84 protein-coding genes and 1 pseudogene (1 of these 85 running past the window's edge) are annotated in these 52136 nt (G+C 49.9%); 17 read left to right on the forward strand and 68 right to left on the reverse strand.

Annotated elements, in window-relative coordinates:
* From PR725_RS20095 to PR725_RS20115, 5 genes and pseudogenes are all read right to left on the reverse strand, one after another.
* A pseudogene (locus PR725_RS20095) lies at window positions 1-1338 on the reverse strand (hypothetical protein); the annotation flags it as partial.
* A 198-nt stretch (window positions 1339-1536) separates the two neighbouring features.
* Window positions 1537-2004, reverse strand: coding sequence for a hypothetical protein (locus PR725_RS20100; RefSeq protein WP_131680429.1), 468 nt, complete (start codon window positions 2002-2004; stop codon window positions 1537-1539).
* Window positions 2005-2718: 714 nt separating this feature from the next.
* Complete coding sequence (locus PR725_RS20105; RefSeq protein ID WP_094962651.1) at window positions 2719-3114, reverse strand: hypothetical protein; 396 nt, start codon at window positions 3112-3114, stop codon at window positions 2719-2721.
* Window positions 3115-3277: 163 nt separating this feature from the next.
* Window positions 3278-3499, reverse strand: a complete 222-nt coding sequence (locus tag PR725_RS20110; RefSeq protein ID WP_094962650.1) for a hypothetical protein — start codon at window positions 3497-3499, stop codon at window positions 3278-3280.
* Window positions 3500-4045: 546 nt separating this feature from the next.
* Entirely contained in the window at window positions 4046-4216 is a 171-nt protein-coding gene (locus PR725_RS20115; protein ID WP_163768363.1) for a hypothetical protein, read from the reverse strand.
* A gap of 330 nt (window positions 4217-4546) precedes the next feature.
* On the opposite strand from PR725_RS20115, the gene PR725_RS20120 reads away from it, so the two are divergent.
* On the forward strand, window positions 4547-4681 hold the full coding sequence (locus tag PR725_RS20120) for a hypothetical protein (RefSeq protein ID WP_255468643.1): 135 nt from the start codon (window positions 4547-4549) through the stop codon (window positions 4679-4681).
* Between the two features lie 151 nt (window positions 4682-4832).
* On the opposite strand, the gene PR725_RS20125 is transcribed toward PR725_RS20120, so the two are convergent.
* The 5 genes from PR725_RS20125 to PR725_RS20145 form a co-directional block, all read right to left on the reverse strand.
* Complete coding sequence (locus PR725_RS20125) at window positions 4833-5186, reverse strand: hypothetical protein (RefSeq protein WP_094962649.1); 354 nt, start codon at window positions 5184-5186, stop codon at window positions 4833-4835.
* A complete protein-coding gene (locus tag PR725_RS20130) occupies window positions 5179-5487 on the reverse strand; it encodes a hypothetical protein (RefSeq protein ID WP_094962648.1) in 309 nt (102 codons plus the stop codon). The genes PR725_RS20125 and PR725_RS20130 overlap by 8 nt, the downstream gene beginning before the upstream one ends.
* Complete coding sequence (locus PR725_RS20135; RefSeq protein WP_094962647.1) at window positions 5477-6226, reverse strand: hypothetical protein; 750 nt, start codon at window positions 6224-6226, stop codon at window positions 5477-5479. Before PR725_RS20135 ends, PR725_RS20130 begins: the two co-directional genes overlap by 11 nt.
* The gene (locus PR725_RS20140) at window positions 6226-6471 is read right to left on the reverse strand and encodes a hypothetical protein (RefSeq protein WP_094962646.1); all 246 of its coding nucleotides are present in this window, start codon (window positions 6469-6471) and stop codon (window positions 6226-6228) included. Before PR725_RS20140 ends, PR725_RS20135 begins: the two co-directional genes overlap by 1 nt.
* 108 nt (window positions 6472-6579) lie before the next feature.
* Window positions 6580-6819 (reverse strand): hypothetical protein, encoded by a 240-nt coding sequence (locus tag PR725_RS20145; protein ID WP_094962645.1) that lies wholly within the window; start codon window positions 6817-6819, stop codon window positions 6580-6582.
* Window positions 6820-7096: 277 nt separating this feature from the next.
* Here PR725_RS20145 and traA point away from each other — a divergent pair, with 277 nt between their 5' ends.
* Window positions 7097-7426: a TraA family conjugative transfer protein gene (traA, locus tag PR725_RS20150; protein WP_094962644.1), complete on the forward strand. Its 330-nt coding sequence runs from the start codon at window positions 7097-7099 to the stop codon at window positions 7424-7426.
* An 82-nt stretch (window positions 7427-7508) separates the two neighbouring features.
* On the opposite strand, the gene PR725_RS20155 is transcribed toward traA, so the two are convergent.
* The 7 genes from PR725_RS20155 to PR725_RS20185 form a co-directional block, all read right to left on the reverse strand.
* A complete protein-coding gene (locus PR725_RS20155; protein ID WP_094962643.1) occupies window positions 7509-8132 on the reverse strand; it encodes a hypothetical protein in 624 nt (207 codons plus the stop codon).
* Window positions 8129-8545, reverse strand: coding sequence for a hypothetical protein (locus PR725_RS20160; RefSeq protein WP_094962642.1), 417 nt, complete (start codon window positions 8543-8545; stop codon window positions 8129-8131). Before PR725_RS20160 ends, PR725_RS20155 begins: the two co-directional genes overlap by 4 nt.
* An 81-nt stretch (window positions 8546-8626) precedes the next feature.
* Window positions 8627-9088, reverse strand: a complete 462-nt coding sequence (locus PR725_RS20165) for a hypothetical protein (protein WP_180359562.1) — start codon at window positions 9086-9088, stop codon at window positions 8627-8629.
* Window positions 9089-9249: 161 nt separating this feature from the next.
* A complete protein-coding gene (locus PR725_RS20170; protein ID WP_136135458.1) occupies window positions 9250-9837 on the reverse strand; it encodes a hypothetical protein in 588 nt (195 codons plus the stop codon).
* A gap of 105 nt (window positions 9838-9942) precedes the next feature.
* Window positions 9943-10401: a hypothetical protein gene (locus PR725_RS20175; protein ID WP_272570230.1), complete on the reverse strand. Its 459-nt coding sequence runs from the start codon at window positions 10399-10401 to the stop codon at window positions 9943-9945.
* Entirely contained in the window at window positions 10391-10969 is a 579-nt protein-coding gene (locus PR725_RS20180) for a hypothetical protein (RefSeq protein ID WP_094962637.1), read from the reverse strand. The genes PR725_RS20175 and PR725_RS20180 overlap by 11 nt, the downstream gene beginning before the upstream one ends.
* 71 nt (window positions 10970-11040) lie before the next feature.
* Complete coding sequence (locus tag PR725_RS20185) at window positions 11041-11604, reverse strand: hypothetical protein (RefSeq protein ID WP_272570232.1); 564 nt, start codon at window positions 11602-11604, stop codon at window positions 11041-11043.
* A gap of 249 nt (window positions 11605-11853) precedes the next feature.
* On the opposite strand from PR725_RS20185, the gene PR725_RS20190 reads away from it, so the two are divergent.
* The gene (locus PR725_RS20190) at window positions 11854-12513 is read left to right on the forward strand and encodes a hypothetical protein (protein WP_272570235.1); all 660 of its coding nucleotides are present in this window, start codon (window positions 11854-11856) and stop codon (window positions 12511-12513) included.
* 126 nt (window positions 12514-12639) lie between these two features.
* On the opposite strand, the gene PR725_RS20195 is transcribed toward PR725_RS20190, so the two are convergent.
* The 14 genes from PR725_RS20195 to PR725_RS20260 all read right to left on the reverse strand — a co-directional run bounded on the left by PR725_RS20195 (window position 12640) and on the right by PR725_RS20260 (window position 18556).
* Complete coding sequence (locus PR725_RS20195; RefSeq protein WP_272570237.1) at window positions 12640-12921, reverse strand: hypothetical protein; 282 nt, start codon at window positions 12919-12921, stop codon at window positions 12640-12642.
* An 84-nt stretch (window positions 12922-13005) separates the two neighbouring features.
* Window positions 13006-13512: a GNAT family N-acetyltransferase gene (locus tag PR725_RS20200; RefSeq protein WP_442959444.1), complete on the reverse strand. Its 507-nt coding sequence runs from the start codon at window positions 13510-13512 to the stop codon at window positions 13006-13008.
* 2 nt (window positions 13513-13514) lie between these two features.
* Window positions 13515-13814: a type II toxin-antitoxin system TacA family antitoxin gene (locus PR725_RS20205; protein WP_272570240.1), complete on the reverse strand. Its 300-nt coding sequence runs from the start codon at window positions 13812-13814 to the stop codon at window positions 13515-13517.
* Between the two features lie 169 nt (window positions 13815-13983).
* Window positions 13984-14592 (reverse strand): hypothetical protein, encoded by a 609-nt coding sequence (locus PR725_RS20210; RefSeq protein WP_272570242.1) that lies wholly within the window; start codon window positions 14590-14592, stop codon window positions 13984-13986.
* Window positions 14589-15149 carry a hypothetical protein gene (locus PR725_RS20215; RefSeq protein ID WP_272570244.1) on the reverse strand — a complete coding sequence of 187 codons (561 nt, stop codon included), beginning with the start codon at window positions 15147-15149 and terminating at the stop codon, window positions 14589-14591. Before PR725_RS20215 ends, PR725_RS20210 begins: the two co-directional genes overlap by 4 nt.
* Window positions 15136-15477, reverse strand: a complete 342-nt coding sequence (locus PR725_RS20220; protein ID WP_272570245.1) for a hypothetical protein — start codon at window positions 15475-15477, stop codon at window positions 15136-15138. Before PR725_RS20220 ends, PR725_RS20215 begins: the two co-directional genes overlap by 14 nt.
* Before the next feature lie 3 nt (window positions 15478-15480).
* Window positions 15481-15960, reverse strand: coding sequence for a hypothetical protein (locus PR725_RS20225; RefSeq protein WP_272570247.1), 480 nt, complete (start codon window positions 15958-15960; stop codon window positions 15481-15483).
* A gap of 26 nt (window positions 15961-15986) precedes the next feature.
* A complete protein-coding gene (locus tag PR725_RS20230; RefSeq protein WP_094962628.1) occupies window positions 15987-16310 on the reverse strand; it encodes a hypothetical protein in 324 nt (107 codons plus the stop codon).
* 2 nt (window positions 16311-16312) lie between these two features.
* Window positions 16313-16537 (reverse strand): hypothetical protein, encoded by a 225-nt coding sequence (locus tag PR725_RS20235; RefSeq protein ID WP_141240703.1) that lies wholly within the window; start codon window positions 16535-16537, stop codon window positions 16313-16315.
* Between the two features lie 15 nt (window positions 16538-16552).
* Complete coding sequence (locus PR725_RS20240; RefSeq protein ID WP_094962626.1) at window positions 16553-16984, reverse strand: hypothetical protein; 432 nt, start codon at window positions 16982-16984, stop codon at window positions 16553-16555.
* Between the two features lie 6 nt (window positions 16985-16990).
* Window positions 16991-17242, reverse strand: coding sequence for a hypothetical protein (locus PR725_RS20245; protein ID WP_272570250.1), 252 nt, complete (start codon window positions 17240-17242; stop codon window positions 16991-16993).
* The gene (locus PR725_RS20250; RefSeq protein WP_272570252.1) at window positions 17239-17796 is read right to left on the reverse strand and encodes a morphogenetic protein; all 558 of its coding nucleotides are present in this window, start codon (window positions 17794-17796) and stop codon (window positions 17239-17241) included. The genes PR725_RS20245 and PR725_RS20250 overlap by 4 nt, the downstream gene beginning before the upstream one ends.
* Complete coding sequence (locus PR725_RS20255) at window positions 17793-18257, reverse strand: ASCH domain-containing protein (protein WP_272570254.1); 465 nt, start codon at window positions 18255-18257, stop codon at window positions 17793-17795. The genes PR725_RS20250 and PR725_RS20255 overlap by 4 nt, the downstream gene beginning before the upstream one ends.
* Entirely contained in the window at window positions 18254-18556 is a 303-nt protein-coding gene (locus tag PR725_RS20260; protein ID WP_272570257.1) for a hypothetical protein, read from the reverse strand. Before PR725_RS20260 ends, PR725_RS20255 begins: the two co-directional genes overlap by 4 nt.
* Before the next feature lie 178 nt (window positions 18557-18734).
* Between PR725_RS20260 and PR725_RS20265 the strand changes: the two genes are divergently transcribed.
* The 3 genes from PR725_RS20265 (at window position 18735) to PR725_RS20275 (ending at window position 19969) form a co-directional block, all read left to right on the forward strand.
* Window positions 18735-19103, forward strand: coding sequence for a hypothetical protein (locus PR725_RS20265; protein WP_272570259.1), 369 nt, complete (start codon window positions 18735-18737; stop codon window positions 19101-19103).
* An 18-nt stretch (window positions 19104-19121) separates the two neighbouring features.
* Entirely contained in the window at window positions 19122-19304 is a 183-nt protein-coding gene (locus tag PR725_RS20270; RefSeq protein WP_272570261.1) for a hypothetical protein, read from the forward strand.
* Between the two features lie 77 nt (window positions 19305-19381).
* Window positions 19382-19969 (forward strand): hypothetical protein, encoded by a 588-nt coding sequence (locus PR725_RS20275; RefSeq protein WP_272570263.1) that lies wholly within the window; start codon window positions 19382-19384, stop codon window positions 19967-19969.
* Window positions 19970-20015: 46 nt separating this feature from the next.
* Here the strand turns inward: PR725_RS20275 and PR725_RS20280 are convergent, their stop codons facing one another.
* The 3 genes from PR725_RS20280 to PR725_RS20290 are packed head-to-tail and all read right to left on the reverse strand — an operon-like array spanning window position 20016 to window position 21680.
* Window positions 20016-20345, reverse strand: coding sequence for a hypothetical protein (locus PR725_RS20280; RefSeq protein ID WP_272570266.1), 330 nt, complete (start codon window positions 20343-20345; stop codon window positions 20016-20018).
* The gene (locus PR725_RS20285) at window positions 20342-21115 is read right to left on the reverse strand and encodes a hypothetical protein (protein WP_272570268.1); all 774 of its coding nucleotides are present in this window, start codon (window positions 21113-21115) and stop codon (window positions 20342-20344) included. The genes PR725_RS20280 and PR725_RS20285 overlap by 4 nt, the downstream gene beginning before the upstream one ends.
* Window positions 21102-21680 (reverse strand): hypothetical protein, encoded by a 579-nt coding sequence (locus tag PR725_RS20290; RefSeq protein WP_272570270.1) that lies wholly within the window; start codon window positions 21678-21680, stop codon window positions 21102-21104. Before PR725_RS20290 ends, PR725_RS20285 begins: the two co-directional genes overlap by 14 nt.
* A 176-nt stretch (window positions 21681-21856) precedes the next feature.
* On the opposite strand from PR725_RS20290, the gene PR725_RS20295 reads away from it, so the two are divergent.
* Entirely contained in the window at window positions 21857-22615 is a 759-nt protein-coding gene (locus tag PR725_RS20295; RefSeq protein WP_272570272.1) for an aminoglycoside adenylyltransferase domain-containing protein, read from the forward strand.
* A 25-nt stretch (window positions 22616-22640) separates the two neighbouring features.
* On the opposite strand, the gene PR725_RS20300 is transcribed toward PR725_RS20295, so the two are convergent.
* The 30 genes from PR725_RS20300 to PR725_RS20445 form a co-directional block, all read right to left on the reverse strand.
* On the reverse strand, window positions 22641-23153 hold the full coding sequence (locus PR725_RS20300) for a hypothetical protein (RefSeq protein ID WP_272570274.1): 513 nt from the start codon (window positions 23151-23153) through the stop codon (window positions 22641-22643).
* Window positions 23150-23527 (reverse strand): hypothetical protein, encoded by a 378-nt coding sequence (locus PR725_RS20305; protein WP_272570276.1) that lies wholly within the window; start codon window positions 23525-23527, stop codon window positions 23150-23152. Before PR725_RS20305 ends, PR725_RS20300 begins: the two co-directional genes overlap by 4 nt.
* Before the next feature lie 15 nt (window positions 23528-23542).
* Entirely contained in the window at window positions 23543-24448 is a 906-nt protein-coding gene (locus tag PR725_RS20310) for a DNA cytosine methyltransferase (RefSeq protein WP_272570278.1), read from the reverse strand.
* Between the two features lie 42 nt (window positions 24449-24490).
* Window positions 24491-24709 carry a hypothetical protein gene (locus PR725_RS20315; RefSeq protein ID WP_272570280.1) on the reverse strand — a complete coding sequence of 73 codons (219 nt, stop codon included), beginning with the start codon at window positions 24707-24709 and terminating at the stop codon, window positions 24491-24493.
* A 10-nt stretch (window positions 24710-24719) separates the two neighbouring features.
* Window positions 24720-25124 (reverse strand): hypothetical protein, encoded by a 405-nt coding sequence (locus tag PR725_RS20320; protein WP_272570282.1) that lies wholly within the window; start codon window positions 25122-25124, stop codon window positions 24720-24722.
* Between the two features lie 13 nt (window positions 25125-25137).
* Complete coding sequence (locus tag PR725_RS20325; protein WP_272570284.1) at window positions 25138-25467, reverse strand: glutaredoxin domain-containing protein; 330 nt, start codon at window positions 25465-25467, stop codon at window positions 25138-25140.
* A gap of 285 nt (window positions 25468-25752) precedes the next feature.
* Window positions 25753-26064: a hypothetical protein gene (locus PR725_RS20330; protein ID WP_272570286.1), complete on the reverse strand. Its 312-nt coding sequence runs from the start codon at window positions 26062-26064 to the stop codon at window positions 25753-25755.
* Between the two features lie 56 nt (window positions 26065-26120).
* The gene (locus PR725_RS20335; RefSeq protein ID WP_272570288.1) at window positions 26121-26447 is read right to left on the reverse strand and encodes a hypothetical protein; all 327 of its coding nucleotides are present in this window, start codon (window positions 26445-26447) and stop codon (window positions 26121-26123) included.
* A gap of 125 nt (window positions 26448-26572) precedes the next feature.
* Window positions 26573-27253: a hypothetical protein gene (locus PR725_RS20340; protein ID WP_272570290.1), complete on the reverse strand. Its 681-nt coding sequence runs from the start codon at window positions 27251-27253 to the stop codon at window positions 26573-26575.
* Between the two features lie 41 nt (window positions 27254-27294).
* The gene (gene dinG, locus PR725_RS20345) at window positions 27295-29355 is read right to left on the reverse strand and encodes an ATP-dependent DNA helicase DinG (RefSeq protein WP_272570293.1); all 2061 of its coding nucleotides are present in this window, start codon (window positions 29353-29355) and stop codon (window positions 27295-27297) included.
* A 106-nt stretch (window positions 29356-29461) separates the two neighbouring features.
* Window positions 29462-29770 carry a hypothetical protein gene (locus tag PR725_RS20350; protein WP_272570294.1) on the reverse strand — a complete coding sequence of 103 codons (309 nt, stop codon included), beginning with the start codon at window positions 29768-29770 and terminating at the stop codon, window positions 29462-29464.
* 17 nt (window positions 29771-29787) lie between these two features.
* Complete coding sequence (locus PR725_RS20355) at window positions 29788-30066, reverse strand: hypothetical protein (RefSeq protein ID WP_272570295.1); 279 nt, start codon at window positions 30064-30066, stop codon at window positions 29788-29790.
* Between the two features lie 360 nt (window positions 30067-30426).
* On the reverse strand, window positions 30427-30702 hold the full coding sequence (locus PR725_RS20360) for a hypothetical protein (protein WP_272570296.1): 276 nt from the start codon (window positions 30700-30702) through the stop codon (window positions 30427-30429).
* 55 nt (window positions 30703-30757) lie between these two features.
* Window positions 30758-31102, reverse strand: a complete 345-nt coding sequence (locus tag PR725_RS20365) for a hypothetical protein (RefSeq protein ID WP_272570297.1) — start codon at window positions 31100-31102, stop codon at window positions 30758-30760.
* Window positions 31103-31208: 106 nt separating this feature from the next.
* A complete protein-coding gene (locus PR725_RS20370) occupies window positions 31209-31469 on the reverse strand; it encodes a hypothetical protein (protein ID WP_272570298.1) in 261 nt (86 codons plus the stop codon).
* Between the two features lie 30 nt (window positions 31470-31499).
* Complete coding sequence (locus tag PR725_RS20375) at window positions 31500-31736, reverse strand: hypothetical protein (RefSeq protein WP_272570299.1); 237 nt, start codon at window positions 31734-31736, stop codon at window positions 31500-31502.
* Entirely contained in the window at window positions 31733-32002 is a 270-nt protein-coding gene (locus tag PR725_RS20380; protein ID WP_272570300.1) for a hypothetical protein, read from the reverse strand. The genes PR725_RS20375 and PR725_RS20380 overlap by 4 nt, the downstream gene beginning before the upstream one ends.
* Window positions 32003-32312: 310 nt before the next feature.
* Complete coding sequence (locus PR725_RS20385; RefSeq protein ID WP_272570301.1) at window positions 32313-32753, reverse strand: hypothetical protein; 441 nt, start codon at window positions 32751-32753, stop codon at window positions 32313-32315.
* A gap of 199 nt (window positions 32754-32952) precedes the next feature.
* Window positions 32953-33156, reverse strand: coding sequence for a hypothetical protein (locus PR725_RS20390; RefSeq protein ID WP_272570303.1), 204 nt, complete (start codon window positions 33154-33156; stop codon window positions 32953-32955).
* 9 nt (window positions 33157-33165) lie between these two features.
* The gene (locus PR725_RS20395) at window positions 33166-33504 is read right to left on the reverse strand and encodes a hypothetical protein (RefSeq protein ID WP_272570305.1); all 339 of its coding nucleotides are present in this window, start codon (window positions 33502-33504) and stop codon (window positions 33166-33168) included.
* A 43-nt stretch (window positions 33505-33547) separates the two neighbouring features.
* Entirely contained in the window at window positions 33548-33775 is a 228-nt protein-coding gene (locus PR725_RS20400; protein WP_272570308.1) for a hypothetical protein, read from the reverse strand.
* Between the two features lie 23 nt (window positions 33776-33798).
* A complete protein-coding gene (locus PR725_RS20405) occupies window positions 33799-34032 on the reverse strand; it encodes a hypothetical protein (protein WP_272570310.1) in 234 nt (77 codons plus the stop codon).
* 168 nt (window positions 34033-34200) lie between these two features.
* Window positions 34201-34719, reverse strand: a complete 519-nt coding sequence (locus PR725_RS20410) for a hypothetical protein (protein ID WP_272570312.1) — start codon at window positions 34717-34719, stop codon at window positions 34201-34203.
* Between the two features lie 172 nt (window positions 34720-34891).
* The gene (locus PR725_RS20415; protein ID WP_272570313.1) at window positions 34892-35200 is read right to left on the reverse strand and encodes a hypothetical protein; all 309 of its coding nucleotides are present in this window, start codon (window positions 35198-35200) and stop codon (window positions 34892-34894) included.
* Window positions 35201-35267: 67 nt separating this feature from the next.
* Entirely contained in the window at window positions 35268-35822 is a 555-nt protein-coding gene (locus PR725_RS20420) for an HD family hydrolase (RefSeq protein WP_272570366.1), read from the reverse strand.
* 85 nt (window positions 35823-35907) lie between these two features.
* The gene (locus tag PR725_RS20425; protein ID WP_272570314.1) at window positions 35908-36453 is read right to left on the reverse strand and encodes a hypothetical protein; all 546 of its coding nucleotides are present in this window, start codon (window positions 36451-36453) and stop codon (window positions 35908-35910) included.
* Between the two features lie 10 nt (window positions 36454-36463).
* On the reverse strand, window positions 36464-37171 hold the full coding sequence (locus PR725_RS20430) for a hypothetical protein (protein WP_272570315.1): 708 nt from the start codon (window positions 37169-37171) through the stop codon (window positions 36464-36466).
* Window positions 37172-37450: 279 nt separating this feature from the next.
* A complete protein-coding gene (gene yfaE, locus PR725_RS20435) occupies window positions 37451-37708 on the reverse strand; it encodes a class I ribonucleotide reductase maintenance protein YfaE (RefSeq protein ID WP_272570316.1) in 258 nt (85 codons plus the stop codon).
* Window positions 37709-38388: 680 nt separating this feature from the next.
* Window positions 38389-38982, reverse strand: coding sequence for a hypothetical protein (locus PR725_RS20440; protein ID WP_272570317.1), 594 nt, complete (start codon window positions 38980-38982; stop codon window positions 38389-38391).
* Window positions 38983-39069: 87 nt separating this feature from the next.
* A complete protein-coding gene (locus PR725_RS20445; protein ID WP_272570318.1) occupies window positions 39070-39273 on the reverse strand; it encodes a hypothetical protein in 204 nt (67 codons plus the stop codon).
* Between the two features lie 172 nt (window positions 39274-39445).
* Here PR725_RS20445 and PR725_RS20450 point away from each other — a divergent pair, with 172 nt between their 5' ends.
* Window positions 39446-39712, forward strand: coding sequence for a hypothetical protein (locus tag PR725_RS20450; protein WP_272570319.1), 267 nt, complete (start codon window positions 39446-39448; stop codon window positions 39710-39712).
* A 116-nt stretch (window positions 39713-39828) separates the two neighbouring features.
* Here the strand turns inward: PR725_RS20450 and PR725_RS20455 are convergent, their stop codons facing one another.
* Together PR725_RS20455 and mobI are read right to left on the reverse strand one after the other, a co-directional pair.
* Complete coding sequence (locus tag PR725_RS20455) at window positions 39829-40317, reverse strand: hypothetical protein (RefSeq protein WP_272570320.1); 489 nt, start codon at window positions 40315-40317, stop codon at window positions 39829-39831.
* Window positions 40318-40385: 68 nt separating this feature from the next.
* On the reverse strand, window positions 40386-40817 hold the full coding sequence (mobI, locus tag PR725_RS20460) for a conjugative transfer protein MobI(A/C) (protein WP_094962583.1): 432 nt from the start codon (window positions 40815-40817) through the stop codon (window positions 40386-40388).
* Between the two features lie 1014 nt (window positions 40818-41831).
* Here mobI and PR725_RS20465 point away from each other — a divergent pair.
* From PR725_RS20465 to PR725_RS20500, 8 genes are all read left to right on the forward strand, one after another.
* On the forward strand, window positions 41832-42857 hold the full coding sequence (locus PR725_RS20465; RefSeq protein WP_272570321.1) for a ParM/StbA family protein: 1026 nt from the start codon (window positions 41832-41834) through the stop codon (window positions 42855-42857).
* Between the two features lie 115 nt (window positions 42858-42972).
* Window positions 42973-43404 (forward strand): hypothetical protein, encoded by a 432-nt coding sequence (locus PR725_RS20470; protein ID WP_272570322.1) that lies wholly within the window; start codon window positions 42973-42975, stop codon window positions 43402-43404.
* Window positions 43405-43434: 30 nt separating this feature from the next.
* Entirely contained in the window at window positions 43435-43998 is a 564-nt protein-coding gene (locus tag PR725_RS20475; RefSeq protein ID WP_272570323.1) for a transglycosylase SLT domain-containing protein, read from the forward strand.
* Window positions 43991-44524: a hypothetical protein gene (locus PR725_RS20480; protein WP_272570324.1), complete on the forward strand. Its 534-nt coding sequence runs from the start codon at window positions 43991-43993 to the stop codon at window positions 44522-44524. The genes PR725_RS20475 and PR725_RS20480 overlap by 8 nt, the downstream gene beginning before the upstream one ends.
* Entirely contained in the window at window positions 44521-45036 is a 516-nt protein-coding gene (locus PR725_RS20485) for a FlhC family transcriptional regulator (protein WP_272570325.1), read from the forward strand. Before PR725_RS20480 ends, PR725_RS20485 begins: the two co-directional genes overlap by 4 nt.
* Entirely contained in the window at window positions 45036-45455 is a 420-nt protein-coding gene (locus tag PR725_RS20490) for a hypothetical protein (RefSeq protein ID WP_272570326.1), read from the forward strand. The genes PR725_RS20485 and PR725_RS20490 overlap by 1 nt, the downstream gene beginning before the upstream one ends.
* Window positions 45456-45504: 49 nt before the next feature.
* Window positions 45505-45672, forward strand: a complete 168-nt coding sequence (locus PR725_RS20495) for a hypothetical protein (RefSeq protein ID WP_272570327.1) — start codon at window positions 45505-45507, stop codon at window positions 45670-45672.
* Window positions 45647-46363, forward strand: coding sequence for a hypothetical protein (locus tag PR725_RS20500; RefSeq protein WP_272570328.1), 717 nt, complete (start codon window positions 45647-45649; stop codon window positions 46361-46363). The genes PR725_RS20495 and PR725_RS20500 overlap by 26 nt, the downstream gene beginning before the upstream one ends.
* A gap of 62 nt (window positions 46364-46425) precedes the next feature.
* Here PR725_RS20500 and traN read toward each other — a convergent pair whose 3' ends face one another.
* Window positions 46426-49140 (reverse strand): conjugal transfer mating pair stabilization protein TraN, encoded by a 2715-nt coding sequence (gene traN / locus PR725_RS20505; protein WP_272570329.1) that lies wholly within the window; start codon window positions 49138-49140, stop codon window positions 46426-46428.
* A 192-nt stretch (window positions 49141-49332) separates the two neighbouring features.
* On the opposite strand from traN, the gene PR725_RS20510 reads away from it, so the two are divergent.
* On the forward strand, window positions 49333-49509 hold the full coding sequence (locus tag PR725_RS20510; protein ID WP_272570330.1) for a hypothetical protein: 177 nt from the start codon (window positions 49333-49335) through the stop codon (window positions 49507-49509).
* Between the two features lie 55 nt (window positions 49510-49564).
* Here PR725_RS20510 and PR725_RS20515 read toward each other — a convergent pair whose 3' ends face one another.
* On the reverse strand, window positions 49565-52136 hold the 3' portion of the coding sequence (locus tag PR725_RS20515) for a conjugal transfer protein TraG N-terminal domain-containing protein (RefSeq protein ID WP_272570331.1). 584 nt of this gene lie beyond the right edge of the window; 2572 of the gene's 3156 nt are visible here — the last part of the coding sequence; the start codon falls outside the window, past its right edge — the gene reads right to left on this strand; its stop codon occupies window positions 49565-49567.

The following is a 52136-nucleotide window of genomic DNA, read 5'->3' on the forward strand; positions in this document are numbered from 1 at the left end:
CTGAGCCGCATCAGCCTTACTAGCAGCGTCCTTAGCCGATGCCTGGGCGTCGTCTGCTGAAGCCTGTGCCTGATCGGCTTTACCACTGGCATCGTTGGCTGTGGATTGCGCTGCATCGGCCTTGTTGCTCGCATCGTTGGCCGAAGCCTGAGCCTTATCAGCGCTGGATTGAGCAGTATCAGCCTTATTGCCTGCATCATTGGCCGATGCCTGTGCTTTTCCAGCGGCCTCTTGAGCCTTCAATGCGTTGGCGGTGGCTTCAGCCGCTGAGGTGATTGCGTTGTCGGCTTTTGTGTTTGCCTCATTTGCAGATGACTGAGCCTGATCAGCCTTGTTGTCAGCAGCCTTTGCTACTGCCTCCGCTTCACCGGCTTTTTTGGCTGCGTTATCGGCCTTTGCACTGGCTTCTTCGGCCACATCCGCAGCATAGTTTGCGGTGTCCTGGGCGTTATTAGCCGCGTAGAGTGCCTCTTTAGCCTTCTTATCGACAGCATCCAGTTGGTTTTTGTTTACGGCGTCAGTTCCGCTGGTACCCGCTGCCACGGAAGTGATTTGGCGTTCATTCCCTGCGTCACCAACGGAGACCGAATTTTTACGGTTCGTGACGCTACCATTGCCGATCGCAACGGAATCTTCGTAAGTTGAGCGCGCAGTTATACCGATCGCCACTCCACCTTTATCAGCGTTAGCACCATAGCCAACCGCGATACCGCCATTACCCGCCGACGCAACGGAACCAAGCGCCACAGAGCCCTGCCCCGAACGTCCGGAGCTGATTGTTTTCGACTGAGCACCGATCGCCACACCATAGTTGGAATTTTCGCTATTCGAGCCCTGACCTAATGCAACACCGTTAAAACCACCTTTAGAACCAGTGCCGATCGCCACACCTAACGTCTTACTGGATTCACCACCGATCACAATGGCCTCTTCGCCAGCGGTCGCTTTATTGCCCAGGATGATGGCCCCGGAATTAGCCTTGTTACCGTTCCCGATGATCAGACGTGACTTGTCAGTGGAAGTACCATAGAGCTGGGTAATGTTTTCGTCACCGATGACGATCGAAGCGTCATGCTGAGAATCGTTGTTATTACCGACTACGACACCTTTTTTACCTTCCACCACCTTGTTGTTTTCGCCGATGTTAATGGCTGGTGACTCCGCAAACGAGGTCCCAGTGAAAACGCCTGCAACCATTAGCGATAGCATGACTTTGTTCAGTCGTTTTACCAAAACTTTGTTCTCAGGCATTGATGCCAGAGACTTGCCCGCATTGGAACGACCTTTGCTGGCCAAACTGCTTTTACTGTTCTCTTTCAACCAAGAACTGATCGACATGTACTTACTCCACTGGGTTAACGTAAAACGGCGTAATTGCCTTTCATGCACGGAATGGCACCAAGGAAATTATAAAAAAGCAGGTATATCTATTTACAGGGAAAAGCCCCTCAAAACGGGCTCGTTTTCGGTCGGAAATTTTCTATAAAAAAGCCAGCAAAAGCTGGCCCTTTGGATTCTTTTAACACTAAGAAAAGGTTATGGTTTTTTCAAATCTATCAAATCAATGCACTTTACTATGGCGTTAAACTGTCGCTCTTCAGATGACACATACTTACTGTGATTTTGTTTCTGCTTTTCTGTTAATTCTTTCCTTGGAATAGTCTCGACGTATTGGGCGTATTTAAATCGAATGCAGGCATACAAACTCAGCGTCAGGACCACACCGAGGCAAGCTATGACCGTCCATAGGTTCGGGAGTTCTCGGTAGAATGGAAAAATAATTGCGTATGCAATAAACAGATTGCGTACTACGATATGCGCTTTCCGTAGGGCAATAGAGGGTAGGCTCGTCGCTTGCCATAGGGTGCGTTCTTGGCTACTTCTAACCTTATTCATTGCCAACCATGATGAAGATATGCCGATCATTGTAATCACCATAAATCCAACCATCAAAATGGCTATTGATTCAGGAAGGTATGCGAAAAAGCTGAAGTAATTAGACATCTTGACCTCGTTAGGTAGGAAAAACACACAGAAACATCTGGCTCAACTAGCGGCATCTTTCAATTCTGCTTTAGCGCGAGATGTCAGAGACATGTTTTCTCCAAGTTGTAGGAAGAAGATTTGAACGTTGGGGGTCAAATGACAGCGGTGCTGGGTGCATCCCAGTGAGTTGACCGTATCAAGTCAACTCGCCAATTCGGAGGAGTAAAGCTGCAATACAGGCCCCTGCGCTTAGCGGGATTCACCGCTGCCATTTGAGATAAGTATAATTACTCAGTTCAATTGACTGACAAAGAAAAAAGGCCATCGAATTGCTGGCCTTTTCCTTGCAGGTGGCATGTTTGGTGGCGGTCGCGGCTCCGTTATCCCTCAACCCCCCAAAAGTACCTTGGGGAGATCATCGAACTAACATAGGGATGGGGTGTTAAAACCCCTCCCCTATGTCATTCCGAGCCCATTCCTCGGGCTTTGTGGGTCGCCTGATAATAGTCCCTATTTTATCCGGGCGAACAGTGTGGGTTCGCTGAGAGCTCACCCAGGGTGCTGTGGCATCCTTCCCACAAGGCTGGTTTATGTGACCAGCCCAGATCGCGCCGGGGGCGCTCATCAATTCTTGGGGAACATGCCCGAAAAGGCGGCTTGGCAGGAAAAAGATTCAAAGGAAAATAAAAAGGAGAGCCTGAGTTCCCCTTTGATGCATTGCATAACCAGTTATTACATTGAGCCGTATCCGAAAACACCACCAGCGGACAGTTGACCACCAATCGTATGGTCATAAACCATCTGGAACATGGTGTCATTCATCTTTTGGACTTCATTGCTGCAACCATAGCGGCGCAACGGCGCGGTCTCGATGTCTTCTTCGACGAAGTCTTCTTCCTCGTCGTCGTAGTAGTAGTGCGTAACGGCCAGGTGAGCGATAGCGCTGAGATCTTCCTCTTCGGTGAAGCGAATACCCTGGCGCTCGTACTCCATCTCTTCAAGCTCTTCCTGAGTGAAGAACTCTGGTTGCTCTTCTTCAAAATCGACCTGGATATCAGACACAAAACTGGTTGAATGTGCTTTTGCTTTACGATTACGACCGAACAGGTTTTTGATGCTGATTGCCATTTTTGTGCCCTCCAAATCTGTAAATGTGTTTGTTTTTAACTAAGATAATTATCTCACACCCGCAGATCTGACGAAGGAAATCGGACAAAAAACATCTTTTTTTTGAATAAAAAAAGAGCTCTGAACAGGCCAGAACTCTCAATTTTTAAGAATACAGTAAGGCTTATTTGGGGTTTCGTTTAGCGGCCATTGGGCTGGCTTTCACGGGTAACGGGTCACCTTCCCCTACACCCAAGGCGGATCGAACCAGGCTGGCATTAACCTGATGTATGACGTCGCTTTGGGTGCAGCACTTGAAAGTGACGCGATGATGACAGTTCGCCTGGATAGTGGCGCTTGGGTCGATGGAGTTGCGGACATGTTCTTTAAATGCTTCGCTTTGCATGATGGCCTCCTGTAAGTAGAGACTTCATTATGTCCCGCTGTAACCGGTTAACGAAGTACGATCACCATTCCCGGCGTGTCGGCGTTGTATCCCTCGGCTCATGAGACAGACGGCAGCTAACACTACCATCAGCCCTCACGGTTAGAGTGGCTGTATCTGGTTCTCCTCTGGAATTACGCACAGCTACATTCACGCGGCCATATCCAGGAAGGATGAGGAATATCCTGTTAGTGCTTTCGGTCAGAGTAAGCCCCCTTTCTTCCAGAGCGGCGAGAGCTTTTTTAAACGTGGAGTCTGTCATCGCGCCTGTCATTTTGAAAAGGATAGTTGGCAAATGAAATCATATGTTCGATTTTTGCGCAACCCTTACCCTCACCCCAAATCACCCTCAGGGTTAAGGGTATTACCCTCAGGGTGATTATCATGGTAGCCGCTTTGAGTGGAATCGAAGGCAAAAAAAAAGCCCCCTAGCCGGGAGCTAAACACCGTCAGTGCTCTACGCTGACGGTAATGGACTAGGCGTTACCCCGACCCCTTGGGATTGAGTTACTTCAGTGGCTGAACACCGAACAGGACGCCGCAATACACCAGGCCGAACACCATCAGAGCGAAGAGAACAGCGCTGGTGGCCTCATGCATGATTACTGCATTGATGACGCTTGCTGCGCGGGCTTTAATGGCATCAAATGAACGGTTGCGAACAGCTTGAGCTTTCATGATGACTCCTAATTGCGTGTTAGTTTTCTTACCTTGTGCAATTAGTTTCGCCCTACCCGATCAGCTGACGAAGGCTCTACAACCCTATTGCGGTCTATATTTTCAAAAACAATGTAGCGCTCTGAAAATGCCTCATTTCTCAACGCAAATCGTCACGTATGCCCCACAGGAACCGCAGCAGTAATCATTGATGTAGCGGCCGTCGTCAGTCCAGTTATTGGCACCACAAGTACATCGGAGCACTCTTATCTTCCCTGCGGGGATCGCCACACTGGGGAAATCCTGAACGTATGCGCCACCGTCAAAGTTGAATGCGGTCACTTTGACTGTATGACGACGTCCGTTATAGGCGGTATAGCGAAAGTACAGATCCCTGGTCGTTATGGTTCCGGCACCTTGTTTGATAGCTTCAGGCATAGCAGTTCCTTATATACAGGTCCAGATGATGAACAAGATGGCTACTAACCACATGAAAATGAACCCTGATACGCCATCTGTAAAAAAGGAAAAAAGCATCTTGATACCATTTCAAAGGGGTGGATACCCTAATTATAGGGGGGATGCGGCGGTGACGAAAAAAGGAGACAAGGTCGCTCATTGTGAGCGACCTGGAAAGTTAACGCGATTTTTTTCTCTGGACGGTGAGCAACGTATACCGATTGCCGCAAGGTTCGCAGTTAGCTTTCATAGAGCCGGAACGAACCTGCTTCAGTACCCCGCCACACTTCGGGCAGGGCACATCACGAACACGCTCTTGCATTCGTTGGTTGATGGCCTCAGTTCGTTGTTCTCGCGCCGGGTCAGATTGCCGCTTTACCGCTGGGATGTCGTACCCTAACGCTTTGGCTACGCGGCGATACTCCTTGCTGATCCATTTACCGCCCGGCTCGTGATGGAGGCCGTCGCCCATCATATCACCCAGGCGGATTAGCTGCCGGTGTAGATCGGCCTTATCGCTGGCTTCACTCATCGCGTTTCCCCTGTATAGCCACCAGCTTAACGGACAGTTCGCCAGCGCGCTGAACAGCATCACAATACCGGCCATGTAGTTTGGTGTATTTGCGGCAAACTGTGCTCAGCACATCCATAACCTGTGATTTATCCATCTCACCGATACGGTCCCACAGCAACACGACACTTTCTGGGGACGTCTGCTTGTCCTCTTGACGGCGAGCCAGGAGCTCTTCGGCGATGATACGCAGCAACGAATTTTCAGGTTCGTATTTGCAGATATCGATCAGTTGCTCTTCCCCCATCACTTCATTTTTCATCGGGCTTTCCTTCTGGTTCCGCATCCAGAGCCGCTTCGTAGATGGATAAGGCTATACCGCCGCAGCAACGGGCTTCTTTTGCGATCGCCTCACCGATCTCATCGGTCATTTCACGCGGCATGGCCTTGTATTGAGGCGCGGGCACCGCTGCTTTCAATACCACCAGCTTATCCAGGGTGGAGATATCATCGGGCAGCATATTCGGGCTGTCTTTGAAGATCATGTGCCGACGGTCTTTCGTGACATACCCAACGTGCTCACACTCCACGTTAATGCGCGGAGCCTGCGCCATCATGGCTGCGTAATCGTCCGGGTGAACCCCTGCCATTACGGCAAACGCCATCTCTTCAGTTTGGCGTTTAGGCGCAAGCATGAAGCCTTCCGGCACAGCGAACAATGGGATCGCTGGGCGTGCAAGCTCGGCGCGCGCCTGCCATACACGCCATAGCCCAGAGATAAAAGCCTTCTCGTCAGCTTCAGTGACCGCACCGCTTTTGTCGGCAGAGTAGTCAGAAGCCAGCATGGCGTTAAAGGCTTGGCGTTCGTTAATTTGCCCCGTGCTGTTTAAAGCCGTAGCCTGCAATTGTGCAGTAAGGTCGTGCAACGCGGTTGTGATCTGCTCCACCAGCGTATGGTGCATGACGGTTTCGCCGCTACTGGTAACCGCAGCACAGCCTTTGATGTGATTGAGGTGAATAGCTAGGCGAGCGATCTCGTCCATACGTTCAACTGAAAGCATTACTCTTCCCCTTGGTCAAACATGATGCGTGAATATTTGGCCGTGCTTGATACTTCCAGCCAGCCGTTGCAACGTTGCTCAGAGATGAAGGACAGGCGCGCCGTATGCTGGTACTGACTCCCCCTCACTTCTTCGATGGTGTCTTCAGAAAAGAACATAGCGCGGCCACAATGTGGGCATTTGCAACCCCATTGACCATCGGCGCGCCCAATGCGTGTAACCTCTCGGATTTCTTCGCTTGCCACTGTTACCCCCTATGGGTGGAATGAACCTTCATTATCAGCTGAGTCATACCTATGACGAAAAAAAGCCCGACAATGTCGAGCCTTTAAAAGAGTTTTCCGCTGAGATTATCAGCGCCAGGTGTAGATGATGGTTTTGCCTACAACCTGCGTTTTGTCCACTTTGGAGTAGGTCGTTTCTTCTTCGACGCTTTGCAGCCGATCGGCTACGTTTGCGACAGGTTTACCTTTAGCGGTTATCAGGTGCGCCGGTTCGACGATTTCACCCACAAAACGGATCACACCGTCATACGCAGCTGCGGTGGTTGCAGCCAGCATAAAGATAGAGCCAACGAGCAGTTTTTTCAGCATATACAGGTCCTCAGTGGTTTTCGTTGTCGTGTTGCTTTGGAATTTCAGTATCACCCCGCCCTTTCAGCTGACGAAGGGTATTCTCGTTAAAATTTTTGATTTCTTCTGGTCACGGACGAAAGTCACTTTTTCTTGCGAAACTGCGTGGCTTAAGGGGGAGCTATTTTGCTGCCTCGACGGGCTAAGCTCGGTATATTTTCAATGCTCACTGCTTGATACTGCAAGGTGATCAGGTGATCACACAAGCTTTCAATGAATTTATTTAAGGATGTACACGATGAGAATACTCACTACCAGCAAAATTAAATCAGTTATGGCCGCCACTGCCGTTCTGGCGCTGGGCGTGACCACTGCATATGCTGAGGATGGTTTTGATGATGTTTACTACGGTGCAGGATGGGATTCGGTATGGGAAGTTATTTACACATATATGCAGGGGTCTTTAGGCCGTATTCTTGTGGGATTGATTGCTCTCGTAGGGACGGCTGCTGCTGTCATTCGCCAGTCATTGATGACTTTCGCTGTTGCGATCGGAGCGGCCTTGGGCTTGTCCTTCGGACCTGGGGTTATCCTTGAAATAATGCTTCCGGGTGCTACATATGCGTGACTTAACCAAACCGTTGAGATAAAGCAGCGTGTTGAATTAGGTAAAAAAGGGGCGTAGAGCCCCTTTAATTTTGCTGGTGGTTTTAGCGGGGCGTGAACCCAGCCAGATAGACGATAAAGTCAGGCAGGCTCAACGATGCGACCCACTGACTTTCCTGTGCGTGTTTCGCCTGGTACATCTCAGCCTCAGCAATAAGCGTTGCGCTCCAGCCAGCCAGATCAGGATGTAGCACCTTCAGTTCGTCCCCACGCGCAGCCAGAATTTGGCTGTCCATGCCTACACCGTAATCTGGGATACGCACACCGCAGTAGTCTATCAATTCACTGTTGGCTAACAGGTCCGCACGCGTGGCGTCTTTACCATAGAGGTGAGCAGGCAACACCTTCGCCTCCAGACTATTCAACATCCGTTGGATCATGGCCGGGTTAAAGGTTTCAATGAAGGCCATGTCTTCCTGGCTTACGCTGACACACGGCACGCCATCAGGGGCTCGGAAGGCCGAAATGATATCGCCGTCCTTGCCGGATTCTACGCAGCTCAGCCTTGCGTTACTATTGCTCGTGAACCACTTCCAGTTTTTTTGCGTTGCCGCTTCCGCGACCCGGCGAAGTGTAGCGATCTCATCCAGTGTGTATTGGAGACACTGTTGGCTTTTACCGGGCAATACACCTGGCCCGAATTTGGGGGCGATAACTTGGTTGGTCAATTGAGGCACTCCTTGTCGTTGATGTTGTCTTTTGGGAAGAGAACGGATTTTCCGAGCGAAACATAGATAAACCCGCAAATGCTGGCTACGAGCCCGGCAATGAAAAATTCGGTTAATAGGGTAGACATAATTTCCCCTGTCCCTGTCAAAGACCCGATCGCTCCAACCATGCACAAGAACATGTAAAAAATAAGCATATTGAAATTGAGCCGTTTATTGATGGCTTCAACCTTCATACCCCCCCAAATTACGGTGAACAAAACCACACCAGCCCCAGCGCCATACGCCATGTACGACATGCGCAGCCTGTGCTCCATCAAAGCAACGACGACATCAACCGACATGAAAACCAAAAAATATAAACCGGTTGCTGCCCAAAAAATCTTTTCATCGTCCAGGCGCATTTTCTTCATGATAACCTCTGTTAATTTTGGCTTCAGGAAAGCCGTATTGATTGAGCCAGCCCGACCATAGCGATCGGGCTGGTGGACTGGTTAGTTCGATTCCGGATTGAGAATCGACTTACCGGTACTGACATAGAGCGCTGATATGCCACACATGACAAACCCAGCGATAAAGATGATCAATGGGTAGTAGGAACGGTTGGCGTAAGATACGGGCTCCCCTAAATAGGAATAGATAAAAACGATAGGCAAGCTCGCGAGTACCGCAGTAAGCAAAACGATGCCTTGATACTGCCTGACCACGGCGAATTTCATCAGTCCTTTATAGGTCGAAAAACAAAGGACGCCAGCAGGTACACCGCATAGGATGTAATCCTGTACCGATCGGTCGTGAAGCACTGCACTGACCGTTTCCAGCACTGTGAAAACTGCACAGATCACCATAACGCCGAACCAGATACGCTTTTCTTTTTTAAGGTCGTTCGATGACATGCTCTTTTGCCCCCTATCGAAGTTCACTGCCAGGCTGCTCCGCAGCCAGACGATAGCCACCGCGCTTACCGTTGAAGCGTTCGGCACTTGCCCAAACTGTCCGGCCGCTAGGGCTTTTGATGCGGATCCCCTTAGGCCCGGAGACTGATACAACCTCCAGCACCTCAATGCGGCGTAACGGAGTATATCGAGGGTCAACTTCTTCCCAGATCTGCCCCGGTTTAATTTCCAGCATTTTCACCACCTTGTTTTGCGAGTTGATTTTGAAGGTCACGAATTGTGGTTTCGTGAATTTTACGTTCATTGCGGATGAGTTCCCGCTCGTGATAGAGGGATTTCTCCTGAAGCTCAACCTCTTTTTCCCGGCGGTCCAGTTCTTTGATCCGTTCGGCCAGAGCGTTTTCCTTTTCGCTGCCACCCTGCAAAAGTTGGCTAACCTGCGCCTGAGAGCTCTCATAATTTCGCTTCCAGTTTTCGCAGCTGGTTAGCGCCTCTTGTAATTGCTTATGCAGAGCGCCAAATGAGTTCCCTACGCCTTCAGAAATGGCGTAAAGCGGGGTGACGGCATAACCGTCCATCGCTTCGTCAACGCCTTCTGACCAGCGTTTCAGCTCGCGCTCGCATTCCTCTCGGGTAAATGCCTGGGTATCACCGCCGATTTCTTCGACTTTGCCGTGGCAAGTAATGCTGAACATGGCCGGTTCAGCGCAGATGATATCCAGCAACTGCCGGGCAATCTGGTGTGCTACGTGATTTTTGCCATACTCAGCAAGAACCTGGTTCAGGGTAGCGATACTGACAGTCATCATTTCCTCTTCTGTTGTCAGTGATGAGAGTATTGATTATCCGGGAAGGGAGCCAGGTAACGAAAAAAAAGCCCGAACGACTCGGGCTTTTGCTGGTGGGTAATCTGGTTAGGTTTTTTCTCGGCACCTTTCCTTTACTTGGTACTCTCGGTAATGATCGGGGTACTCACCACTCATACTGCTTTCAAGCACCCCCGCATCGTATAGTCGTTCGCAACGATATTGCGGCCGAAGGATATACAGGCTCATAGGCTTAAACCAACCTTCAGGTAAGACCCATAACGCATCCAGGTCGGCTTTCGTCAGGTTCGCGGCTTTATCTTTTGGGATCTGCATTGATGTTATCACGCGGGTCTTCAGGGCTAATTTGCTTAGCTTAGGATTTTTGGCGGTGATCATCTCCACCAGCGTCATGATAACCGCAGACAAACCGCCCAATTCTTCAAGCTGTCCCAGCAATACGGCGGATGCCTCAAGCACCTCGCTATCGCTTCCTGAAGTTCGCGCTTGCTCGCCACGTTGGGCAGCAGTCAGCAACTGCGCCAGCTGATCAGGGCTATACGTCATAGTCCAAATCCTCAGCGGAGTTATCAGACTCGGCAGCATTAAACGGCAGCGCCTCTTGGTGCTCTTCTGCGGTAAACTGATGCACTGGACTCGCCATTTTACCGGCACCAGCGCTGAGCAGTGTCAGACCTTGTTTCGGCGCGCATAAACCTGGAATACTCTGGCCGAGGAAAAGTTTCACCGGTGTGATGTGATCAGCAACATCGGCCATGCTGTTGTAGGTTGTAGCCACTTCCTGCACGACGGCTTCTTCACCGACACAGCACTCATCAAAGAACGGCCCACCGTCAGCGGTCATCAGTCCCCACATGAAAGGCACCGTAGCCGCGTTATCGCGCGCCTTTTTCAGCTCGGCAACTTCGGCCTCGCTTTTCTTCAGGCTGTCGATCGCTTCAGTTAAAATAGCGTTGTAACGCTCTGCCTTTGCTTCCAATTCCGCTAAGGCGTCAGCGACCAGCATAGGGGTAGCCGTGCTAGCCCAGGCTCTGGTTGTTCCACCTGCGTGATAAATCGGGAGTGCCAGCTCGATAGCTTCTTTTAATTTCGAAACCGCGTTCTCTTTTTGCATGATTTTTGCCTTAAAAATGGGTAAAGAAATTTTAATTCACATAACGCGTCATGCACGGCGAATGTTCATGGTCACTTGCCTTCCTCGGCCTTGCGCACTCGCTGGATGAGGCCAATAACGGCCTGCGGGTGTACGGCAGCGATATAGTTGCCATTTTTGTTACGCTGAACGCCTTCGACATCACCTTTGATTTCCCCGCTCACCATGCAGGTGATGATACCGGCATCTTCAGCGTCATAATCGTCAATCCGATCTGGCTCGCCGAATTCGATTGTGGTTACACGCGGGTCATAGCGCCACGGCCCTTTGGTCGCTTCTCGCGCTAGCTGCTCCATTTCGGTGAGATCGTCACAGCGAGCGATGGCGGACTCTTCCACCAGCTGAATGAGTTGAAGGATAACGTTTGGACCCAGAGCACCCAGATACTGAACCAGCGCGCTGCGTTCATGACGGTTGAACTCTGTATTCTCAAAACCGGGATCGTCAATCAGACAGCGGTCGTCACCTTCATCGCCGCTGAACAGCATTTGATAGCTGGTTTCCGGGAATGGCTTATTGCTCCATGAAGCATGAAAAGACTTAACGGGGCAGGCCGCTGCCAGGCGTTTCAGCTTTTCTATGAGTTCTTGATTCATAACGCGCTCCTGATTCTGGGGCTGAAAATATCAGTGGTGCTGCTTTCGTGCTTATTATCGCTGTATTTCACTGCTGACAAAGAAATGCACGGACAAGCGGGGCACAGTGCATGATTTCGCTAACGCAGGGTTAACCTACTTTTTGAACAACTTGGCTAACAGTTCGTTACCTATTTGGCGAGGCCTACGAGTTGGCATGTTTCGTTTATTCGCTCATACTAGAGAGCTCATACAAGAAGGAGATTAGCAATGAATGTAACAAACCCTCTTCGCCTGGAATTTAACGATGCTTTCGAGAATTTGTGCTTTACTGCATTCTGCTACAACCTGAACCAGCTTTCGGGCGCGATTCAAGAAGCCGCACAGCGCGACGCGCAGAAGTTGGTTTCTATCGACGTGATGGAACCGGAAGGTTCTAACACTGTCAGCACCTACAAAAGCTCGCTAACTGTAGGGCCGACCGGCGCAGAGCAGAGCAGTCTGTACAAACAAGTTCTGCAAGTGGCCAAAAGCAATTTGAACTGGCCGAAAAACTACATGCCTCCTTCTACGACCGATCAGGAACTTGAGAGCTTGGGAATTCAGATAGCGGGCGGCATGGCAGTCGAAGTTATCGTCAAGATTGGCAGTAAGGTTTTTAAAATGATCCTGCGCAAACTGAAAGGCACTCCAGATCCAGCAGTAGTTGATGGAAACGACCCGACCCCGCCTGAAAGCCCTGGCGATGTGGTCGGCACCGTTCCCGACCCAGACCCCGACGGTTTATTGCCAGAAAGTGGCGATGGCGATGGTGATGGTGATGGCGACGGTGGTGATGGCGACGGTGGTGGTGACGGCGGCATTGACCCCGATATCCCCGATATCCCCGAGATCCCGGATATCCCCGATATCTTCAAAAAGAAAGACTAAGCACCCGAAGGCCCCTTAATTGGGGCCTTTCTTCATAGGTTCTATTATTTAGGGGGGAAGTGGTTAGAGCGAAAGGTCTTTATGCATTTGGTCTTGCGGCTGGCCTGGTGGTCGCCGATGTGTAATTTATGACTTAACCTTTGCGCTGGTTACTTCAGTGAATTGCAGCCCAGTTTTTTTCAACCAGAAGGCCACCGCCTTTTCAACGGCATCTTTGGCTGCGGGCATATCAGGGAAGTGCCCCAGGTCGCCTTTAAGTCCAGGTAGGCTGCAACGGGTAGCATAGGAATCTTGCCCATGCGTATGAGTCGCATCGTAGTATGCTGACGCGATCTTAAATTGGCCCAGGTAGAGTTGTTCGCCTTGGTTCCACCGGCTTTCGCTCGGCTTCCAGTTAAGAGTTGTCATTGAAGTGTCTCGCAGATGAAAAAGGTGCTTTCATTATGCGGGAGAGATTGCGGGTGACGAAAAAACCCGGAAGTCCGGGCTAGGTTAGTTTGGATAAATACCCATTGCGAGTTGCAGATCGGCAAGCGTTATCATCAACATCATAGGGTCAAGCGGCGAAGGAACAAAACCAATATGTTCATAGAAGCGTTTAGCGTCATCGGTTAAGGCATGAACTAAAACGCCTCTGATTCCCACCAGCCCAGAGGCTTGAATGACTCGATGGCAGGCATCTTTAACAAGTCCCCTTCCAACTCCAAGGCCTTTGGCTCTGGTATCCACAGCCAGCCTGCCAAGCAGGATCACAGGGATGTCAGTAGGCATATTACGGCGGAATCGGCCAACGGCTTGATTGGAACTTACAACCCCGGACGATAAGGCATAATACCCCATCACCTGATTATCAGAAGTGGTCACGAAAGTGCGTGAGGCACCGGAGTTTTGATTACTCATAGCCCGGTTTTTAAGCCAGATATCTAAAGCCTCTTCACCAGAAGAGAAACCTTCCAGTATATGGCCTGTTTTGAGTGGTTCAGGTACTGTCAGCTTCAATGTCATTTCTCCCAAGGGGATTTAGACATCATCGTTTTTCTCAATGCCTCATTGTTTCCAGGCGCGGCATCAAGTTGGTTGATAAACTCCTGGTAAACTTCTGGGCTGACATTTATGACACGCAGATCTGCCAGTGTTTCTTCAGCTGCACGGCGCGCCGCTTCCAGAACAAACTCAGTACGATTTTTTCCCACCGCATTCGCAGCCCGGTCGATGAGTATTTTGTCTTCTGGTTTTATTCTCAGGTTTAGCGATGAGCGAGTAACAACAGCTTCTTTTTTCAGCATAGTATGGGTCGCCATAACTACCTCCAATTTATTCATTATCGAGCTAAGTATACAACAATGTAATGTCATTGTCTTTACGATGTATGCCAGAAAATGAAATACGCCGTGTTTTTTGTGTATGTACAACGATGAAAAAGCCCGACATAAGCCGGGCTAGCTGGTGGTATGGTCTGCTAACACTTTACTAAGAATGGCGTGGCCTGTTCATCAGCTGCTTGAGTGCATCAGATGGGGCTGCTGGAGCATTAGCGAGATCAGCCAACTGCTCCCATGCTTCGGGGCTAAGTTGTTTGCTATTACCCTGCAAAGGTAGCGACTCACAAGCTGCACCCGTTATTGGCAAGATAGCAGCCCGGCACGATAACCATTGCTCCCAGCGAGACTGAGTCGCCTTATTTGCGTAGCCCAGGCCGGATTTTTTCAGCCCGGCACCGTTATCGCTTTCCTGCTCAATGCGTTCAAACGCGATCCGCAGTGTATTGACGTCAGGTACGCCAGCCCCTACTGGTGCGGCTTGATTGCACAACGCAGCACGCAGGCCGATCTTGATTTCTTCCAGTTCGTCGTTGCCAATACTACCGTCAGTCAGCGCGCGATGAAAATCAAGCGCCATCCCGTCCGTCACTTGCAGTGGCTTTGGCTCCTGGCTCGCCAATCCCTTCCACCCCTCCCACATCGCCGCAGCCATCATGAACCAGACGTTGCCGCAATCGTCTTTTTTGTGGTCGAAAAACCAATTTACGAAGTCCATCGACATGCCATTGTCTTGGGCGAACTGTTCACGTTCTATCATGCTACCGCTTCCTCTTTTGGGCTGGCAGAAGCCAGGTGTTGTTGCAGTGCAGCCCGAACAACATCAAACATGCTGTTCAGACGGATAAATTCTGGGTTCGGTACTGACGGCCACGGCAGGTACCACGGCTCGGTGCTGAAGTATGGCACCTCACTGATCACTGAAGAATAGCCGCAGACCGTGCTTTTGATGTCATCAGAACCGTCAATTTCTTCCCAACACACACGGGCTTGGTCTTTCGATAACTCCCCTTCCCGGCGCAGGCGCAATACTTCGCTGAACATGAATTTCATGTTCGCTTCATTGTCACTGTCGATTTCACTGCTCACGCTACCGGCCATGCAGTTGATCAGGTAATCGTTGCCGCAGTCACAGAAAAACTGCTCAACGGAGCGATCGCTCATTGCGAACCACGCAGAGGTCCATGCCTTACCTTCACAGGTTACCGTAATGCGGCCACGACCCGGCCCGTAGTTTTCGGTCACAACCCGGATCGGGTCGAAGTCGCTTAACTCACTGATTTCGAGGCTAAGCACCTTGGTCTCAGTTACTTTCATTGTCGGTATCTCCCGCCTGGTTGTCCTGTTCGTACTCGGCATGAATTTCTGCCCAGCGGTCTTCTTTGGTCATGGTTGAAACAACGGACGTGTGATGCACCGGATCCAGCACGAAGACATCATCATCCGGATGAGCATCGACTTCCCGCTCAATCACCACATCCTCCGCTTTACGTGCGTCGTATACGATATTGTCGTACACATAGGCATGTTTGCGGGGGGTTCCCAAGATCACATAATGGAATGGCGCCTTAAAGCTATAGAGCACGGCCACATCACCAGGTTGCAGATCACGCCATTTCTTGGCGCGGTAGCGTAGCTTGGTCACCCCTCACCCCCCTTCAGGCAAATCAACTTCCGGCGCGGCACCCATCGCCGCAGCATACTGACGGGTAGCTACATCAATATCGTCTTCCGTCTTCTTCGCAGACTTCGGTCCGTTGTCCGGATGGCGCAGGTATTCGCGATATGTGGCCGGAGACTGAACCGCAAGCATCGCCCGTAGCTGCTCGTCAGTTGGCTTTTTCGGTACCAGCATGAACCCTACAGGGATTGTCAGTGCTGGTGGAGCGGCAAACACGGCCACCGGGTTTTGGATACGGTCGGCGCGGTCAGCAGGGTAGATGAAGCCTTTGCCGTTCTCGGCATAACCCAACGGCGGGGCTTCTTTCAGCTCGGCCAGTTCTTCCAGCGCATCAGCGTTATCCCGCAACCGCTTGGTATTTTCGGAATACCCCATGTCTTCCCAGCGCAACGCCTCCAGGCGAAATGCCGCAGCGCGCGTTCTTAACTGCTCTACTGTCATTGCCATTACGATTTCCTGTTCAGTGACGTCAATTAGACGGCGTTTGGTTTTTCATACAGCTCACGGAATTGGTATGAACCATCGGTGTGCATGGTCTGCATACGTTTGTAAAGCGATTCGTTACGGATGGATTGCCAAGCACTCCACACACTGCGATCGGAAGAGCCATACCGGTATTGGTACTCAGCGACGGGCATCGGTGCAGTAGCTCGGTACAGCTGAGCCTCTACTGCGGCCTTTTCACGGCGCGCTGTGTCCAGATCTGCCTGAAGCTGTAGAACCCAGCGCGCGAGCTCACCTTTTTCATCCCGAAGGAGGCTCAGTTCCTGAAGCAGGTATTTGTCAATTTTGCCCATGATCACATCCCCGGAATACAGCTGATACTGTAGTTTTTGATGGTGTAGTCATACTCATCGCTTTTTTTCAGCGCTGATGCGTGTCGGTCAATTTCAACAGCCAGATGAGCCTCCTTTAAATCTGCCGTGACGATTTTTTTTGCCGTCATACAAGCGTCTGGGCTCGGCAAGTCGATAGTCTTGATGACAGGTACCTGGCTGTAACCCTGACCTAGCAAGATGATCATTAAAATGGTTTTCACTCAGCTTACCTCGCTAGTGATGAAGTTTTTTTCAGTAAAGAAGGCCAACCCTTCGGTATACATCTGCTTCAGCTCGACCGAATCCGGCTCTGCGGCGCACTCAGGTGACCACTTCGCCATGTCGGCCAGACCGACCACCAGCTTTTTAACGATCACTCGCTGGATGTATTCACGGCGCTCTTCCAGCAGCCAGGCAGAGGCCTCAGTCATGTAGAAATGCAGAGTCTTGGCAAAACCACCCCGCTCAGTGGATTCAGCTCGACCCGCCAGATAGTCGCAGCGCGCGATCGCAATGCTCAAACCGTCTTCAGTCAGGGCATATGCGCTATCCCCCACCGAATGAGTTACGCCGGACTGCATCACGTTGTAAGCGTCTTTATCGCGTAACACCCAGAATTTTCCGTTCTCGTGAAAGATGTCTTTTTCCCGCATCGGGTATTACTCCTGTTTTACAGCCTGATCGAAGTCGGTCGCCCGGAACGAACGGCAGGTATGGAAGATTGCCCAGCAATTGGGGCAGTTAACTTTTGCGCGACGGGGTGCGGGTTTCGTTTCCATTGCGGTGTCACTCAGACAGCCATCAAGGCCGCACAACGTGGTATACCCACCAGCGTCCATCTCACCCGTAGGCAGGTGAACATGCGATTCCCCACCGTCTTCCAGCAAAGTCACCACTACCAGGCGGCTCATTGGGCTTTCTCCACGATTTTAAAGTCGATCACCCAAACCATCGGATTGGCATTCCAACTGTCTACGCCGTGGTGCAACGACCACTTGCGAGCAAACACATCGGCCAGGCAGTCGCCATTGCGCATATCAGTGATAGAACACCCTTCGTTCAGGGCATCGAGATCACTGATATCACGAAGGCGTTCAATACGTACCCCCGTAATTTCCAGCGTGATCCGCGACTCAAACTGCGTCATTTGCTGCGCCGGGAACCAGCGTTTTACTTTATAGGCCGCACCATCGTCCAAGTCAGCCCGATAGACCAGTCTCACACCGCAGTCGCCATAGGTTTCACGGATCCACAGCCGATCGCCTACATGTCCGAAGCGGCAGAAAAACGTCGGCCCAAACTTGGGTGGCAAAACCTTATCCACCAGCGCACGCTGGCGTTTGGTCAGGGATTCCGGGAACGTGTCGAGGCAGATTTCCTTGATCAGCTGGCGGGTCTGTACCTTCTGGCCGCTGCGGATTGCCCGTACCTGTTCGTCGGTGAAATTGATGGGAAAGAGTTTCATGCTTTTTTACCCTGCAAACATGCTGCTTTGATTTCGGTATCATCCGTGTGCTCATTAGGCACGAGCAGGCTGAATACCGCATGTGGACGAAGGCCTGTCTCGAAAAAGCTCAGGCGGCCACGGATAGACACAGGCTTCAGCGTTTTGGCATCCACCAGCGTGAAGCCTTTCGGACCGAAGAACCACGGAGATTCGCTCTCTTCGACACAGCCAGTGATAGTCGCTACGCCGACAATCGCACCGTAAGAAAAATACTTTCTCTCAGGTAACATCAGGGAATGACCGAATTTGGCGCGCAGGATTTCCTTCGCCTTTTCCATATCGGCCTTGGATGCCAGTTGCGCACTGGCGTGAATGAGCACCGGCCCGCGCTGGTGGGTGTTCCAACTGCGGTTTTCGATGTCCTTGTGACCGTGGGTGATCAGCCATGCCCACGGTTGGCGGATAGATAAAGCCTTCATGCTTTGGCATCCTTGGCTACAGAACGTTCAGCGGCACTCAGAATGGCTTCTACCACTGATTGTGCGATAACCGAAGTACCCAGACCGCTGACATATTTCACGATCTGTTCACGGAACGCTACAGCACCCGGAGCGGTAACCGTTTGGCTTATTTCGACACGCTGCGCTGCATCAATCACTTCATCAGCCCAATCGCGGTCGAACCCAGGCATTGCAGGCAGAGAGGCCACCACGTCGGACGGCAGCGCGTCGATGTAGTCGCGCATTGCGATGACAACTTCCAAAAGTTCGTTTTTCATGTCGGATCCTTATCGCGCTGGTGGCGCATAAATTATTGATGGATTACGTGGCGCAGCTGCTTGCCGTAGAACCAGTATCACACCACTCCAACAGCTGACGAAGGCATCTATCAATTACTAATCGAGTTAAATATTGATACACTTAGAAGCATTAAGGTTAATTAGTTAGGTGGCTATTATGGGCAGATCAGTTCAAGTGAAGTTTGGTAGACAAGAATACCCATCGAAAAAAGCAGCTATACAACACTTCATGGTTCATAGGGACAGCGTTAGGGAATGGGGGGCTATCTCAGGAGGGACTCTCTTTGATGATCTTAAAGAGCTATACCTTGCTTATTGTGAAGCTGACGAAAGCTGGGATTATGACGGACGAGAAATTACGGAGTTCAGTGTTGATTACGAACCTCGACAAAACGGAGATGCCTGGGCATCACATCTTTGTTACTGGGTGCATTTTTCAACAACCGATAAAATTCCTTTTTCAGTTCGTCTGGCTGTCGAAACCATCGTAAAAGCAGCTTCCAAAAAAATAACAGAACAATATTAGATAAAGAGTAGCTAAAAAATGAAAGCATATTTAGATACCAACATCCTCAGACAACTTACAAAAATCCCAGAAAATCCAAATGTTGAATTATTTTGTTCACAACTTGGAATCATGGAGTTAATTGCAGGGATGACCTCTGATAAAGAGTATGCAATAAGAAAATCCGCACTTGAAAACATAAAAAACGTGGAATTACAATAATTTGGGATTCTGTTAGAACATTACAAATTAAAGCTTTTGATCTACCACTACAAGACTATGATGTAGAAGCAACCAAAATGTTGATGGAAGAAATATTGAAAACGTCAACTTTTTCAGAAGCTCAAAACATAAGATTTGACCTTGGTGGCGAAACCTATTCATTAAACGTAGTAACTAATCACGATAATTCTCAAACGGAAGATTCTCAAACTGCATTAGGTAGAACCCCATCAGTTTCAAAAGAAAATCGAAAATTTCTTAGAGAGAATCCTTACACAGCATCTGATATCAGGCTTCAAACAGATTTAGCAGCAATTCAATTTCTTAGCTCAATGGGTATTCATAAATTTTCGCCTGGGCAGGAAAGCAACCCTGATCGTGAGTTTACACCAGAGTATATGAATTCAATTGAGTGCTTTATGGAATGCAATATTCTACATAATTACATGAAATGTATAGCAATATATATACTGGATAGCATAAGAGATGGCAGGTTGCCGGGGAAAAATGATGGGCACGATATAGGTCATATGGCTTATAGTGATGATGTCGATTTATTTGTTTCTGATGATAAGATATATCAGCGTTTACCACATGAATATTTCCCTTTAGAGTTCCTTAAATTAGATGAATTTTTAACTAGGCACTATTCTTCTTCACAATAAAAATGAGGGGCTTTCGCCCCTTCTGTTATTTCTGTCTGCCAATTGATTATTGCTGCGAGCCTTCTGCTTTCAGTTCGGTGATCACCTGCTCGGCCAATACCGCCGCAGAGCGCGCCTGGTTAATCAGCGCTGTGCTCATGCTGTCGTCCACCAGCTGATTAGCCCGCTGGTACATGCGAGCAACAAAGCTCTCCAACCCGGCGATTTCAGCCCCAGCCAGCAAAGGCGCAACGCCGTCAGCCAGCTGGTTAAGCGCATCGTTCATACCGGCCACAAAGCCTTCGCAGTAGTCGTCGCTTTTGCCAGTACGGTCGCGCACGCAGTCCATGTCATCGCCGTCCAATAACTTGCGCAGCTTTGCCTTCAGGTCGCTCATTGGCCGCTCCCTACACGTTCCGCCAGCACCAGGAGCCGACGACCAACAGCTTTGACCACTTCCTGACTGCTTTCACGCGTCATTTCCTGCGCCATTTCACCGGCATGGTTTGCGGCAGCGACGGTGGCATCCTTCTTGATTTTCCGCAGGCCGCGTTCAATCGCCGGGTAGTCAGTATTGTGCAGAGCGTCGTTGGCGATCATGGCCGCAGTACCGGCCGCGCCTTTGTCCGTCACGTCGATATGTTCAAGAATGGCAGCATGAGCGTCTTTCAGCATTGTGCCTTCAGCCATCAGCTGTTCCACTTCACACGCCGGGACGTAACCTTTCGTCGGGCTGTTTTCCAGCGCAGGCATCAGTGCGTAGTCACAGATCTGTTTGATATGGCTACCGACGCTGTCCTCTGACCCCACTTCGCGCAGATCGGTCTGGGTGGCACGTTGCACGACGATACCCCAGACTACCTGGTCGGTTTCATCAGACCAGCCATCACTGGCATCGCCCCGATAGTAGTCGATATGCTCTTCAGCGGCTTGCCGGGCTTTGTCGGCGCTGTCGTGCTCTTCGTAACCGCCGTCGGTGCTGTAGGAGAAGAACTCCAAACCGTCGGTCACGCGCTTGAGCTCTTCCACCAGCTGGATGTTCTCTGCGCGCATCTGCTCGCCTTCAGTCAGTTTGCGCGCCAGATAATTGACCAGCGTTTCGTTGACCCGCATATCGCGCGGGATGCACTTGCCGTCCAGCAGGCCTTGGATCTCAATTGCTGTCATCTTTCTTCTCCTGATATACCAGTTTGCCAGACAAAATGGCGTCGCGGATGGTGTTGAACTCCTTCGCCCAATACTGCGAATCGACGAAGATTTCCAACTTGGTGTAGTCGTGCTTTTTGCGTTGAATGAAGGCGTCCGCTGCTTCGCGGGTGAAGTGTGCGTTGACGTATTCCCACTCCCAGACGTAGCCAGTTACGGTATGATCCGGTAACTCGCCTAGCACATCCCATTGTTGATCGACGCGGATAGCCAGAAAATCAGCCCGGTACTCGGTCTGGCATTTTTGGTTGAGCTCTTCCCGCTCTTCTGAATCCAGGTCATCCCAGTATTCCTGCGGGCTAAACCATTTGGCGTCATCCACGGCCACCAGCCAGTCTTCGATGTAGTCCATATCCAGACCGGTGATCAGGCGTTTCTTTTGAACGACAAATAACGGGTCTGCGGTGCAGTGCTCATCAACACCTTTGCCGACACAGTGATATTTCAGGCGGGACACAAAATCAGCCCAGGTTTCTGCGTTCAATGGCGCACCGGTCGCGAGCGACGGTTTCAGTTCAGTAGTCATTGTTTCGTTTTTCCTGTGGTTCGGTACAACATGTGATGTACAAACCCAGTATCCCTTAATCCTAACTGCTAACGAAATCGTCATGTCTCAGGCTAATTATTTTCAGCGCATATCCAAAGATACTGTCTTATAATGAGAAAATAGGTTAACAAAACAAATACCAAAGGATAACTATCGTGGATGAGTCATTTCAAATCGAACACACCCTCGGAATTTTGAAGTCATTTTTTCAGGGTAATTTAAAGGGAATCTACTTGCACGGGTCGTCAGTTCTCAATGGCAGAAAACCTACTAGCGATATTGATTTTTTGGTGCTCATCGAAGAGCCAATGACCGATTATGAAAGGCGGACTCTTATCTCTCAACTCATGCCCCTTTCAGGTCGATACCCTCATGATGATTTAGGTCGCCCCCCCTTGGAGGTAGCGGTTTTTCTTTGCTCTGATCTGAAGGATCTGAACTACCCTGCCAGATGTGAATTTATTTACGGGGAATGGTTGAGAAAGGATTTTGAAGAAGACATTTTTTATCCAGCGGATAGCAACCCTGAATATACGTTGATGCTGGCCCAGGCTAAGCATTACTCAAAGCCTTGTAACAATTTAAATTTTCCATTACCAACCGTTGACCAAGAACAAATACGACAAGCAATTCTGGATTGCCTACCACAGCTAACCGATTCATTGAATGGGGATGAGCGCAATGTTTTATTAACAATGGCACGCATGTGGTTTACGATGCAAAGTGGGCATTTTATTTCAAAAGATGAGGCCGCAGATTGGATATTAGGTCAAGTACCATATGAGTACACAGAAGTGATAAAAGCGGCTAGAGATTCTTACCTTAATGGAAATCAAGTTGACTGGGCAAGCTATCAAGAAATTTTGCCTCACCTCGTGGCATTCCTTACGACAAAGATTCAAAGCATTAAATAGAAAGGGGCTTTCGCCCCAGTCATTTTCAACAAACCCCGAAGTGCCGGGCGTGCTCCCCCGGCAATGTATATTGCTTCAGTGGCGCGATGAACTCAGCCAGTAGCGGCTCCCTCCCCCAAACGCTGAACAGCGTTGTAAACGAGATCGTTTCATATTTAAAGAACATGCCTTCTGCCAGATCGAGAGCACGGGCACGGGCTTCAGGAGGTAGCGCTTGCCCAGCAAGCTTCTCCAGATAACCCACCAGATCTGAAGGGACCAGTTTCAGCGACGATGTAGGTGGCTCATTCAACAGATGGGTGATGATTTTGAGCCAATCGTCATTGTTAACGATGACGATTGGAATGTTGCCAGGCCGGAAATACTCAACGGATACCGCCCCGCCGTCATAGGCTTTAACCGTTGCACAATCAGATAAGACTGGCCTGTTTTTGCCTATCACATAGTACCCCTGGTGATCACTGTGGGTGCAGGTATGAATTATCCGCAGTCCGGCTTCCAGTATCTGCTCGCTGGTGGTTTTAGCTGATTGCGTCATTGGTGCATATCCTTTTTTTCCTGCCGACGGTACAGCGCTGTAAGAATGAACACAATCAGCGCGGCCATAATGAGTGGGTTTTTAAAAGGTGGTTCAAAGGGGCCTAAACCGATCACAATCGGCCCGCCAATGGCACACGCCACCAGCGAAATCCAATAGATGGCTTCAGGGAAATTCACTTTGTAAGAAGGCCTGGAAAAAATCAGCACATGAGAAACCAGTGCAATCGCGACCCCCATCCACAATGAATTGAAATCCAACGCGTCCAAAAGGCAGGATATACCAGCACCACACAGGGCGTATGCCAACGCGACATACTGAACCAGCATGACAAGTTCTCGACGGTCAGCTTTCTGCTCTTCCGTTAATTTCATTGCTTTCTCCAGGGATTAATGGGTGACGGAAAACTTATCGCATACCTGCGCCATGTAGCGGATCATCTCAGTGCCCACCCATTCACCGACGTAGGTGCTTACACCGTTCCCGATCTGCTTATACGCAGAGGTGTCGCACACCGGGAATTCAAACCAGTCCGGCACACCCTGCAAACGTGCATATTCACGTACCGAATACGGACGCGCACCCAGAGGGAAACGCTTATCGACAACCAATCGTGTCGATTTGTCCTTTGCGTAGTGGGCAACGCAGGTCGGTGCAATATCGCCCTTGGCCGGGTCGCTAATGATAGGCATATCACGATACCCGCCACGTAGACGCGTCTCTACCGACTTAGGGATACGAACGTCCGGGTTATCCTCTAAAATCGCACTGAGAGGGATTGGGCGCGTATTTTCCGGCGGACGGATATCAAACGGGCGTCGTGTGCCGATGATGATCAGGCGGTGCCGACGCTGCGGTACCCACAGCTCAGATTTCACGGGGCAGAATACCTGAATGAAATAGCCCGCCAGCTTGGTCATGGCTTCCATAACGACTGGAAAGGCCTGCATACCCGGCACGTTCTCAATGACGTAGAACTCAGGCCGGGCAATAGCCAGGTGACGTAGCGCGTGCAGGAAAAGTTCATCCCCTGTTCGCGTACCGTGGATGTCGCCGATCGTGGAATACTTCGTGCAGGGATAGGTAAACGACATGCCGTGGCAACTATCCTGCTCCAGCACCATTTCCTGCGTTATATCGCAGTGCTTGATATGGTCGCCCAGGTTGTGGCGATAGGTCTTAACGGCATCTTCGTCCAGCTCGAAAGACTGGGCGATCTGAATACCGGCATTCTTCAGGCCGATATCCATCAGCCCGGCACCGCAAAAATAACTGTTCATCAGAACGGGTGACATTCGACATTCCTTTAAGATGGTCGATGAATTTTATGGCTTTGCTCAGCCAGTGAAATATTCAGCGAAGTTAATCCAAATAATGCTCGCCACTGTGCTGATCAACACAATCCCGGTGATTATGTCGAGGCCGATTGAATCCGCCTGACTACCACGCGGCAGAATACATAAGACGAGCGAACACACGATCAGGAAAACGGTCAGCATCATGCTAAACAACGACGCCCCACCCTCGTTTGAAAACAAAAGCTCGTAAACAGTCATGGCTTTTCTCTCAGTGATTGTTCTTACGTTCAGCGGCATACAGACGAGCCAGAATGCCACTCAGCGCGCCATCCAGTACCTTGTAATACGATTCGGTGCCCCCCATGTCGTCACGCATATCCAGCAGCGCTTCCAGCTCGGCATCGTCGATCGGCTGCACGGCATTGCTGGTGGCTGACAATACTTCACCCGCATCAACAGGAACCCCGGCTTTAAATAGCGCGTCGATAGCGTCCTGGCGGTACATCACTGGGCGGCCAGACGGTGGTGTCCAATTGATAGGCTCCAGCTTCACCTTCGTTTCAACGTTTGCGGCTTGCAGCGCTTGAGCCAGCTCGGCCAACAGGACAACGTCAGCCCCGCTTGGTGGTTGCAGCCCTAAGGCTGGTGGAATTGCGACGGTTTGGTAGCTCACAGCCTTCCCCTTCTTACTGCGCTTCGCCTGGAGCCGAGAACAATTCAGGCTCACGCATTTCAATGATGGCGCGCAACCGGGTATAACCAGAGATTGCATCACCTTCAGGTTTGCCGTCGATCAGCGCTTTGATACAGTCGGGGCGATAGCCAGACCAGGACACCGCTTCACCGGCATCAGGCTCCACCAGCACGACCGGCGCAGACTTGAAGCCCATGTTGCGGAACAGCTCGCGATGAATTTCGATGCTGCCTTCTACGAACTCAACACCGTTTGCAGCCAGGCGATCTTTGGTCATACGGCAAGGCTGGCAATTTGGCAGACTGAAGATAATGACTTTCATGGTGACCTCTGTTGTCGGTTTGTTTACCTGCAACCAGTATCCCCTGCCCCCAACGGCTGACGAAGCATTTGACGTAAAAAAAAGCACCTCGAAAGATGCTTTTTGTTTGGTATTTTGAAGCGCCAGATCGGCATGACGTTTTGGCGAATATCATAGGAAGCGTCAATACCCTCGCTTAGCTTTTCTGGCGTAGAACAGCGCAGCCATAGCGGCGAAACCGTCCTTACGCAACTCCAGGTATACCGCCAGCTCGTAATTTTTCATTGCCCCTCCCCTGCTGTCTGTTTACTGATAGTTTGAAAGGGGCTGACCGATCATCCCAGTGACTTTCAATAGCTCACCAGCGGTAACCGTGCGCAGCATTTCTGAGCGCCCGAACTTAACGTAATCCTCACGGGACATCGTTTTGTAATCCGGATGCGGCCTATCGTTGCAAAGCTGCCAATTCTGGTCAGCGCTATCGCGGCGCAACACGAAGACATCAACAGACATATGCAGGCCAGCGCCGAACATCGCGGTAGCAACGATTTTTGCCTGTGACCCATCTTTGCGCTGGATCAGTTGTTCTGCTTTGGTGACCAGTTCTTGTTCTTGCATAGTTCGTTCCTCAGCTGGTGGATTGCCAAAGCAGGGGTTATCCCCTGCTCTATTGGTTATGGACGGTCTTCCAGTGCCAGGACTTGTTTGTCAATTGCCTGAAGCTGGGCAGCGAAACGCTTTTCGATTTCGTTACGCAGTGCCTTATAGGCCAGCAATTTGGTTGAATACAATGGCTGTCCGCCATAGAACTCGGTTGGGTTACCGGCTGCGCCGTGCGACTTAGGTTTTGACCACGCAGGGTAAATTGCGATGGTTTCACCCTTGAACGAACCGACCTTGGACGCGTCATAGGTGAAGCCAGTGGTTTTACCTGAAGTCGGGACGGCGATATCAGGCTGAACCAAATCAGTAGCACGCAGAGCAGAAAGAAGAGTTTTCATGGTGATCCCTTTATGTTGGTTGTTTTGTTTACCTGCAATCAGTATCACCCCACTCCGCCCGCTGACGAATAGTAAAAACAAAAAAAAGCACCAAAAGGTGCTTTCTAAACATGATGGGATTTGCCTTACAACGAGAGCTCGTTAATCCTGCCTTCCGGTCGTTTACCCAGGGTCGTCATTTCACCGAATTCTAAGAGGCCGCAAATCTCTTCCCCGATTTGAGCCACCAGCACGCGCCAGCGACCGGTACCATTCTCACCCCAACGCGCAACGCCCGCAGCGTCTAACTCTTCTTCTGTAGCGAAGAACTGCGCGCCTTCCAGTTTATCGACGGCGATCAGTAACTGGCTATCTACCGTGAAGCAGATACCGTGCTGGTTCATGAAGAACAAACGGCGCTGCGCATCACGGGTTGAGATAATGGTTTCACCGTTCAGTAGCGGGGTAGCTGACGTGGTCTTTACGCTAATTATTCGTCCGGCTTTCTCCAGGCCGCCGATCAGGATACCCACGGCATTGGTCAAATCACTGTAAGGCGGTAAGCCCACCAGCTTTTGGAAGGCCATGCGCTCATCATGCGTTTTCAGTTCCGCAGTACGGGTGTGAATTTTTCCATCATCGGGATCAGCTGCGCCCTGCTCTGAAAGGATTTTCTGCAACATCAGGTTGCCTGCTGTGCCAGGGTCATTCCACAGCGTATCACCCTTCAGTAAATTTTCGACAAACAGATTGCTGGTGGCAAAAGGCGCTGGCACTTTGCCAACGAACTGAAATACCACTGTGATGACGCTTTCGTATTTTTCCATGTCACACCCATTTATTCGTTTTGTTTACCGACATGATACCACTATCTGATCACCCGGCGAAACGGCGGAAGCGAGTCCAGAATGTTCTGGCCGTAACGCGTATTCTTGATGCGAGAGTCCAGTATCGTCACTGCGCCGGTATCGGTCTCAGTTCGGATGAGTCGCCCCACTGCCTGGATAAGTTTGATGCATGCCTGAGGTACGGTAATTTCGTCAAAGGTGTTACGCCCTGCTTTCTCCATCCATTCGGTCATTGTCTGGCTAACCGGGTCGCTTGGTACGCTGAAAGGCAGCTTGGCAATAATCACGTTATCGCAGTAGTCCCCTGGTAAGTCAACGCCCTCACTGAAGGAGGCCATACCGAAAATGATGCTCGGCTCACCGCGATCGATACGCAGTTTGTGGCGGGAAACAATTTCTGATTTCGGCATCGTGGTCTGCATCAGGATGTGCTCTTTGACTCCCTCCGGCATTCCCTCACACACCGCAGTCATTTGCTTGCGAGATGAGAAGAGCACCAGGCACCCTTTACGGCGCAACATCAGCTTGGGCATCAACGCGATCAGCTCATCGGTATGCGCCTCGACATTCTTCGGTGTACTGCGCATCCGAGGCACGAACAAGACACCGTTGTTCTCGTAGTCGAACGGACTTTTCGCCAGCAAGGTCGGCGTGTCCATTTTCAAACCCGCTTCATTCAGGTAGGCATTGAAGTTGCCCATCGTCCGCAGTGTCGCTGAAGTGATGATCACCCCGTAAGCTTCTTTCCACAGCTCTCTATTCAAGTGCTCACCCGCATGCACTGGGCTGCTATGAATAATGACTTCGGATTTGTTGTCACGCTTGATGTTAACCCAGCGCGCCACCGGTACGGTTAACTCCCCTTTTCTGTTCGGGGCAGCAAATCGGCTCATCGCGTCCACCAAGTTCTCTACCCGGTTCTTCAAATCACCGATCGCCATTTTGTGACGGGCATTATCCTCAGCGACAATTTTATCGCCCGCCTCATCAATGATGATTGTCATTTTCTCAATAAAACTCTGCATTTGTTTTGCCAGGTACAGGCCATTTTTAAATAGAGCGCGCACATCATTGGGAACGTCACCTTCAGGGAAACGATACATATCAATATTGCCGTGGTCGTTCCGGAAATTCAGGGAAGATAAAAGGGTGCCGCGAACTGACATCAGCTCGGTAGCTGTATCCGATGCCAGCGCCACCAGCTTGTAAACGTGGTCATTCATCTTCTCGCCGTAAGGGGTCTGCATGTCCATGACCATGTCACTGACCTCACCCAGCCAGCGTGCCGTATTATCTAACGAGGCATTTGCGGCAAAGTGCTCAATTGCTTTGCTGGTCAAGTGATGGCCTTCGTCGAAAACGTAGATGGTTTCATTTGGTGGAGGCAGGATAATACCCCCCCCCAAAGACAGATCGCTCAAAACGATATCGTGGTTAGCTATCACCACATCGACTTCTTCCAGTCGGCTGCGTGCGGCAAAGAAAGGGCAGTTTTTGTAATGCGGGCATTTAATCTTTGGGCACTGGCTGGCGACCGCGTTAACTTTGTTCCAAGACTTGTCAGTCAGCTCCAGTGGGTAGGTATCACGCTCACCGTTCCACTCACCGCTGGCGAATTCGTTACCCAGGCTCGTCATGTCGTCGCGAACGTAGCCATAGGCATTATGCTCAGCATCAACGTGCGCATCGTAGCGTAGACGGCAGAAGTAGCGGCCACGACCTTTCGCCATTGCGTAGGAAAACTTAAGCCCGCCTTGGCTTTGGATTTCCGGCAGGTCTTTCACGACTACCTGCTCTTGAAGCGCTACGGTCGCAGTAGACAGAACGAGGGTCTTGCCCTTCTCCATCGCCAGCGGGATCAGCGGCAAGCAGTAGCCCAACGTTTTACCCGTGCCGGTACCAGCCTCAACCACACCGACGACGGGCTTGTCGTTGTCTTCAGGAATGTTGGTAATGATGGATGAGCAAAAGCGGATCATGTCCTGCTGACCGGCACGCGGCTTCAGCCCCTTCGATTCCAGGAAGTTGCTGTATGCTTTTGCCGTTTTTTCCTCGGCGGTCAATTTGGTTTCGCTGCTCATCGTGGTATCCCATAGATTTATTATTTACTGATTTAATTTTACCGCACCACCAGCGCTGACAAAGTGACATCCAAAAATAAACCGCCACGCAGGCGGTTCAGTTCGTTCAACTCTCAAACCAGAGAGAGGCAAGATAGGCGCACCCGGCAATCTTTCGTTCGTGTCTCGGGTCGAAGCTTTTCAGGATAACCACGATATGCGCCAGCGCCCATTTCAGTTCGACACCTTCCTTGGCTGCTGGTGGGCATTCAAGCCCGTGGTAAAACCAACGCTCAATGAAAGCGACCCAGGGATTTTTTCCCTGTTTGAATTCGTCAGGAATGAGATCCCACTTTGGAAGGAATTTTTCAATGTCCTGCGGCCCAAAGGCGAGCATAACCTGAGTGATGTTTTCGTTCGGCGTCCACGTCTTCATGATTTTCTTTTCCAGAGTCAGGATTTGGTTTTGAAGGCATCGGCAATCAACGTGATCACCGCACGCAACTGAGTTTCATCGACGATGGTAGTCGGAAGGGCGTTCAGGCATTTCTGAGGCAGGTAGATGTTCCCGAAGAACACCAGCTGATCATTCACTGCCTGGTAACTACAAATCCACTCCCAGTCGTTACCGGCTTCCCAGACACACAGCAACTCAGTGCCATCGTTGTCTACTGTGGTGAGTTCCAATCCGCGACGCTTGGCAAAGTTTTGAGTCGTCTTTGAGATCTGCATGATTGATTCCGTGTGGTTGTTATTGATTGACTATAGTATCCACCAGCCCTAACAGCTGACGAAGCACAAGGGGAGTGTTTTTCAGAAATTTGTCCCGCAGAGAAAATAGGCTTGTAAGCCCCATTCTAAAGGGATTCTTTGGTAAATTTTCAGGCTGAAAATCCCATATTTCAGGGGGGTATGGAAAGTAGGGCGTATTAGAGTGGGAGCACCGTAAAGCAAGGCAAGGGAGGATGTATTTTTATGCAGTTGTCCCGCAAGAAAAATAGGGGTTAGTCAATTGTTTTTAAAGATTATTTTAGAAAATTTTCAGGCTGAAAATCCCCAATTTTCAGCCCGTATTGTGGTGTGGTGAATCTATTACTTGTTTAGCTGGGCAATTTCAGCCTTTGTCGCGAGACGCTGACTACCAAACAGCCCTTTGATAAGAATGGGCTTCTCTTTTTTCCATCCCTTGATGGAGTTCAAGCCAAACAGCTTCGGCTTGTTGTGATTCCAGCTTGCTACAACACTGGTCTCATTGACCTCGACTATCTGGACAGGGTGAACGGAAACGGTAGGGATATTGGTGCTACCCAGTTTGTGGCGAGTGATAGACCATACGGTATCGCCCACCTTCAGTTCGCTAATGACCATTGCCAAGTTCCCGGTAGATGAAATGAAGCCGCCCGCAGGCGGCTGGTGGAAGATGTTAGGAGTTGACCCAGCTGGTGGTCTGCTCCAGCGCGAATTTAACGATGTCACATTGGTAAACGAGTCCCTCGTTTGCATCGTTCGCGATCTTAGCGCCGATAACTTCAGCCACTTCGTAATACCAGATGCCCGGCCCTTCTTTGCAGGTGAAGGTCTCATCGCATTCCTCAACGATGTCGATAGCCAGTTCACGGATCCAATCGGCACATTCGATTTCACCGCCACCAGCAACGTTGAAGTCGATACGTTCCTGCGCGGTATCGTCCTTCTCGATGAGAGGGACGCGGGTTTCGTTGAAGCTGCTGAAGATGAACATCGCGACCAGAGTTGGATTCAGAGACATGGTATATCCTCGTTTGTGTTATCAGTTGTTGGACTTCCAGTATCCACCAGCACCGACCGGTGACGAAGGCAAAAGGGCGAAAAAAAACATATTTATTGCCGATTCGTTACTTGAGGGTAACCGCAGTTCCGATATACAGCACACCGCCATTAAGTAGTGGTGTTGCCTTGACTCCGTACACGGCATTCGCTTCGCCATTTGACGCCTCGGATGCAGCCGAGCTTAAATCATCCAATGCGATACGGGCTTGCCTTGACGGTATCACTCCCCGCCTATTGGCTTCAAAATTAGCGATGACTTGCACCATCCCATGAATTTTTTCTATGACATAGATATTGGGGATGAGATCGGTTGTAAGTATCAGCATTGCTTTCCCTCACGCGACTTGTTTAATTCGCTACGCTGCTGGTGGAACCTCTTTAACGACCAAGATCTCAACCTCAGCGCCCTGTTCCCTTTGCGTTAACTCGACGCAGCGCAGAGCCGCAGATTTAGCAGAGCACCACGAATGCGCAAACCAGTCGCGCTCTTCAGTTCGGCAGGCAACAGCATGGGTTGCCTTCCACGTCAGTTCAGCTTCTTGCACTTTGCCATTGGGCAGTGTGCAGTAAAACTTGCGCAGCCCCTTTTTCATTTGTCACCGGCCTGCTGGGCAATACCCAGAGTTGCGATCGCTTTGCGAATATGGTCAAAGCCAGCACCAGTATTCACGTCATAGCCTTCGACTACCGCAGACAGCACCTGCACCTGCTCAGTCGGAGTAAGGGCGCGTTCCAGGGAAAGGTCAGAAGCAATATCCGAGACGTTTTCAAGCGTCAGTGTATCGATGGCAATCATCTGGCCTTCTTTGAAATTGCTCATCAGAAAATTAATCAGGTATTCACGAGTACCGAAATTCATCTTGCATCCTCAGGGTAGGAAAATCAGCCCCCGTTTCCGGAGGCGAAAGAGTTAGTCTCGACGGCAACGCTTCTGCCGGATTTTAAAAGCTTCTTCAGCAAGGGAAAAAGCAACGTGTGCCACATCACCTTGGGTCGCTCCGCTGGGACGGTTTCTGTCCCAAAGCGTAGATGCCACGCCAGTAAGTGCGCTCGCCAGTAGCGAATCGAAAACAGCCTGTTCCTCGTCAGAGGTGATGATTATCTCAGATCCCATTATTTCCTCGTTATTGGTATAGGGAAGGGTAAAGACCGCCGGAGCGGCCAGTCAGTTATGCAGCAAGAAACGTGATCTCATACGAACTCAATTTGTCATCACGCTCCATACCTTCAGTCAGGGCAACGATTTCTTGCCACAGAGCCTTAGTCTTCTCGGCAGCACCTTCAGCCATGCCATCGACCTTGAGGTAGCGCTCGGGGTGGGTCACATTCAATCTGCGCTTCACAGGATCCCAGTCACTGTAATGGCTGATTTGAATGCTGATGTCCGCCAACTTCTCCGGCGCGGTGCGCTTCAGGTTCAGGATGGCTTCGAAGGTAAGCACGATACGGTCATTGTGGTCTTCCGTGTCGAACCAAACGCAGTAACGAGGATAGTGACGTACAGCGCGACCGCTGCGACCCCAGTTAACGGTATGCTCACGGATAGACAGAAGGGTCTTTTTGTGGGTGGTAACGCCAGCAAGACGGAGCAGGTCGGATAAAGTGTGCATCGCATTTCCTCGTGTTATTTGTTTTGTTTACTGAGTAAATTCTCACACGAGGCCGACCGCCGACGAAGCGAATACAGGGGGATAATGCCAGTTATTTTGAAATCCTGACTACCGCTCTCAAAATCATAACCACCAGCAACAAAGCCCCGCTCGACAGAATTCGGGCAGGGCAGGATAAGAGATGCCTGAGAGATAACGATTAACCGAGAGAGGTCACCAACACCCCGCTTTCGCGAGCATGACTCAGCAGCGCATTATGCCGCGCTTGAATATCCTGCAACTCAGCCACTTCACCATTAGTGATCAGCCAGCCATTGGTGCCTGGGGTGCTGTATTGCACCATACGCTTTCCACCCGCCTGGGTATAAAGATGCGCGCGCACTTCTACGCCCTGAGGAAACATGCCCACCCCCTAACTCCGCTCAAGAAGAAATTTAGACGCCTCATCGTTACTGCTCAGCTTAACGATGTTGTGCTCCACCCATTTGAAGGCACCGTTACTGCATTGGACAGGAACCCTGACGAGCAGAGAACCATCAGCACCAACAGTATACTCGTAACCGGCCTCGGCAATTGCCAAGCGGTAGGTGGATGCCACCAGCATTAACAGCGCATCAAAGACACCAGAGGCAAGTGCTTTCTTGGCCGCGTTAATACGCGCGTCAGTTCCGGCATTGGGTTCGATTTGCTGAATACGCTTTGCATCTTCAAGCAGCATTGCGATCAGTTGCTTCAGTTCGTTCTCGCTCATTGCGACATATCCAAGTAATGGCACCTTAATCGGTGCGGGTCAGTTATTCGGGCTTGAAGTCCGAAGGGACGACAACGCGGAAGAAGTCGAAATCCTGCACAGTCGCTTTGCGCATGTCATCCGATGGGGAGATCAGCTGCGGCTCCATCGACAGGCAGGCACCCAATTGCGGCTTGCTTGCCAGAACACCCAAGATGTTTGGTTGCTCAGGGAAGGTATAACCAAAGGTGTGGCCGTTCTTGACCCAATACGTCCCGTTGATAGCGTTCATGACTTTATCCTTTCGCTGGTGGATCAGTGGGTCAGATAGTGGTTGATAGCACGCTCAACGAACAAGACCGGCAGACCGCACCCTTGTGCCAGGCGCAGGGTATTGGTGCGAACCAGCTCACGCTCATACCCGAAGCTGCTGCTGTAGTGATACCACAGCGTGCGACCCTTCTTGAACAGGTCAGATTCGTTTGCGATACGCATGAATTGGGCCGGAGCCTGATTCGGACGTTTTGTGATTTGATTAGTGGTGCTCATGGCATTGACCTCGATTAATATTATTCGTTTTGTTTACTGCTCTTGAAAACAGTATCACCCACGGTTAACCGCTGACGAAGCGAATCAAAGAAAAAAAGATATTTTTTTGAGAGGGGAGGGCGGAACAGAATGGGGGGGGGAGATCCCCCCCGCAGTTAAGAAGTCGTATTACCGTTCGGAAATGCTGGTGGCATTTTGCATGCCGGAGAGTTTCACCCAGGCCATAACCTGATCTTTGTCCAGTTGACCATTCAGCGTGATGTATGCCGGGGCAGAAACCACCAGCGGCTCACCAACTGAGAAATGGACGTTAATATCAATGCGTGCTGACCACGGTAAAGCGAACCAGAACACGGCATCGAATGGGGAATGGATAGTGATGCCATGAATCAGCTTCACTTCCCAACAAACGCCATAGTTGTCACGAATACCGCGATAGAGATTGCCGCGATCGCAAGCCCAGTCATCGCCGTTCTCGTCACGCCAGATTATCAGTTTGTCATCTGCGGCCTTAACGTTGGCCCCATACCGGGATAGCAGATTCAGGACAGCAGCCGGATCGGTGGCGACGATACTCTCGACCACATCGCGTGAATCACCATTCACACGCGTTACCGTCACAGCGTCACTTTCACCAAACCAGACTTGATGACCACTTTCCGCCAGGCGGGCAATGAGATTTAGCATTGTTACTCCATGTGTTAATTATTTTTGTATGAATAGTTAACCATGACCTCAACAGCTGACGAAGCCAAAAGGGCGACAAAATTTGGGGCCAATGCTATGTAGAGGATTTTTGGACAGGGTAACGGCAAACCTCATCATGATTGAGAGGTTCCGTTATACATCGCAGGGGCAGTTAATTTTTACAGTTGAGGTCTTTTACACGCCAAAGTTCAATAGGTGTTTTGTTTAACTCAAGAACAACCGTGCAACGCTGATCACCCACCATAGCTTCATAGGTTACCGCATCACCTGATACCGTTCCTTCCGAAACCAAAATCATCTTGGTTGCCAAAAAATCGAATACAGTTTTACGGGCGATTTGCTCGTTTTGTTCGTTAAGTCGTAGCTTGGGCTTCTCACTTGCGAGAGTGGGTGAAGGGGATTGCGCCAAGGCTGGTAGTGTAAAGCAAAATAACAGTGCTAAAGAGAGTGCTCTCATCACGAGTATTTCCATTTTTGATATTGTGAGCCGAATTATAGCGTAGAGAAATAATTCGGCTCCTTGTTTTTTAGCCCCGATACAGCAATTCAAATCGCTGAAGGAATGCAAGGCGAGCCTCCTTCGCCGGGAGAAGACGCAAACCCATAATGTCCGCTGGTGGATACTTGTCGGGGTCTGGCAATGCCTGGGCGCTATGACGACCAAACATTCCCATCTCACTGGCGAGCATCCGCAGATCGGCCACTTTCACATCTGGGGACTCCACCAGCGGCAAACCGTATTTCTCACGGATAGCGCGATCGACGCGGCTTTCAATTTCCCGGTAATCAGGTAACCGGGCTTTAAGTGGGCTGCTCACGTCACCGCAATACGCTTCACTCGCATCGTGCATTAACGCTTCGAACGCAAGATGCGGCTCAACTAAATGACTGACCAGTACGCAGTGTTGCGCCACGCTGTAATGCTGATCCAAATGACCAGTGAATCGGCAAATATTGGACAGCGCCGTTGCAATATCTTCGATGTCGATCGCTTTAGGGTCGATATCTTGGAAGGAAAAGCGTTTCCCGCTGTGAGTCAGTATCCAGTCCGGGACGGAGCCTTGCTTTTCCGGTATGTGCATGGTTGCCAAAAGCTGCGCCACCAGCGATCGCTCCAATACAGTCAGATTACCCGACGTGTCGGCCTGAAGAGCCTTGAGTTGCTCTTTAGTGTATTGCTGCTGTGTCATCTTCTCTCCGATTTTGTTTGCGCTTGTCGCGCGCTGATTTTAACGCCAGCTTGTAACTGGCCTTGGCTGCTTTACGGGTAGAGCACCACTCACCTTCCACGTCACGGGTAAGGCTCAGGTAGTAATCACAACGAGTTTCCCGGTACATCCGGTACTCAGTTTTACCACCCTCGGTGCGGGTCTCAATTTCCGGTAAACGATTACCGATCAGGAATTCGCCGAAGCTATCGCAATAATCCCCATCCAAATACCGCAAGTAGTTATTGTTGCGTTTAACCTTCGGGGGAGGTGGCAACATCGCCAAGGCGACTGCTTTACCGGCCTCGGTAACAGTGAACACCGTACCGCCACCCACCCAGGAAGGAGCTGGTTGGCTGGTGGCAAAGCCCGCACCCACCAGCAGATCCCAACATTCCTCATCGCGACCACTGGCGAGAAAGTAGTTTCGGTTGCTGGTTCGGTTGTTCTCATGGATACCCAAGGCGTGCTGCATAAGTTCAGCTTGCTGTTGCGTTACTTGCATTTCAATTCCCTCAGAGGTCATCCCAGAACAGATACACGATCCCACTGAACGGTAGCGAGATAATCCCGACCTGCAAACTTCCAAACCAACCATATGGCGTTACCAGATAAGCAAGTAACGACTCGGTCACCAAGCAGAGCGCCGGAGCCAACACGAAGGACAACCCACGCTTTGACTTCATCACCGCGACTGAAATGGCTGGTGGGGTGATCAGCACGAAGCAACCGAACAGTGAACCCACCCAAGGTAATTGAGACCCGATGAGTGCAGCGGAAAAAATAGCCACCAGCAAAAACCAAACACGCCAATCTTCACGGAAGGCGCACACGTACCGCCCCCACTTATTCATGATTGGGAGCCTTCTGTTTTTTTGCCAGGCCGCTATTTCGTTTTGGGAATCAGGATCCATATCGCAAACCTGCAATGTGATTAGCTCCTCTGGCAAGGCACCAAGATAAACATGGTAGCGAGCACGTCGCTGGGAGCGGATGGCAGAGCGTGCATACACCAATAAACTACTGCCGACCACGGAAAAGGAAATTGCCGGGAATGAGGTCATAGGCATAGGAGAACTACCATCGTTAATCCACACCGCCATTTTCACCACCAGCACAGCGATAGCCAACAGAACGAAGGGGCGCATGATTGGACTGATTGAGGCGAAACGTTCATCCCAAAATGGAAGGAGAACTTTTTGAGCTGGATCGTAAAGTGCCATTATTGTGGCTCCGGTTGTTAATATTGAAACCAAGCTAACATGGGGTTTTTGGGTGACGAATAGCAAACAGGGGAGGAAAGTGCCTTTTTTCTGGGGGGAGAAACGAAGCCAAATTCACGGTCGGGATACCGGATACAAAAACGCCACCGTTGCTGGTGGCGCTTAATCATATCAGGTATGGATAGACTGGATGACTAGGGAGGACGTCTTAATCATACCAGGTATGGATAACGAGCAATGTAAGGCGTCGAATCGACACTGAGCATAAAACGAAACCGATCAGACATCCAGCTTTACATTGCCTTTGGGGCGACAACAACAAGGTAACACCTCGCCGGGATTAACAAAAGCCAAAGGCCGCGCAAGATATTCAACTTCACCATCAAGCAGCCGAACCCGGCAAGAACCGCAGTAACCTTCACGGCACTGATACTCAACCGCTATTCCCGCAGACTCCAATCGCTCCAACATAGTGCCATTATCGCTGGTGGCCGCTAACCGCTTACCGCTCTTTACTGCATAAATACACCCAGGCATTTAACCACCTTCAGATCCAATCAAAACCAAGAGCCTCCAAAAACGCCTAAAACGGCCTCAGAGACGTTTTAATGACCTCACTGCAAACGTATGCCGATTTAAGTGCAAAAATCGCCCTGTGGCGCTCTGGACGATTATGAGAGGGGATCTCGATCCTCTTCCGATCCTATTAACAACTCACGACACTAAGCGACAGCTCGACCCACTGCGTCAATAAACCGCCGCTCCCCTACACTGAAGAGGAATGTATCCAGCGCCTTTCGACCCGCAGACTCCGCCCCCTCCAACGCCGTTGCCAGGAAATCGATCGGGCAAACCATCCGGCCCGAGGCCTTATGAGTAACCACTAAGTGCTGATCTGCCATAGACCGGGTTACCAGAAACTCAACCGACTCTCCATGAACTACCCGGCTGAATGATGCTTCAATCGATACGTTCGTATAACCGTTTGCTGTCTTGACCTTACCCACAGTTTCCATGCACTTCTCCTATGTCGCGTTCTTGTCTGAGGACAATCCTACCACCAGCACTTCCCCGACAAAGTCGTGACACAACTTGCCAGCGATGCTCTCGGCCAACCCCTCACTGGATAACAACAAGTTCTTTTCCAGTTCACGGTTATCAAAATAAAAAAAAACCGCCCAATCGAAGGCGGTTTCATTTCCAGCATAGCGCTCGCGTTATTCAGCAGCCGGTGGTGTCAGCGAAAAACGACCGATCCGGGTATAACGGCCCAGGTAAAACCCGACGAGCGAACTCAGCACCACGCATATCGCTCCAGTAAAACCGATCGGCTCATGCAACACATGCTGCTGAATGTTCATGACCAACCACATACAACCGGCATAAAACAAAAAGCCAGGTACAGATACCAAACGCTGCTCTCCGTTCGTCAATGGATGGAGCCAACCATAGGTGGCACAACCAAACAAAACGAAACAGATAAACAGGCTCGGAAATGCTCCATCCGCCAGCGCATTCATACCCGCTACAACCAAAAACAGCAATGAGACGTTAAACCAGTAAAGCGATCCCGGTGCTGGGATAGAACTGCCAAACATGCCTGGCTCGCTCGGTGCCCTCATCGTTTCGTTACTCACACTTACCCCCTCTTTTTTGGAATTTGGATTCATGATCAGCCGTCCCGATCGCAATACGCCTAAGCCATCCCCCACGGATAACAAAAACGATAGTCTTGATGTCAAACCACCCACGCGATAAATCCACAACAAAACATTGGATGACGTTTTATCCAACCTCAGCAGATTACCCACCTGTCTCTTTCCGCCTCACCCAGGCAGCGCTACGTGAGATCTGATAGACCAACGGCATGAAAGGCAACCCACAGTAACGTAGATGCATTAGCTCGACCCACCTTGAATTACCAACCTCCCGCAAACACCGATAAATTGGTAACGCAAGATTGCATCAGGTAAAGCAATACGCAGAATATGGCAGGGGTAATATTCAGACAAAGGTTTTCCACCTCGTTTTGCGCCCGTTTTTGGGACGGTCTCAAAACCAAATCCGTAAACACCCCCAGAGAAAAAGACGCCGAAAACCACCAACACCCCCAGAGGAAAAAACCTCAAAATCCAAACACCCCCGGAGGAAATCCACTCCAAAAATCCAAAAAGCACTCACACCCCTCAACAACCCCCGGAGGAAAGTCTTTCGAGGCATCCTGCTAATCTAATCTTCATACTGAACCCACCATCCGCGACCCGCGAAGTGTTCTTGCTCTACATCGTCAATATTCCCACCCATATCATTGCCCTCAATCTCGGAGATAAAACAAAGCAACATATCCGTATCGCATTCTCACTTTGTTTACCCGCTTCAATTCCACATCGAGAACAAAACAAAAATAAAATCGCGCCTATTCGTTTCGTTTACATACCCACCTTTCCCGATCGCAAACAGTCACCGCAAAAAAACAAACCCGGTCATCCCGAATTCATTCCTGATACCGTTGTGCCCGATGAAAGCCCGAGGGTCGCCTAAAGGCTCACTAACTGATCGCCTGAAGGCTCACTGAACAGAGGGAGATGTGGCTAAGTTTGGGTGCAAAAAAACCGGGACGGTGCCCGGTTTAAGATGTGCTATGGCGATGCGTTAAATCAGCTTAGAGCGGCAAGCTCATAGATTGGTGCGCTCATGTTAAGAGACCAGCGCGAGACTTTGTACTCAGCATCAACCTGATAACTGACCAGGAACATGTAGATCCCGAAGCACAAACGTGAAGGCTCTGTGAAGCCCAGCATGCATTTCGATTCACGCGCCCCGAACAGCGCCATCACTTTCAATAGGACATCCTGATCCCACTCATCAGCATGAGGGATATAGACCAGAGTGTTGCGCTGCAAACCCTTCGCAAAGACTTCCAGTGACGACAGATCACTATCGGCCTTAGCCAGCACCTTCACGGCCGCGACTTTTTTGTGATCCGCCATTGCCGCTACCGTTTCGAGAGTGCCGTCCAAAATTTCACGAGTCGCCTTAATCCCCCAAAGCAACTCTTCGTGTTTAGTACCCAGATTGCGGGCGAAGTTTGCGCAGACTTCACCAATTGCAATTGTTGCGTTCTTGTTAACGGTTTCGTGAGACATTCTCAACATTCCTCAAAAGTTAATTTTAACCATACCGGTTGTTTTGTTTACGCAGCCAAAGCCCCACGCTAAAGCTGCTTCCTGCTTTCCGTTATCCGTCGAGATAACAGCTGCCTAATCGCTCGGTTCTTTTTCATCTCAGAACGGATCAAACTAAGCTGCGGTTCGTAGGTCACAATGAGGGTCAATTCACGGGGCGTTGCATCCGTGAAAACTTTCGCCGGATAGCTCTCCCCTTTGTTCACCTTCAAATACTTCGGAACCACCCTTGCAACTTCTCCACCTGCCTTTCGCAATGGAGTCATCCTCGCCCAGCGGATCCGAACAGATGGACCCTGCTTAACAACGTTGAATGAGTAATGCGCTTTTTCACCACCAGCGGTTGCCAGCTTCCAAAAATCTTCTCTCAGCGTTGTTGCTTCGGCAGTCAAAACATCCGCCGATCTGTCCAGGGCTTTGACGCTTTCCTCCAGATGCTTGATGTAGCTTTCCACATCCATCGAGTTACCCTCACGTTAAAAATTCAAAAAGGTCAAAAAAACGGAACCCCTATTATTACCCCACATGAGATCTCTTCCGGCTAAAGCAAAAATACCCAAAATCGGTTCAAAAACTCAGTTTCACCAAAAAAAGCAGTAATATTATTACGCCGCCTTAGTGATCTCATGGACTGTTTCTCTTCTTTTGCACTCTCATGGCGAAAAGAAAAGGCATCAGAGTTGTCGAGTGACTACATGAAAATACCTTTTTGAACAAAGCCGCACTTTAGGGGCTTGAAGAGGCCCAAACACCGCCTTTGTACCAACCCCGTATATAATATGGCATCAGAGTTCTCTTGTGGCATTTCCCTTGATTAGCACTCTTATGGCGAAAAGAAAGGCATCAGAGTTCTAAAGTCGTAACGTCTTCCAATTACCAGGCACACTAAGCACTAAAACATCACTTCAACTCAAGGTTTTTCGTCCTCGAAACGAGGTGCTTTTCCGATTTGCGCTCGAATCAATCCCATCAAGCCCCGTCCTCGTAACGGTCAAAATATCGACAAAAAGAAGAGGGGTAAGCAGATTTATCCGCTCAAAAAAATTTGGTCTAACCGGTGAAAATCTGACCTGCATTTGGGTTAGGTAATTTCGTCAGCGGAGTTACCCATGATAAAACCTGAGGGGTAAGGTGAATCAAAAACAAGGTTTCACCCTGATTCGATAGCCTTGATTTACGGCTATATCTAGCCACAAACCAGGGATAAAACAGGCCTTAAATGAGGGCTAAATCTAGCCTTAAAAAACGGCTAAATATAGCCGTAATATATGGCCTTTTTTGTCCTCGTTTTGTCGATGAAAAAGGGTGTTTTGTGATTTTTGAATGGCTATGATGTGCTCCGATTGTCTCGGGGCGAACGAATTTTTCGGGGTGATATCACGACTGTCTCACCTTGCCAACAGCATAAACTGGCAAGGATGAGGGGAGACGGAAGGGTGTCACAAGCTGTAATTATGTTAATAAAAGGTTAGCAAATGAGTAAGAAAAACGCGATCGTATGTGGTGTAGATGTTGGTTATAGCAACGTCAAAATTGCGACTGGCGATGCTTTTGCTTCTGTACCAGACGTCGCAATCTTCCCGGCGTATGCCACCACGGTAGAAGAGGAAGACGTCAATCTGGTGAAGCGGAACCGCGACCATGAAGTCACCGTCTACCCGAACGGAAATATGTGGCGAGCATTCACTGATCGTCCGGACGGCCGTGAACTGCATGACAGCTATCACACGACGGAGATGTACTTGGCGCTGTACTTTGGCGCGTTGGCAAAAATTGCAGAAAAGGTCGGGAGCACCATTGATCTGTTGGTAACTGGACTGCCGGTAAGGCTCGCCAGCGATGATAACGAGCGCTCCAAATTGGTCGCCAGATTGACAGGGACGTTCGCGATTAACCCAACCACGAAAGTGACGGTCAAGCAAGTTATGGTGATCCCGCAAGGCGTTGGCGTTATCAACGATGTCGCGAACCGCGAAGGCTTTATCAGTGAGGATGAACTGTCAGAATCCAATATTCTGGTCATCGACCCAGGCTTTTTCTCGATGGACTATGTAGCCTTCAGTAACGGTAGCCGCGTAATGGGTTCCAGTGGCTCTTCACTGAAAGCCACCAGTACGATCATTGAAGGGATTGTACGCACGCTCAACGAAGAAAACCCGCATGAACGTCGCGATGACTTGCCGGAAATGGTTGAAATTGCGTTACGTAAAGACGCGGCAACGTTCTTTAATGGGGCCCGCCACATTGAAGTTAAACCGTTGCTGAGCAAAGTCATCCCACAGATCGCCGGTGGTGTTGTGAAAGAATTACGTAAGAATGTCCGCTCGTTAGGGGCTATTCACATCATTGTGACTGCTGGGGGTGGCGCACCTTATTATGAGCAGGCCGTGCGGGAAGCTTTCCAGAATGCCCGTGTTGTCACGAGCCCAAATCCGGTCGCCAGCAACGCGATTGGTTTTTGGAACTACGGCGTTGACACCGTCATCTATGGCGATGAATAACGGATAAGGATACGCCATGCAGTTACGGGTGACGATTAACGACATTCTTTGTCCCGAGCTCGCTGCGCACCTTGAATCCTGTCCGCCAGGCAAAAGAAGTAGCGCACTGGTAGCCTTGGCGAACAGGGCATATCTTGAAGGGTTAGGGCGTGAAGCTGCGCCCAATACCCACAAGAAAGGAAAGGTCAGCGAGAAACCGCGCTCACAAAAATTGGCAAAAGGAGAAGGAAAAGGGCAGAATATTTCGTCGCCGGTGGGGACCGGTCTACAATCGTCTTATTCTGAAAACCAACCTGAGTTAGCAAAACAGCACGTAGCTCAGCCGTTGGCATCACAAGCAGTAGAAGTAGTATCTGTTATACCAGGAAGCATTATTGAGTCTTCGGAGCCGTGTGGGGCGGTGTTGATGAAGAGCGAGGCAGGAAGCGAAAATACATTGTCGGTATCAGTGGGCACTCAATCCACTGAGAGGGATACCGATGTTAACGCTGAAAAATCGATCCAGACAGAGACCACGTTACCGCGTAAACGGTTCCGCTTAGGCTAAGCCTCTCTGCTTGGATTAGGGGTAAACAAAATGGGTAAGTTACTGTTAAGCGCCAGTGTGGCAGCAGTAATCCTCTCATCTCAAATACTTCCAGTGCATGCTGGAGTGGTTGATTTGCGAGGAACGGCATGGGAAAAACATGCCAAGAATGAATGCGGTCTTGATCCACATCTCTTATACGCCGTTGCTTTATGGGAAAGCAAACAGCGTGCCGGTGGCGGCGGTTATGTCGCTCCAAGTCCGTGGGCACTGAATAATGCAGTTTACGGTGCCTACTATCCAAAAAACTACGAAGATGCGAAACGCGCGCTTAAGCGCTATATGGCCGCATCTAAAGTAACCGATATCGGTATCGCCCAGGTCAACTATCGCTGGAACGGGAAGTACGTCAGCAAGCCAGAAGATCTTCTGGATGTAGACACTAACATTCGGGTAGGTGCGAAAGTGTTATGCAACGCTATCAAAAACTCCCCAGATGACATCGTTTTAGCTATAGGTAGTTATCACACTCCGAACCCGGCACTGCGTGACAAAGCACGTTGGTACGGTACGAATGTGCTCAGGATCTGGAAGAGGCTGATTGAAAATGGTTAATGAAAATATCTCTTTATTGAGCTGTGCCGCTTCACTGGAAACACGCGCGCAATCCTTTTTCCGCAGTCCGTTTGTACTGTCTGAAGATGACCGCTTCGTGTTAAAAGACAAAGACCTTTTAGCTCAGCTGACAAAATCTGTTAAATCTTACAACGTACCTGTTTTTATCGTTGACTACATGCCTGGACGCAAACTCACTGAAGTGGATAACTTCGTCCGGCATGACTCCTACATCCTCCGGCTTGCACTTCTGGTGTATAGCATCCGGGTGAAAATTCTAAACGGCACGCTGGCCGAGTCATTCTATTGGTTAGGCTCCGATGAAGCGTTGAACTTCATTGAGCGGCTTGATGATAGCCAAACAATTGACGCCATCATCAAGGGTGAGCTTTATATCAAACCAGTTCGTTCACTGCGGGAGCTCGCTTCTGGAGAGTGGAGCTCTGTCTTTGGCAGTGATAACCCGCACATGACTTTACCAGCCTATTTACAATTACGTTATGAACATTGGAGCACTGATCTATGAAAGCCGCACTCGTAAAAGATGAAGACATTTTTGCTTTAGCACAGCGGATGGTCAAACTGGGCTTCCGACGTCGCATCATCACCACGTCGTTGAATGCCAGTGACCGACTTATTGACCATTTGAAAAAACAGTTCGGCCAGGAAGAAGTGGCAATCGGGCGCTTGAAACTCTCGGAAACCTTCTTGGCTTCACAGCCTAAAAAGATGGAGGCTACGAACTTTATGAGCATCTATCTTCGTCGCGCGAAGGACCCGAGCAATCAAGATGATATCAGTGAAGTGGTGGATTCGTTTGAAGTGTACCGCGAATTGAATATGCGCTTCAGACCGACCGTTGCGGCGGACGTTATGCTTCATCCTAATGAGGCCTGGACACTCGCGCGCGACTTCCGTTCTGATGAGATCCGTATGGTGAAATGCGTACATTGTAAAATGTCCTTTATCACCCCCTTTGACGGTGACCGTTCGAATAAAAAGCAGAAGTGCCCATTCTGCGAAGATAAGGCTCATTGATGCAAACGCGTACTTTAATCGGGCTATTCACAGCGTTAGCTTTGCAGGGATGCACTTTCAATACGCTACCGGGTAGCCAGTTGGTCGCGCCCGGCTATATGCGCGTGAATCTGTGCCAGAAGCTGGATACACCTGAGCTTTGCAAGTCGAAGTTCGGCGAGTTTAAAAAACGGCTGATCGTGAAAGATATTTCCTCCACGGCGGGGTACATCATTCCAGATTCTGTTGGTTGGGAATGGGCAGTAAACAAAGTGAATGCTCCTTTCATTTTCTATGACCCTGAGCTGAAGGCAGAAATCCGTCCCCAGGCAGGGGATTTTATTCCAGGCAATTTTGAGCCAGCCATTAAAGTCCCCTGCACGAAAGATGCGTCATGCGGCCACCAGCAAGTGCTAACCGCTTGGAAAGATTCAATTTAAATCAAATCAGTAGTGATAGCTCCCTTATTTGATAAATAGGGGATTTTTTTTGCCCGGATTTCTTCGTCAGCGGTTAGGGCGGGGTTACTATGATCTCAACACGAAGAACTACTTACCTGCAATCCTACAAACCAAAGGTACTCAACATGAAAAAGATTTTGACCGCATCCCTGATCACCCTGGCGATGGTAATGACTGGTTGCGCTTCCAAACCTGAACCGATGCCAATGGATGTTAATCCTTCGGAGGCGCTTCAGTTCGCCCGAGCGATGAATATGCGGGCTATTACGGATGAAGGTGACAATTACCTGATCTACAATGAACTAACCTCAGATTACAACGTTGCTCCATACTCTCAGCCAATCAAAGCAGGGGAAACCGGTAGTGCCAGAAAAACCAGTGGGGCACTTGGTGATGTTGCCGCTGGGTTTATTACCCATACTACGTTTATCCCTGTATTAAGCGTGCTAACTTCTAAACGACCAGCATCATCGCCTAGTGGTTTTTCAAGGGTTGGTTCCTGGTCTGGCAGTGATGACGGCATGAAGATCGTTGAAATCGTGAAATCAGAGTTGCCAAAAATGGACGGGTGGAATGAAAACCCAAAATGCCCACAACATGGTAGTAATGTAGGTGTTATGGGTAAACATACAGCGGCTGATGGTTCTCTGATTACTTTGGATGCTGCTTCATTACCTCGGCCTCCGGCATTGGAGGCCAGTGCTAACGTTGTGCTTTATGGATTTAATGCTTGCTTTTTTGATTTAGGAAACAGGAAGTCTAATCAAGAAAAATTTCGCCAGATGAGCGAGCGATTGGGTTCAAAAATGGCACTGTTTATTCAGGGTTCTCAAGAGCACCCTCCGTATGTTTACCATAATGGTCGGGTGTTAGAATTTAAAAAATAAGACCTTCACTAATAAAAAAACCCGCCAAAAAATGAGCGGGTTTTTTTTATGCATGCTATGTATTAACGGACTTCAATGGATGCGCCTGCCTTCTCCTTCAGGTCATTAACATCGACGCTGTCCACACCACTTTGGAAACGTTCGAGGCTGTTTTTACGCTTACCGTCAACGTTGAGAATGCTGCCTGAGCCGGTAATGCTGTCGAGGTTCACTGATTCAGGCGTTGGCAGTAAATCGGCTGAATACAGCGAGCCAATCCACTCGGACAGGTCAACTTTTTGGAAATCAATTCGACCAAACTCTTCCAGCGTGAGTCCTCGGCAATCCGGGTTCTTGCTATCTCCCCAACCAATCCCCAACTGCGCGCGTCCTTGCTCTTGGAAAATTCGCCCAATCTGTGAGTTGAAAGTACAGTAACTTGAGCGTTTCTCGATGCATTGGCCCAACACTTTGGATTGGCACCAGCTGTCAATAAAGGTTGCGAGCTTGGTTTCTTTCTTTACGGCCAACTTAAATTCATCAGCCGTGCAGGCCCAAATGATGTTGACCAGAATGTTGGCTACCTGGTAGGCCATGTAGGCGTAACCGACAACAGATACTGCGCTAACAAGGGTGGAGGAAATTTCGGTTGATGCAGTAAGAGCACCATCAGGGCCTACAGCTGACATACCTTGCTGAACACCTTCGCTTGCGCCAGCTTCGAAAATAGCGTTGGTAACACTCGGTCCAAACGTATCAAGAGTCCATTGAGCCGCTTGCTTGGTGAGTGTGCCGACGGCTTGATCCATCATTTGACCGATACCCAAGTCAGCAACCTGATCCGCAACAGCTGAACCTGCATTGCCGGTGAGGCTATCCAGTGCAGACATTGCAGGTTTTGTGATTGCGTCAATTGCGCTATTAGCCAATTCAGACCCCATGTCGAATAAGCCTTTACCTTGCTCAAACATACCCGCCTTCACGGCCAGCGCATCTGAAACTTTCAGGGTATAGTAGGTAAGCTGTAGGTATTCAATCCAGCTAACATCAACCGGTTGATTACAACAATCGACCCAACCACCCAGCGCTGATTTACAGGTAGCTGCTTCTCCTTTAAATAAAGTACAAGCACGGTCAACATTAATGGTCTCGTCACCGCAACTCATTTCGTTCACCGCATAAGTAGCTGCCTGAAGCATTGCTACTGCCGTCTGAAAGTCACCGCTAGGTTCTGATTCTGGTGTTAAGCAGGTACCGTTAATGCACTGCACTGCGCCTGCACATTGGTACGTCTCAGTTTGTGTCGTGCTTGGTACTGTAACATCTTGGCCGCAATCCCAGGTTTCTGAGGCCTGCCAACACCCGCTTTGTCCACCAGCGGCACCAGTAATACAGGTGGATTTGATAAAGTGACAAGCGTTGTTGTTATCAAAGTCTTTGCAGGAGTTATTGACGCCACCATCGGTGCCACAGTTAGAGACTACCGTCGCGCTGCGACAGAAAGGCGATAAACCCCCGATCGGAGGTGTTTTAAGGTCTTTCTCACAGACAGTCACGCCGTTTATGTAAGCGCATCCATTAGCATCGGGGGTCACGGTCTCATTGCAAGTGACCGAATAATTTTGGCAATAACCTTGGTTTACTGCATCCAGGAAAGTATTGAATCCGTCTTGGTTATCGGAGATCCATTCGTCTTTGCTAACAGCTTTCGATGGGTCATAGCGCACCTCAAGCTTGGCGTAGCCTTCCCCTTCACCATATACAGAAACTCGAGTTTTGAAAATCAACTCATCACCATTTGCAACTTGTCTGAAGTTTTCAGTTACATCAACGTTAGGGTTGACCTGCCAGCTGGTATTCAGTTCACATGGACCTTCGGTTTCAGGCGGGAATAATTCCCCTTTATTGTAGCTCCAAGGGCGACGTTCCCCTTTCGTACCTGCATCTTGCATACCCGCCACTGGGCCTGCAAATATCTTATTATCGCCAAGATAAATCTGAACATAGTCATCCCAGGTGGCATAAGTCAATTTTGCACTGGAGATCGCTTGAGGATTATAAACTCGGACACCTGTAAATTCTTCGTAGATTTTACATCTACCTTTCCAGTAGTTATCTCCGACCTTGCCTACCCATAGTGTTACACAGGCCTCACCGCAGCCTTCAATGTTAGCAGAGCCGGAGCTATGACTCAGGAAGCCAGCGACGTAAGGGTGGGTTAAACGGTAAGTGCCGCTGACACTGGTCGTGCGGGTACATTCTTTGAAGTCAGGGATATGCTGCTTAACTCCGTCCGTATTGAGTTCGGAGGTCATCGAGCAGTCATCCAGATCCTGCATGTATTTATCCTGATTCGCCAGGAAGTCTTTGTGCTTATCAAAGATAGAATCCGTAGCTTTCAGTTTTGCTGTCGTTTGTGTTGAGCCTGCAACGGCGCGATAGGCTTCGCCCCGCAAAGAGGATTCAGAGGCAAGTGCAGAGCCCGTGTCAAAGCCTAACTTTTGGGTTTCGCCATCATTTCCATACACGGACTCCAGCTGATCCAGTGAGGTGGACGATGCCTCGCCGGGATAGACGTTATTTAAATTAACGGCCTCACCATTCCCATACTGGACTGTACCGTTGCTATTGGCAGAAAGACCGGGCAGAGACTTATAGAATTCAACGGCGGACTGAGCGCTTGCTGCTGAGTTTGACGAGTAAGCGTAGGGGGCGTACATTGCGACACCCAAATGACTCATCGTGAACAGCGTGCAGACCGTTTTTGAAAACCAATTTTTCCTAAAAAGGGTTATCATTCGTAATCACCTTGTAGATTGCAGGCAGGGATGGGTAAGCGTTTCTCAGAAAATTTCGTCACCGGAAAGAACTGTGCGAGAATCAATGCATAGAGACGCCATTGAGCAAGCATAAATCAATGGCGCATACGGACAACAAAGAAGGGCAGCAAAACGAGGTGCTTTTCTTTCACTGATATTTTGGAGTTGAACATGAGTACATTCGGAGCACACGGTGTAGATTATCTACCTCCTATCGTGATCGATAACACACCAATAAAAACGAAAAAATCACCACCCAAACCACCAGGGGTTCAACGAGACATTGCACTTTGCATGTTTTGGTTGGTGCTGAGTATCCCAGCCGCCTACATGCTTGTTACCGGTTAACGTGATTTAGCAAAAAAGCCTCCGATTGGAGGCTTTTGTATATTAAGCGATAGCTTTATTTCTTCGTGTGATCGGACATGATGGACTCGACGGATTCTTTCACAACATGCGCATCAGTGCGATGCATGTTGCTCTTAGTGGATTCCACTTTACCAATAATCGCCATTGCCAACTGTTGGTCACCACCTTCCAGTCTACCGTTCACGTATTCACCACCGGTCGCGAGGGAGACCGCATGGAAAGCCTGAATGCGGGCGTGTTCCATTTGCTCCGGAGTGTTATCCTTGTCTTTTACAGTACCGTACAAATGAGAGATGGCATTTTTAGCGTAATCGCCTCTTTCACCGCCAACACCAGTCACTTGAGAGGCCATTTCTTGCGCCTGCCCGTATCCTTCCTGATAAGAGAATCCGCCTGGTTTAATGCCATTTGAGACCTTGTCCAAGGCGCTTTGGACCTTAGGCATCGCATCTCCAGTCATGCCATAGTTGGATTTGTTGACCAATTCGTAACGTGCAGCATTTCCTCGCAGTGTGTTCATTTCTTGAGTTGACCTAGCTTCATGGTTGTCAACCATCCCTCTGTTATCGAAGTGTTGATCAATAACTCTCCCTTGAGCCGCGCCAGGAGCAGACTCCGCATAGTTACCGGCGATACCTGCTGCTGCCTGACCTTGAGTCGAACTTGAGTTACCATCAACACCACCCGCAATGTTATTAATATGGCCTTCAGCTTGCTCGGCTTTACCGGCAATCCCCTGATTTGCCCTGGCCGCATCAGAGCTCAGTTCTGGTTGTTGCGAACCACCACTGACGAAACCCGACAGTTTAGCGACTTCACCTGCCTGACCGATTGATGCTGCCGCACTGAACTGGGCAAAGGTGTGTGCATCTTCCTGCGTCATCCCTAATGAAGAAAGGCGTGCAGTATCTTCGTTTACCCGCTGAGTTAAGTCTTCGCGACCTGCTAACACCTGAGTTAATGCCGCTTGTGCTTCAGGGCTACCGCCGATAGATTGAGCGATCTGTGCAGAGTTCATGTTCTGACCCATTGAGCTGCTCATCGAATACTGCTGAGCTTCAGAATAGGATTTTTGAGCCGATTCTTGTTTTTTATAAGCTTCAGAATATTGTTGAGTTGCCGCAGTGTTTTGTCCTGATGCTTGCATGCTGCTGTAATAGGCCATTGAAGACTGTGACTTAATTTGACTTAGTTGAGAGCTCATCGCGTCGCTGTTTGATGCGTTATCACTGCTTGAATAACTGGCGTCCGCTGTGTGGGTTTTCCCTTTGGTGGCCGATTCATTGCGCTGCAAGGATGCAGATCCAGAAACGGATGCACCAGACCCGGCAAACTCCAATCCAGCCTTAGCCTGAGCGGTACCTTGTACCGAGCCCATATTCAAAGCTGTCAACGCTTCAGCTTCGGATGTTCCGTTACGCGAAGCGACGTCTTGCACAAACGAACGCTGGGATGAGGTCAAAGAACCCAATGCGGCCTGCATCGCATCTTGACTTTGCTGCGACTGGGTACCGTTTCTCATATTGGAAGCCACTTCTTGGAACATTTTCCCCTCAGAGGCAGACCGTTCAGCCGAGGCTGATTCGACGTTCTGTTTAGCGCTAGCGAGGTTGGTTGAAGCGGATTGCTTCATATCAAATTTAGGCAATGCTGAAGAAGCTCCACCCATCACAGAGCCACTCGAGCGATCGAAGTTGACATCGGCACTTCGGTTGTTCATCGCAGGAGCGTTGGACACATCAGGTGCCATTTGTTTGGTATCAGCTGCATGTGGAGCGGCGGCCGAGTTAGCCAGAGAGTTAAAGGCCACAGAGCTACCCCACACAATGAAGCCCCCCAACGCGGGGATCATAGCGTAGAGATTACCCGCCAGACCGATACTTTTCTGGGTTTCATAAAGCATGATATAGAGCTTATCAAACGATACTTGACCCGGATCGCTGAAAATAACCGACAGGTTGTTTTGTGTATGCACTAAAACGTACATGTTCACAATCGCAGCGAGTGGCATCCAGGTCTGCGTCCAGATAATGACCAAGAAATACTTCATTATCAGGCGAACGCCCATTATTCCCAGGCCAACCAGAAATGCCATGAATGGCGTTAAGGCATAAATAAGACCTTGAAAAATTGGCATGAACGCGGCCATCCAAGACAGGAAGGACGCTCCGGATGATGCCCACTGGAACGCCTGCTGGGTCTGGGTTTGGGTTCGAGTGACCGCTGCTGCACCGCGAAATGCTGCTTCATGACCATATTTTGGGACATCGCGCAGGTACGGGTACATGATCATGGTCATTTGGAAATCACGCATGGTCGTGCCGCTAATGTTATAAAAGTTCAGAATTTCCTGTGCCTTAGAGCTTTGCGAGCAAGATTTACCTGGCACACAGTCTCTGCCCAGCGCTTTGTAAGAGCGTTGGAATGCAGCGGTCAGCATTTTAGTTGAACTGGAGTACATCATATTTAGCTTGTCATAAGCTTCGGCACAAGTGTATTGCGAAGATACATCTTTCATGTCTGGTGTAGACGGATCCCAACCCACCATTTGCCCATCATAAAGGACGACGCGTTGGAATGAGTCAGTTGACCGTAGAGCCTGAACA

It is taken from the genome of Providencia sp. PROV255 (assembly GCF_028478065.1).
GTDB lineage: Bacteria > Pseudomonadota > Gammaproteobacteria > Enterobacterales > Enterobacteriaceae > Providencia > Providencia rettgeri.

Coding starts and splice junctions, on each gene's coding strand:
- PR725_RS20100 (WP_131680429.1), bottom strand. CDS start 2,004: ATGTCTAATTACTTCAGCTTTTTCGCATACCTTCCTGAATCAATAGCC.
- PR725_RS20105 (WP_094962651.1), bottom strand. CDS start 3,114: ATGGCAATCAGCATCAAAAACCTGTTCGGTCGTAATCGTAAAGCAAAA.
- PR725_RS20110 (WP_094962650.1), bottom strand. CDS start 3,499: ATGCAAAGCGAAGCATTTAAAGAACATGTCCGCAACTCCATCGACCCA.
- PR725_RS20115 (WP_163768363.1), bottom strand. CDS start 4,216: ATGAAAGCTCAAGCTGTTCGCAACCGTTCATTTGATGCCATTAAAGCC.
- PR725_RS20120 (WP_255468643.1), top strand. CDS start 4,547: ATGACGACGTCCGTTATAGGCGGTATAGCGAAAGTACAGATCCCTGGT.
- PR725_RS20125 (WP_094962649.1), bottom strand. CDS start 5,186: ATGAGTGAAGCCAGCGATAAGGCCGATCTACACCGGCAGCTAATCCGC.
- PR725_RS20130 (WP_094962648.1), bottom strand. CDS start 5,487: ATGAAAAATGAAGTGATGGGGGAAGAGCAACTGATCGATATCTGCAAA.
- PR725_RS20135 (WP_094962647.1), bottom strand. CDS start 6,226: ATGCTTTCAGTTGAACGTATGGACGAGATCGCTCGCCTAGCTATTCAC.
- PR725_RS20145 (WP_094962645.1), bottom strand. CDS start 6,819: ATGCTGAAAAAACTGCTCGTTGGCTCTATCTTTATGCTGGCTGCAACC.
- traA (WP_094962644.1), top strand. CDS start 7,097: ATGAGAATACTCACTACCAGCAAAATTAAATCAGTTATGGCCGCCACT.
- PR725_RS20160 (WP_094962642.1), bottom strand. CDS start 8,545: ATGAAGAAAATGCGCCTGGACGATGAAAAGATTTTTTGGGCAGCAACC.
- PR725_RS20170 (WP_136135458.1), bottom strand. CDS start 9,837: ATGATGACTGTCAGTATCGCTACCCTGAACCAGGTTCTTGCTGAGTAT.
- PR725_RS20175 (WP_272570230.1), bottom strand. CDS start 10,401: ATGACGTATAGCCCTGATCAGCTGGCGCAGTTGCTGACTGCTGCCCAA.
- PR725_RS20180 (WP_094962637.1), bottom strand. CDS start 10,969: ATGCAAAAAGAGAACGCGGTTTCGAAATTAAAAGAAGCTATCGAGCTG.
- PR725_RS20185 (WP_272570232.1), bottom strand. CDS start 11,604: ATGAATCAAGAACTCATAGAAAAGCTGAAACGCCTGGCAGCGGCCTGC.
- PR725_RS20190 (WP_272570235.1), top strand. CDS start 11,854: ATGAATGTAACAAACCCTCTTCGCCTGGAATTTAACGATGCTTTCGAG.
- PR725_RS20195 (WP_272570237.1), bottom strand. CDS start 12,921: ATGACAACTCTTAACTGGAAGCCGAGCGAAAGCCGGTGGAACCAAGGC.
- PR725_RS20205 (WP_272570240.1), bottom strand. CDS start 13,814: ATGGCGACCCATACTATGCTGAAAAAAGAAGCTGTTGTTACTCGCTCA.
- PR725_RS20210 (WP_272570242.1), bottom strand. CDS start 14,592: ATGATAGAACGTGAACAGTTCGCCCAAGACAATGGCATGTCGATGGAC.
- PR725_RS20215 (WP_272570244.1), bottom strand. CDS start 15,149: ATGAAAGTAACTGAGACCAAGGTGCTTAGCCTCGAAATCAGTGAGTTA.
- PR725_RS20225 (WP_272570247.1), bottom strand. CDS start 15,960: ATGGCAATGACAGTAGAGCAGTTAAGAACGCGCGCTGCGGCATTTCGC.
- PR725_RS20230 (WP_094962628.1), bottom strand. CDS start 16,310: ATGGGCAAAATTGACAAATACCTGCTTCAGGAACTGAGCCTCCTTCGG.
- PR725_RS20235 (WP_141240703.1), bottom strand. CDS start 16,537: ATGATCATCTTGCTAGGTCAGGGTTACAGCCAGGTACCTGTCATCAAG.
- PR725_RS20240 (WP_094962626.1), bottom strand. CDS start 16,984: ATGCGGGAAAAAGACATCTTTCACGAGAACGGAAAATTCTGGGTGTTA.
- PR725_RS20245 (WP_272570250.1), bottom strand. CDS start 17,242: ATGAGCCGCCTGGTAGTGGTGACTTTGCTGGAAGACGGTGGGGAATCG.
- PR725_RS20250 (WP_272570252.1), bottom strand. CDS start 17,796: ATGAAACTCTTTCCCATCAATTTCACCGACGAACAGGTACGGGCAATC.
- PR725_RS20255 (WP_272570254.1), bottom strand. CDS start 18,257: ATGAAGGCTTTATCTATCCGCCAACCGTGGGCATGGCTGATCACCCAC.
- PR725_RS20260 (WP_272570257.1), bottom strand. CDS start 18,556: ATGAAAAACGAACTTTTGGAAGTTGTCATCGCAATGCGCGACTACATC.
- PR725_RS20265 (WP_272570259.1), top strand. CDS start 18,735: ATGGGCAGATCAGTTCAAGTGAAGTTTGGTAGACAAGAATACCCATCG.
- PR725_RS20270 (WP_272570261.1), top strand. CDS start 19,122: ATGAAAGCATATTTAGATACCAACATCCTCAGACAACTTACAAAAATC.
- PR725_RS20275 (WP_272570263.1), top strand. CDS start 19,382: ATGTTGATGGAAGAAATATTGAAAACGTCAACTTTTTCAGAAGCTCAA.
- PR725_RS20280 (WP_272570266.1), bottom strand. CDS start 20,345: ATGAGCGACCTGAAGGCAAAGCTGCGCAAGTTATTGGACGGCGATGAC.
- PR725_RS20285 (WP_272570268.1), bottom strand. CDS start 21,115: ATGACAGCAATTGAGATCCAAGGCCTGCTGGACGGCAAGTGCATCCCG.
- PR725_RS20290 (WP_272570270.1), bottom strand. CDS start 21,680: ATGACTACTGAACTGAAACCGTCGCTCGCGACCGGTGCGCCATTGAAC.
- PR725_RS20300 (WP_272570274.1), bottom strand. CDS start 23,153: ATGACGCAATCAGCTAAAACCACCAGCGAGCAGATACTGGAAGCCGGA.
- PR725_RS20305 (WP_272570276.1), bottom strand. CDS start 23,527: ATGAAATTAACGGAAGAGCAGAAAGCTGACCGTCGAGAACTTGTCATG.
- PR725_RS20310 (WP_272570278.1), bottom strand. CDS start 24,448: ATGTCACCCGTTCTGATGAACAGTTATTTTTGCGGTGCCGGGCTGATG.
- PR725_RS20315 (WP_272570280.1), bottom strand. CDS start 24,709: ATGACTGTTTACGAGCTTTTGTTTTCAAACGAGGGTGGGGCGTCGTTG.
- PR725_RS20325 (WP_272570284.1), bottom strand. CDS start 25,467: ATGAAAGTCATTATCTTCAGTCTGCCAAATTGCCAGCCTTGCCGTATG.
- PR725_RS20330 (WP_272570286.1), bottom strand. CDS start 26,064: ATGCAAGAACAAGAACTGGTCACCAAAGCAGAACAACTGATCCAGCGC.
- PR725_RS20335 (WP_272570288.1), bottom strand. CDS start 26,447: ATGAAAACTCTTCTTTCTGCTCTGCGTGCTACTGATTTGGTTCAGCCT.
- PR725_RS20340 (WP_272570290.1), bottom strand. CDS start 27,253: ATGGAAAAATACGAAAGCGTCATCACAGTGGTATTTCAGTTCGTTGGC.
- dinG (WP_272570293.1), bottom strand. CDS start 29,355: ATGAGCAGCGAAACCAAATTGACCGCCGAGGAAAAAACGGCAAAAGCA.
- PR725_RS20350 (WP_272570294.1), bottom strand. CDS start 29,770: ATGAAGACGTGGACGCCGAACGAAAACATCACTCAGGTTATGCTCGCC.
- PR725_RS20355 (WP_272570295.1), bottom strand. CDS start 30,066: ATGCAGATCTCAAAGACGACTCAAAACTTTGCCAAGCGTCGCGGATTG.
- PR725_RS20360 (WP_272570296.1), bottom strand. CDS start 30,702: ATGGTCATTAGCGAACTGAAGGTGGGCGATACCGTATGGTCTATCACT.
- PR725_RS20365 (WP_272570297.1), bottom strand. CDS start 31,102: ATGTCTCTGAATCCAACTCTGGTCGCGATGTTCATCTTCAGCAGCTTC.
- PR725_RS20370 (WP_272570298.1), bottom strand. CDS start 31,469: ATGCTGATACTTACAACCGATCTCATCCCCAATATCTATGTCATAGAA.
- PR725_RS20375 (WP_272570299.1), bottom strand. CDS start 31,736: ATGAAAAAGGGGCTGCGCAAGTTTTACTGCACACTGCCCAATGGCAAA.
- PR725_RS20380 (WP_272570300.1), bottom strand. CDS start 32,002: ATGAATTTCGGTACTCGTGAATACCTGATTAATTTTCTGATGAGCAAT.
- PR725_RS20385 (WP_272570301.1), bottom strand. CDS start 32,753: ATGCACACTTTATCCGACCTGCTCCGTCTTGCTGGCGTTACCACCCAC.
- PR725_RS20390 (WP_272570303.1), bottom strand. CDS start 33,156: ATGTTTCCTCAGGGCGTAGAAGTGCGCGCGCATCTTTATACCCAGGCG.
- PR725_RS20395 (WP_272570305.1), bottom strand. CDS start 33,504: ATGAGCGAGAACGAACTGAAGCAACTGATCGCAATGCTGCTTGAAGAT.
- PR725_RS20400 (WP_272570308.1), bottom strand. CDS start 33,775: ATGAACGCTATCAACGGGACGTATTGGGTCAAGAACGGCCACACCTTT.
- PR725_RS20405 (WP_272570310.1), bottom strand. CDS start 34,032: ATGAGCACCACTAATCAAATCACAAAACGTCCGAATCAGGCTCCGGCC.
- PR725_RS20410 (WP_272570312.1), bottom strand. CDS start 34,719: ATGCTAAATCTCATTGCCCGCCTGGCGGAAAGTGGTCATCAAGTCTGG.
- PR725_RS20420 (WP_272570366.1), bottom strand. CDS start 35,822: ATGCACATACCGGAAAAGCAAGGCTCCGTCCCGGACTGGATACTGACT.
- PR725_RS20425 (WP_272570314.1), bottom strand. CDS start 36,453: ATGCAAGTAACGCAACAGCAAGCTGAACTTATGCAGCACGCCTTGGGT.
- PR725_RS20430 (WP_272570315.1), bottom strand. CDS start 37,171: ATGGCACTTTACGATCCAGCTCAAAAAGTTCTCCTTCCATTTTGGGAT.
- yfaE (WP_272570316.1), bottom strand. CDS start 37,708: ATGCCTGGGTGTATTTATGCAGTAAAGAGCGGTAAGCGGTTAGCGGCC.
- PR725_RS20455 (WP_272570320.1), bottom strand. CDS start 40,317: ATGTCTCACGAAACCGTTAACAAGAACGCAACAATTGCAATTGGTGAA.
- mobI (WP_094962583.1), bottom strand. CDS start 40,817: ATGGATGTGGAAAGCTACATCAAGCATCTGGAGGAAAGCGTCAAAGCC.
- PR725_RS20465 (WP_272570321.1), top strand. CDS start 41,832: ATGAGTAAGAAAAACGCGATCGTATGTGGTGTAGATGTTGGTTATAGC.
- PR725_RS20475 (WP_272570323.1), top strand. CDS start 43,435: ATGGGTAAGTTACTGTTAAGCGCCAGTGTGGCAGCAGTAATCCTCTCA.
- PR725_RS20480 (WP_272570324.1), top strand. CDS start 43,991: ATGGTTAATGAAAATATCTCTTTATTGAGCTGTGCCGCTTCACTGGAA.
- PR725_RS20485 (WP_272570325.1), top strand. CDS start 44,521: ATGAAAGCCGCACTCGTAAAAGATGAAGACATTTTTGCTTTAGCACAG.
- PR725_RS20490 (WP_272570326.1), top strand. CDS start 45,036: ATGCAAACGCGTACTTTAATCGGGCTATTCACAGCGTTAGCTTTGCAG.
- PR725_RS20500 (WP_272570328.1), top strand. CDS start 45,647: ATGACTGGTTGCGCTTCCAAACCTGAACCGATGCCAATGGATGTTAAT.
- traN (WP_272570329.1), bottom strand. CDS start 49,140: ATGATAACCCTTTTTAGGAAAAATTGGTTTTCAAAAACGGTCTGCACG.
- PR725_RS20510 (WP_272570330.1), top strand. CDS start 49,333: ATGAGTACATTCGGAGCACACGGTGTAGATTATCTACCTCCTATCGTG.